Raw genomic sequence first — 57,109 nt, 5'->3', positions numbered from 1 at the left:
TGCGCGGGGTGCGCTTGCCTGCTCCGGCAGGCCGATCACAGCAACACCGCCCGGGACCGGCTTGTTCAGCAGGCGGGTGATAAAACCTTCGGCCTGCGCAGGCAGACCAAGGCACAGAAACAGCAGGCTGATAAGCAGGGTAGCGGGGCGGATCATCGAGTCTTTAGTCCAGAAGTGACAGAGTATGGGGTTGGCCGTCCGGGTCGTCGACCCGGAGGCTCAGGCGGCCTTCTGCAAGGCGTGCCTCCAGGCGCTGGCCGGGTTGCGTGTCCTGACTGCGGCGAACGGCGCGACCCTGGCCATCCAGCAGGATGCTGTAACCACGGCCGAGGGTTGCCAGCGGGCTGATCAGGTGCATGTTCTGCACCAGGGCTTCAAAGCGTGTTTTACGCTGCCGCAGGCTGTGCTGGATCGCGCGTGGCAAGCGCTCTTGGTAGTGTTGCAGGCGCTGGCGCAACAGCGCCAGTTGCTGGCCCGGATGGCGTGCCTGCAAGCGTGCCTGCAGACGCTCATGGCGTTGCTGCAATAGCCTGAGCTGTTGCCGAAGGCTGCGCTGCAGGCGCAACTCCAGATCGTCCAGGCGTTGCGCCTGTTGCGCCAGGCGTTGCCCAGGGTGGCGTAGACGTCGGCGCAGACTCTCCAGTCGCAGGTGTTCGCGGGCCAGGCGCTCGCGCAGGCGTTGCTGCAGCTGGCGTTGGGCGCGAGTGACCTGGGCCAGCATGACCTGCTGGTCCGGGCTCAGGAGTTCAGCAGCGGCGGAGGGCGTCGGTGCGCGCACATCGGCGACGAAGTCGCAGATGGATACATCGGTTTCGTGACCAACCGCACTGACCGTCGGTGTCTTGCAGGCAAACAGGGCGCGGGCCACCTGTTCCTCGTTGAAGGGCCAGAGGTCTTCCAGTGAGCCGCCGCCACGGGCCAGGATCAGGGCATCAAAACCACCGCGATCAGCCAGCTGCAGCGCACGCACAATCTGCGGCGCGGCGTCACGACCCTGCACCGCAGTCGGCACAATAAACAACTCGATAAAGGGTGCGCGTCGGCCGAAGACGCTGATGATGTCGCGTACCGCCGCACCACTGGGCGAGGTAATCACGGCAATCCGCCGTGCCTGAGTCGGCAAGGTACGCTTGCGCTCAGTGGCAAACAGGCCTTCATCCTGCAGCCTGGCTTTGAGCGCATCAAAGGCCTGGCGCAGCGCGCCATCCCCGGCTGCTTCAAGGCTGTCGACGATCAGTTGGTAGTCGCCGCGGCCTTCATACAGGCTGACCCGGCCTCGCACGCTGACCTGCAGGCCGTCCCGCAGATCAAGGCGCACGCGGCTGGCATGTTGACGGAAAAAGGCGCAGCGGATCTGTGCCTTGCTGTCCTTCAGGCTGAAATACAGATGGCCCGAGGACGGGCGTGCCAGATTCGACAGCTCGCCCTCGACCCAGACCTGCGGAAACACATCCTCCAGCAGGCTGCGGGCGCGGGCGTTAAGTTGGCTGACGCTGAGGATCTCGCGCTCGGCAGTCAGGCGTTGGAACAGGGTCTGATCAGTCATTGGCGCATCTTAGCCTGTGTCGGGCTGAGAGGGGAGTGCTGAATAATTGCCGTGGACTGATGATACTGATTGAGCCGGACCGGTGCGGCAGGTATAATGACGCGCTTCCATTTTCCCGCTCGGGAGCCCCTGCGATGCTGCGAATTAGCCAAGAAGCCCTTACCTTTGATGATGTTCTGCTGGTGCCCGGATACTCCGAGGTATTGCCCAAGGACGTCAGTCTGAAGACCCGGCTGACCCGCCAGATCCATTTGAATATTCCCCTGCTGTCCGCCGCCATGGACACCGTCACCGAAGCGCGCCTGGCGATTGCCATGGCCCAGGAAGGTGGCATGGGCATTATTCACAAGAACATGACCATCGAGCAGCAGGCGGCCGAAGTACGCAAGGTCAAGCGCTATGAGTCCGGTGTGGTGCGTGATCCGATCACCATTGACGCTGACGCCACGGTCGGTGAGCTGTTCGACCTGACCCGGCAGAACAACATTTCCGGTGTGCCGGTGATGTACAACGGCAATCTGATCGGCATCGTTACCTCCCGTGATGTGCGCTTCGAAACCCAGATGACCGCCCGTGTGCGTGATGTCATGACGCCCAAGGAACGCCTGGTTACGGTCAAGGAAGGCGCCGACATGCAGGAAGTGCGCAAGTTGCTGCACAAGCACCGCATCGAGCGCGTGCTGATCGTCGATGACAGCTTCCGTCTGCGCGGCATGATGACCGTCAACGATATTGAAAAAGCCCGTGCCTATCCGCTGGCCAGCAAGGACGAGCAGGGTCGTCTGCGCGTGGGTGCGGCGGTCGGTACCGGCGCAGAAACCGAAGAGCGGATTGCTGCGCTGGCCGCCGCCGGTGTTGACGTGATCATTGTCGACACCGCCCACGGCCACTCCAAGGGCGTGATCGACCGCGTGCGTTGGGCCAAACAGCACTTCCCCGAGATCCAGGTGATTGGCGGCAACATCGCCACCGGCGCCGCTGCCCGCGCGCTGGTCGAGGCCGGTGCCGATGGCGTCAAGGTCGGTATTGGCCCCGGCTCCATCTGTACCACACGTATTGTTGCCGGTGTCGGCGTGCCGCAGATGTCAGCGATTGCCGACGTAGCTGCAGCACTCAAGGATACCGATGTGCCCTTGGTAGCCGATGGCGGCATTCGCTTCTCCGGCGATCTGGCCAAGGCCATTGCCGCCGGTGCCTCGGTGGTCATGATGGGCTCCATGTTCGCCGGTACCGAAGAGGCCCCCGGTGAGGTCGAGCTGTTCCAGGGGCGTTCCTACAAGGCTTACCGTGGCATGGGTTCGCTGGGTGCCATGGCGCAGAATCAGGGTTCGTCTGATCGCTACTTCCAGGATTCCAGCGCCGGTGCCGAGAAGCTCGTGCCCGAGGGTATCGAAGGCCGCGTCCCGTACAAGGGGCCGCTGGCGGCGATTATTCACCAGTTGATGGGTGGCTTGCGTGCCTCCATGGGCTACACCGGCTGCGCCAGTATTGATGAGATGCGCACCAAGCCGGAATTCGTGCGCATTACTGGCGCGGGTATGAGTGAGTCGCACGTTCACGACGTACAGATCACCAAGGAAGCACCGAACTATAGGGTCGGCTGAGCGTTGCTCATCCGACCAGCTACAAGCTGAAAGCTGCAAGCCGCAAGTTGATATGGCCCGTTCTTGTGGCTTGCAGCTTTTGGCTTGTAGCTTAACTTTTCCAGAGGAACCCCCATGTCCCAAGACATTCACGCCCACCGTATCCTGATTCTGGACTTCGGTTCGCAGTACACCCAGCTGATCGCCCGCCGGGTGCGCGAAATCGGTGTGTACTGTGAAATCCACCCCTGGGATATGGATGCAGAGGCCATTCGTGCCTTTGCCCCGCGCGGTATTGTGCTGGCCGGCGGACCTGAGTCGGTGACCATGGAAGACACCCCGCGCGCGCCGCAACTGGTGTTTGAGTTGGGGGTTCCAGTACTGGGTATCTGTTACGGCATGCAGACCATGTCCGAGCAGTTGGGCGGTAAGGTCGAGGGCTCCGAGGAGCGCGAGTTCGGTTATGCGCGGGTTGATATTGTCGGCAAGAGCAACTTCCTGGCCGGTATCGAGGACCATGTGGATGCCGATGGCGTGTTGTCCTTGGACGTCTGGATGAGTCATGGCGACAAGGTTATCCGTATGCCGGAGGGCTTCCACATACTGGCCAGCACACCGAGCTGCCCGATTGCGGCCATGGGTGACGAGGTGCGGCATTTTTACGGTGTACAGTTCCATCCCGAGGTGACCCATACCAAGCAGGGTCAGCGCATTCTGTCGCGTTTTATTCTGGAACTGTGCGGCTGTGAGGCGCTGTGGACGCCGTCCAATATTGTCGAGGACGCGATTGCCACGGTGCGCGCGCAAGTGGGTGATGCCAAGGTCCTGCTGGGCTTGTCTGGCGGGGTCGATTCGTCAGTTGTAGCGGCGCTGCTGCACAAGGCTATCGGTGATCAGTTGACCTGTGTGTTTGTCGACAACGGCCTGCTGCGCCTGCATGAGGGTGAGCAGGTGATGGCCATGTTTGCCGAGAACATGGGTGTCAAGGTCATCCGCGCCAACGCGGAGGACAAGTTCCTTTCGCGTCTGCTCGGCGTCACTGATCCCGAAGAAAAGCGCAAGATCATCGGCCGCACCTTTATCGAAGTATTTGACGAAGAAGCCACCAAGCTGCAGGGCGTGAAGTTTCTGGCCCAGGGCACCATCTACCCGGATGTGATCGAGTCGGCTGGCGCCAAGACCGGCAAGGCCCATGTGATCAAGTCGCACCATAATGTCGGCGGTCTGCCGGATGACATGCAGTTCGAGCTGGTCGAGCCGTTGCGTGAACTGTTCAAGGATGAGGTGCGCAAACTCGGTCTGGAGCTGGGACTGCCCTATGACATGGTCTACCGTCATCCCTTCCCGGGTCCCGGTCTGGGCGTCCGTATCCTCGCCGAAGTGCGCAAGGAGTACGCCGATATTCTGCGCCGTGCCGATTTCATCTTTATCGAAGAGCTGCGCAAGGCTGATCTGTATCACAAGACCAGCCAGGCCTTCGCCGTTTTCCTGCCGGTCAAGTCGGTGGGTGTGGTCGGTGATGGTCGTCGCTATGAGTGGGTAATTGCCCTGCGTGCAGTGGAAACCATCGACTTCATGACCGCGCGCTGGGCGCACCTGCCCTACGAGTTCCTGGAGCTGGTTTCCAACCGTATCATCAATGAAATTTCCGGTGTGTCGCGGGTAACCTACGATATTTCCAGCAAGCCGCCAGCGACCATTGAGTGGGAGTGAGTTCATAGAGGCTGCAGGTTTCTGGCCTGCAGGTACCAGCGGTGTTTCAAGAAATGGTGGCTTTTGCCACCATTTTTTTATGACCAGAGTTTGGTTGCGATACCTTAACCTGTTGCTTCTATTTCCCTTTTATAGTTAGCCGTTTCGATCAAGCTGATGAGATGTTCTCAGCTTCCTCAGGTTGTCAGTTAAATCAAGTCGATGATTGCAGTAGCGTGATTTGCTATTGATGCAGGTTGTATAAATCCGGTAAAACCCTGTAATATTAATGATAATTAATATCATTCAATATCTGATCAGGGAGTGTTTTCATGGCTGTTCATCATAAGCTCAGCGTAATGGCGGTTTCATTGTCCGCTGCCTTATTCCTGGCAGGCTGCAATAACGACGCGGCTGCCACTGATTCGGCTGCACCAGCACAGACTGAGCCAGCTAGCCAGGCGGTCGACAGCAGGGCTGATCAGGTGGTTCAGCCAACAGCTGTAATTGCCCACTATGCTGATCTCGCGCACGCTGTTTTTGCTGATGCGTTGGCAACAGCCAAGGCGCTCGATGCCGCTACCGATGCGTTGATTGCCGAGCCTTCGGAAGCCAACCTGGTGGCAGCTCGGCAGGCCTGGATTGAGGCGCGTGTTCCCTATCAGCAATCTGAGGTATTCCGTTTCGGCAACCCGGTGGTGGACGATTGGGAAGGGCAGTTGAATGCCTGGCCTCTGGATGAAGGTCTGATCGACTATGTCGCGGCTGAGGGCTATCAACATGAGCTGGGCAACGAGGGCGCAACCGCCAATATCATTGGCAGTTCAAGTCTGACCATGGGTGGTGAGCAACTGGATGTGTCTCAGTTGAATGCAGACCTGCTGGCCAGCCTGAACGAAGTGGGCGGATCCGAAGCCAATGTAGCGACGGGTTATCACGCCATCGAGTTCCTGCTCTGGGGTCAGGATTTACAGGGCTACCAGCGCGGTGCCGGTGAGCGTCCGTATACCGACTATGTGGTTGGTGAGGCGTGCACCCAGGGTAACTGTGAGCGCCGTGGTGACTATTTGAATGCCGCGACTGATCTGCTGGTCAGTGATCTGCAGTGGATGGTCGAGCAGTGGTCGGCAGAGGGCGATGATAATTACCGAGCAGAATTGCTGGCGCTGCCGGTTGAGGACGCCGTTCAGCGCATGTTGTTTGGCATGGGCTCGTTGTCCCTTGGCGAGTTGGCCGGGGAACGTATGATAGTGGCGTTGGAAGCCAACTCCTACGAAGACGAGCATGACTGCTTCAGCGACAATACCCACAACTCCCATTACTACAATGGAAAGGGCATTCAAAACGTTTATCTTGGGCAATTCCTGCGTTCAGATGGCAGCGAGCTGAAGGGGCCATCCCTGGCCGATCTGGTGGCTATCCAGGATGCCGAACTGAATGCGCGCCTGCGCGCTGAGCTGGAAGCGTCGATGACTGCCCTGGGCGCCATCAAAGCCGCCGCCGAGCAGGAAGACCAGCCGGTCTTCTTCGACATGATGATTGCGCCTGAAAACTCCGAGGGCGCGGCGTTGATTGATCAGGCCATCGCCGCACTGGTAGGGCAGACGGCTTCGATCGAGCAAGTGGCTGGACTACTCGGAGTGGAGGCATTGCAGCCTGATGATGCCGGCCACGCCTTCTGAGTTGTCTTTTCGCTAAGCTGCAAGAAGCCCGGCTGCGCCGGGCTTCAGCGATTTTACCGGTGGAATATCGATGTTACGTGTCTTACCTGTTGTACTTGCGATTATGCTGTGGCACTCGCCTGCTCAAGCTCAGTCCCCGATTCAGGATACTGTGATGACGGGGGGAGAGGGCAGTGTTGCGCAGTTCGATCACAATGCTTTCTCGTTGCCACAAGCCAACCAGTCAATGTCCAAACGACTGGATTTCAGCGTTGGCAACAGTTTCTTCCGTAATCCCTGGGTCGCCGCGCCGGCCAGTACTGCTGCACGAGACGGATTGGGCCCGTTGTTCAACACCAACAGTTGTCAGGGCTGTCATATCAAGGATGGACGGGGGCATCCAGGGACGGCCGACACTGATTCAGTCTCACTGTTCTTGCGTCTGGCCATTCCGGCAGATCCCGAGCGCGATGCTCAGACGCTTCTCCAGCATGGTTTTGTACCCGAGCCGGTATACGGCAGCCAGTTGCAAACCGCGGCCATACCCGGGCAGGTGCCAGAAGCCAGGCTGCGGGTTGAGTGGCGCGAGTTTACGCTTGAGCTGGCGGATGGTAGCCGTGTGGCGCTGCGTGAGCCGAGTTATCATATCGACCAGCCAGCCTATGGCCCACTTCATCCGCAGCTGCTGGTTTCGCCGCGGGTGGCGCCAGGCATGATAGGTCTTGGTTTGCTTGCGGCGATTCCCGAAGCAGACCTGCTGGCCGCCGCTGATCCGCAAGACGGCAATGTTGACGGCATATCCGGTCGGGTCAATCGGGTCTGGGACAAGGCAGGCAAAGCGACTGTTGTAGGTCGATTTGGCTGGAAAGCAGCCGAGCCGACCATCATGCAACAGAGCATGGGCGCCTTTGCCGGTGACATGGGGCTGACGTCGTCCTTGGTACCTGCCACGGACTGTACACCCAGTCAGCATTGTGATGCGTTGCCGCATGGCGGTGAGCCCGAGGTCAGTGACCGTATTGCCGACTTCATTGCCTTCTATTCCAGTAGTCTGGCCGTTCCGCAGCGCCGCAACCTGGATAGTCCCGAGGTGCAGGCCGGTGCGCGGCTGTTCAACCAGGCGCAGTGTGCGGCCTGTCATACACCCAGGCATGTTACCGGCGAGGTCAATCAACGCCCGGATCTGAGCAATCAGATTATATGGCCTTACACCGATTTGTTGTTGCATGACATGGGCGAAGGTCTGGCTGACGGTCGTGACGAGTTTCAGGCCGATGGGCGGGAGTGGCGCACACCGCCGCTATGGGGTATTGGCCTGGCGCAACAGGTCAATCCGCAGGCGGGGTTCCTGCACGATGGTCGAGCCCGCACACTGGAAGAAGCGATTCTCTGGCACGCGGGTGAAGCCGAAAACAGCATTGCTTTCTATCGGCAGATGTCAGCCGAACAGCGCCTGGCTTTACTGGCCTTTCTTGAATCGCTTTAGGGGCTCGATATGCGGCGCATCATGGGAATGATTGTCCTTCTGGCTGGCTTGAATGCGGTTTCTGCGTTCGCGGCAGAGTCAGCCCAGGAACTCTGGGCCAGCGCGGCGGCAGACGGTTACCGGTTGCTGCAGAGCGACAGCGCACAGTTGCAGGCCAGCGCATCCGCCTATTGCGACGCCCCGTCAGACGCCCAGCGTGAGCAGCTGGAACGACACTGGCATGACGCCTTTGGTCGTTGGCAGGCCGTTCGTTTTATCGACTTTGGTCCAGTACTGGTCGACAGTCGGGGCTGGCAGTTGCAGTTCTGGCCAGACAACAAGAATCTGGTCGGCAGCCAGACCGAGCGACTGTTGCAACACAGTGGCGATCAACCACCGAGTCTCAACAGTGTGGCTGTGCAGGGCTTTCCAGCGCTGGAGTTCCTGCTTTTTGATCCGCAGTTGCAAATGCGAACGGAGGCGTTGCCATCTGTTGCTAGTTGCTCTGTACTGAAGGCTGTCGCCGGACGGCTTGCGGACAATGCAAACCTGCTGCAGGCCGATTGGCGGGCGTATGCTGAAGGCTACCGAGAGGATCCGGCTGCCGAAGCAAAAATGCTGCTGGCAGCCCTGCATGCGCTGGAGCAACTACGTGACAAGCGTTTGGGGCAACCCATGGGCATGCCAGCAGGTCGCCGTAATGTGTATCAGGCCGAGGCCTGGCGCAGTCAATCGAGTCTGCAGGCAGCCCAGGCCAGTTTGCAGGGTCTGCAGGTGTATTTTCTGCCCGGCCTGGAGGCGCAGTTGCAAGGTGAGACGCAACAGCGTTTGGCGGCTCGCTTTGCCGAGTTGTTGCAATCGGCGCTTGTCCGCTTTGAATCACTGCCTCCGGGCATGGCCGGGGTGCTAGAGGATCAGACGCACTATCTGCAGTTACAACGGCTGTATATCGATATTGATGGTTTGACCCGTCTGCTTGGTGGTGACATTGCCGTCGAGCTTGGGGTTGTAAGGGGCTTCAACGCCTCCGACGGGGATTGAACATGCAGCGCCGTACTTTGCTTGCCTGGACCGCCATGGGGTTGTTGTCGGGTTGCGCTGGCCGAACCGGAGTGACACTTGCCGGTTCGCCGACAGGCCAATTCGGACTGGCCAGTGGCGGCCGTAATGCGTTCGCTGACAACCTGTTGCTCAGCGGCTTGCTCTCTTCCCCCCAGTCGCAGCCGGTTTCCGGGCGCCTGCATGCCGGTGCTCAGCGTCCCGGTGGCGATGAGCTGGTTATGGTCGAACGTCGGCCCGGACGTCGTGCCCTGGTGATTGATCTGCGTAACGGTCAGCTGGTTCAGGTGCTGGAGGCAGGGCCCGGTCTGCACTTTTATGGCCATGCGGTATTCAGTGCCGATGGACGAGAGCTGTATGCAACGGCCAATCACATCGACTCGGGCCAGGGCCGTATTCTGGTCTTTGATGCTGTGCACCGGTATCGGCCGTTGCGGATATTGCCCAGCGGTGGCATGGACCCCCATGAGCTGCGTCTGATGCCGGACAAACAGACCCTGGCCATTGCCCACGGGGGCATTCGAACCCATCCCGACTTTGCCCGTATCAAGCTCAATCTGGCGAGTATGCAACCCAATCTGACGCTGCTTGATCCTGTCACTGGGCAGGTTATCCAGCAACACCGGCCCTCGCACCATCAACTCAGTTGCCATCATCTGGATGTCAGCCCGGACGGTATAGTGATGGTCGGTTATCAGTTCGAGGGCCCGAGCTGGCAGTCTCCACCCCTGATGGGGCGTTTGGATGTCGCCACAGGTCAATTCAGTGAGCCGGTTGTTCCTGAGGTCGAACTGGCGCTGTTGGCCAATTACATTGCCAGTGTGGCGATCAACCCGCTCAGTGGCCTTGCCCTGGTCACGGCACCTAAAGGTAACCAACTGGCACTTTTCGACTACCACGCAGGCCGCTTTGTCGGGCTTTTGCCCTTTCCGGATGGGGGTGGAGCCTTGCCCAGCGCGCGGGGTTTTGTTGTGTCGTCCGGCCTCGGTGGTCTTTATCATGTAATGCCGGACGCGCAGCCAGAACTTCTGGGTGCTGAAGAATTCAGCTGGGACAATCACCTCACAGCTCTTGATTTGCCGGTCTGAGAAAACCGCTTGGCCTGAACGGACAGTGTCGCAATGCCAGGGTAAAGTACGTTCCAGTCGGCGTATTCGCGCGGGTCCGGCTCAGGGGGCGCCGGTATTAATCGCTGTGGTGGACCTGACAGCCGCTGCGGTAACTTCAATCATGTGCACTTCTGAAGCAGCCAGTCCTGCTGTCGTCGCGCGCTCGAGGGCATAACGTGACAATCCATTGACCGGTAGGGCAAAGGCCGTAGGTGCAATACTGCCCAAGGCTGCCAGGGCTTTCTGCAGTCGTATTTGCACCTCGATCAGGGCGGCGCCGTCGCGGGCGATGGGCCGGAAGGCGTCACAAATCATGTCATCAGGCAAAATCGGCGGGACATGCACTGCGGGGTAGTCAATCCTCGGTTCTTGCTGTTCGGTCCAGCACGAGAGCAGGCGCACCAGCCGCCCGATCACACTGATTGCCGTGCCCGGGTCGTTCACCGCGGGTGATAAGGCCCGTGAGGCAATTTCTGACAATACGATCAAGCCGAAACGCGGGTCCTGATCAAAAGAGCGTTCGTTGCCAATGCTGAAGGCCTCGCGCAATGCTTGTTGCTGTTTCTTGTCGGCTGTCCCGCCGCGGGTCCAGAGCATCGGCGCTGCCGGGTGCACAAAACTGCCGGGCAAGGCGGCAACATACAACTCTGCTTTGATGACTTCTGCACAGTTGGCCAGTGCACTGATGTCGATATGCTGAACGTAACCCGTGCAGCTTGCCAGAAGCGGCACGGCATCATCAGGGATGTTGCCGTGCAAGGGATTGCCGTCAAGATAGGGGTGTGCAAGCCGCTGATCGAGTGAATGCGCGGTAGCCTGTTCTACACGGTCGAGGGTGTCGCACATCCGGCCAAAACTCATCAGGTGACTGATCCAGCGCAGCAATGCCAGAACCACCAGGCCCACCACCACCAGGGTAGCCAGGAAAAGAAAAATCTGCCCCGCAGGGTCGTAATAATCCGTACGCAGGGCAATCAGGCCAATCAGGCTGAACAGGAAGGCGCCGAGAAAGGTCGCCAGCACATTCTGTGTTGTTGGATCCTCCTGCAGCAGCGCCGTGGCCCTGGGTGTGGCATTCACGGCTGCGGCAGCAAAGGCCGAAACAGCAATGGACAAAGAAAAGGTGGTAACCGCCAGCATCGAGGACGCCAGTATGCCGAGAATCCTGTCCACGGACAGGCTGCCAAGGTCCTCAGCAAAGCCGTCTGGCAGCCACTGCGCCAGGGTCGGTGCCAGGCCCACGGTCAGAACGCACAGCAGGGCAAAGCTGACCACACGCACCCAGACCTTCTTGAGCGCTTGTCGGACTATCCAGAACGGCTTTGAATCCACCTATGACTCCCTGATAAGAATGCAATCCGGATGCAGATACGTCATCAGGCAAGCTATGTCAGCCTTCCTGTAGTTCAGACTGAACCCATTCGGCCAGTTGCGAGGCCAGATCATCGGCGGCCAATTGGAAAGCACTGACGACAGCGGGTACCTGAACGTCGGCCAGCGTCTGTTCAACCAGAAAGGATTTCGCGGCGATGACCTGGCGAGTACCGGGATTGATCAAGCGTGCGTTAAGCTCAATGGTGGCGCGCGGTATGCCGTCAATGTAATTGACTTGAAACTGCTGAAGGTCGCTGCCCAAATGGACGTTGGCATTTAGACCGTGCTCGTCGGTGCTGATGCGCGACAACGAAAATCGCTGGGCAAAGGCATCAGCCACGTGCTCGCGGACCAAGACAGGAACGGGGTCGGACCAGCGTGCCCCTTTGTATGTACTGAGTTGATTACCTTGAGGATTGACCAGCATGCGGGGGCCGCTCAAGGCCAGACTGGCCTGAGGGGTATTGATCCGCAGTGACGGGATGTCGGCCATGGCGGCATCTGTACTCGGTACCTGACTGTTTGGCAGGCGGTAAATAGTCAGAGACTCAGCCTCCGGGAGGATAGTGCAAGCCGCTAACGCAAGAGCCAGCAGGCCTGCCATGAGAGGTTTGATGCAGAGTGGCAGGCTGTTCACGGTTCAAACTCCTCCATGCTGTCGCGGCCGAGCAAAAACCGCGTCGGGTTGTCTTCAATGCGTCGGGTGATGCTGCGCAGCGCGCTGAGGCTTCCGCGCAGTTCGTTGATGGCCGGTTCCAGCTGACCAAGACCCTGCATACCGCTGGCAAAGGATTCGCTGTTCTCGGTCATCAGTTGTTCAAGTATGCCGCTGGTTCTGGCGATGGATGCCAGAGCCTGCTCGGCACCGTCCAGTGTGCGCGTGCCTTGTTCGTTTAGCAGGCTGTCAGCACTGCCCATCAATGTGCTGGCTTGCTCCATTGCTTCGCCAGCTTCACGACTGACCTTGGTCAGCTCGGCAATCAGTAATTTCAAATCATCACTCTGGCCGGCAATGCTCTGGGTGGCTTGTTCAATCGAGCCCAGGGTGCGGGTCAAACTGTCCGCATTCTCCTCCGAGAGGATGCTGCGGGCACTGGACATCAATTGGTTGATGTTGGTCATCAGATCCTCGCCGTTGGCCAGCAGGGTCGAGATGGGCGAGGGTGAGGCGACAATAATCGGGTCGGCACCGCGCTGACCAACCAGTAGCGGGCTGTTTGGGTCGCCGTGGCTAAGCTCAATCACCGATGTGCCGGTAATGCCGGTGAAGGACAGTCGGGCACGGGTATCCTGTTTGATCGGCACGTTGGCTTCGACCCGGATTCGCGCCAGTACCCGTCGCGGATCTTCAGGGTCCAGACTGAGGCTGACAATCTCACCGATACGGATGCCGCTGTATTGTACCGAGCTACCACGTGACAGGCCGGTTACCGCCTCGTTGAAGACAATGGTGTAATGATTGAATTCGCGGCTGTTGCTGGCATTGCTCAACCAGATGGCAAAAAACACCGCGATACCCGCTGCAATCAGGGTAAAAAGGCCAATCAACACATGATGGGCACGGGTTTCCATTAGCGTATGGACTCCTGTTGTCGGTTGACGGCATCAGCCGCGGCGCGGCCACGTGGGCCGTGGAAGTATTCCTTGATCCAGGCATTGTCCGTGGCGGCCACCCGTTCAAGGGTGTCGGCGATCAGGACCTTTTTTTCCGAAAGCACGGCGATGCGATCACAGATTGCATACAGAGTATCGAGGTCATGGGTGACCAGGAAGACACTCAGGCCGAGAGCGTCGCGCAGGGTCTTGATCAGTTGATCAAAGGCCGCTGCGCCAATGGGATCAAGTCCGGCGGTAGGTTCGTCAAGGAACAGAATATCCGGATCCAGCGCCAGGGCGCGGGCCAGTGCTGCGCGCTTGACCATGCCACCCGACAGCTCGGAGGGCAGTTTATCCCCGGCAGCATGTGGCAGGCCGGCCAGTGCAATTTTCATGCGTGCCAGATGCTCGGCATCACGCCGATTCAGGCCGCTGTGCTCCAGCAAAGGTAAGGCCACGTTTTCCACTACGGTTAGCGATGAGAACAGTGCGCCGCGCTGGAAAAGCACGCCAAAGCGCCTCTCCAGCAGGGATCGGGCTTCATTATCCAGTTGCTGCAAATCCTGGCCGAACACCTTGATGCTACCGGCATTGGGCTGGCGCAATCCAACTATCGAGCGCAGCAAAACAGATTTACCAGTACCCGATCCGCCAACCACCCCGAGAATTTCGCCAGGCTGGATATCCAGATCCAGATCCTGATGAATGGTTTGATTACCAAAGCGATTAACCAGGCCCCGGACCTGAATGGGTGGGCTGCTCTGGTTCTCCGGAAGGGCACTCACCAGCCCATCTCCATATAGAACATAGCCGCCAGGGCGTCGACCAGAATCACCACAAAGATCGACTGAACCACGCTGGACGTAGTGTGTTCGCCCACAGATTCGGCACTGCCACTGACTTTAAGCCCTTCGAGGCAGCCAATGATGGCAATCAGCAGAGCGAAAATCGGCGCCTTGGCCATACCCAGCAGAAAGTGCCGCATCTCGACGTTCTGTTGAAGAATGCTGAGGAACATGGTGGGCGATATATCCAGTGACAAAGCGCAGACCAGCGCCCCGCCGAACAGGCCTGAAAGCATGGCGACCAGGGTCAAAATCGGCAGGGAGATCAGCATCGCCAGCACCCTGGGTAGAACCAGCAACTCGACTGGATTAAGACCCAATGTGCGAATGGCGTCAATTTCCTCGTTGGCTTTCATTGAACCAATCTGTGCAGTAAAGGCACTGGCAGTTCGTCCGGCCATCAGGATAGCTGTCAGTAGTACGGCGAATTCGCGCAAAAAGGAAAAGGCCACCAGGTCAACGGTGTAGATGCTGGCGCCAAAACTGTTCAGTACCGTGGCACCGAGGAACGCGATAACCGCGCCGACCATAAAGGTCAGCAGAGCCACAATAGGCACTGCATTCAGGGCGATTTGCTCAACCTGAGCCACCACAGCCGTTGGTCGCCAGGAACGAGGGCGCAGGAAGTTGCTGAACAGGCTGGCCAGGACCAAACCACTGAATCCCAGCAGGTCGATCAGGTTGCGCCAGAAACGCAGGGTCGCCTGTCCTGTACGGGCCAGCAGTTCAAACAGCAAAAAACCTTCGCTGGGTGGCAGTTCGGCCTCGCGATCCAAAGCACTGGCCACCCGCTGTAAAAGAATACGCCTTTCTGCGGCCAGCGCTTCGGTCGAAGTACAAATCTGTTCGAGTAAAGGAAGCCCGAGTAGCTCGGTTAATAGTTGGGCGCCGGCAGTATCCAGCTGGCCCATCTGGCTGAGGTCAGCCGAATTGATCTTCGGTAGCCGAGCTATCTGTTGCCGCAGGGTCGCATAGTGCAGCAATACCCAGTCGCCTTCGACGATCAGATGATCCGGGCGCTCCTGGGTTAGGCTGAAAAAGCGGGTTTCTGGCGTGGCCGGCATGGCGGGGCTGATTTCCTATCGTGATACCCGCAGTCGGATGACTGCGGGCAAGCTCCATCAGTGCCGCTTGACGCCGTAGCCTTCAGACAGGGTGCCGGGCGTGTCTTCACTTTTAGGCGCGTAGTCCCGCGGTGGTTCCAGACTGTCAAATGCAGGCTCGCCGGCGCCGGAACTTGGGCGGTGGTCCTGTTCCAGAACAGCCAGCAACTGCTGGCGTGTCATTTCATCTGGCGACAGATCCATGGCACCTTGGGTCAGGTGTTGCTGGATATCCTGATAGCTGCGGTTGAGGCGTGAAACCAGATTGGCAGTGGTCTTGAAGTGACTGGAGACCTCCTGCTGGTATTCCTCGAAGCGCAGCTGCAGGTTTTCCAGTTGTGCCTGGGTGCTGCCGGAGATCTGCCCCCCGCTGACACGACGGGCAATCTGAGTCAGTACCACGCCTACTACCACACCCAGAGCCAGGGCTACGGCCACTGCTATCCAGAGGTTTTCACTTGATTCCACCTTGGGTCCCTCTCTCACGTTGATTAGGCGAGTACGCTCAAATTGAGCGTCGCCTTTGCACTAACGGTAACGACATTTGCCGGTCAAGGCTAGTACCCTTGAGCCTTCTCTGGTCAAATTGACAAACTTGCTGCTGCTGCCGGGTTTGACCTTGTGGCTAACAGTTGGCAGCCATTTTCGGCTGGACTGCCAATATTTTCGATCAGCTTTTTACCTATTAATTCAGCCGATCGGAGCCTTAATTGCCTTGAATCAGGATTCAGGGCCTTTTGTCTGAGCCAGATTGCGACGCACTGATTCAGTTCATAGTCACCTAGGATGCCCGTATGCAAACGCCAAACGATCTAGCCCTGACCATTGATGGCCCTGTGGGAGAACTTGAATTGCGGGTCACGGAGATCGTTGCTGCGAGAGCCGTGGCGGTCATCTGTCACCCGCACCCGCTATATGGTGGTTCGCTCGACAACAAGGTGGTGCACACCTTGATGCGTGCCGCGCGTGATAAGGGTGCCACTGTGGTGCGGTTCAATTTTCGTGGGGTGGGTGGAAGCCAGGGCCAGCATGATGATGGCCGAGGTGAGGTCGACGATTGCCTGGCCGCAATAGCCTGGGCCGAGCAGCGCTATGCTTTGCCGGTCTGGTTGATGGGCTTTTCCTTTGGCGGCTATGTGGCCGCCGCCGCTGCCAGGCGCTTGCCAGTCTATCCGCAGCGCCTGGTGTTGGTTGCGCCCTCTGTGGAGCGGTTGCCTTTTGCCGATCTTTTGCCTCTGGGTGGCACATGTGCGGTATGCATGGGTGACGCAGATGATGTGGTTGCGCCAGAGGCGGTGTTTTCCCTGTTGGAGGGTCAGCCGGGTATTGATCTGCGTCGTTTTGCCGATGCCGGACATTTTTTCCATGGTCGGCTGGTTGACTTGAAAAATGTTGTCGAAGAACTGCTGTCAGGCACATGACAAGCGGATTGCCAAGTGCGCAGGTGGCGGGTACAGTACTGCCCCCGTCGATATCCCATGGTATCTCGCTATGACGCCCCTTGCTCGCTATCAAGCTGACCTTCAGCGTCCCGAATTTTTTCACGATCCTGCCCAGGAGCGCGCTGTCAGACATCTTCAGCGACTGTTTGATGAGTTGGTGGCTGTTGAGTCAGCCCACACCGGGTTTTTGGGTAAACTGCTGCGGAAAAAACCGACCAAGCCGATCAAGGGCTTGTATTTCTGGGGTGGTGTCGGGCGCGGCAAAACCTACCTGGTTGATACCTTTTACGATGCACTGCCGTTCGAGCGCAAAATGCGTACGCATTTTCACCGCTTTATGCAGCGTGTGCACCAGGAACTCAAGTCGCTCAAGGGCGAGAAGAACCCCCTGACCCTTATAGCCAAGCGCTTTGCTGACGAGGCGCGGGTGATCTGTTTTGACGAGTTCTTTGTCTCGGATATTACCGATGCGATGATTCTCGGTACTTTGATGGAAGAATTGTTCCGTAATGGGGTGACTCTGGTGGCGACCTCCAATATCGTTCCAGATGGTCTATACAAGGACGGTTTGCAGCGCGCCCGTTTCCTGCCAGCCATCGCGCTGCTGAACAGCTGCACGGATGTTGTCAATGTTGATAACGGCGTGGACTACCGTTTGCGTGCGCTGGAGCAGGCAGAGCTGTACCACTGGCCTCTGGATGCCGGTGCCGATATCAGTCTGCGTGAAAGCTTTGTTAGTCTGGTGCCGGATATGGACGAAGTGGTTGAGGCTGAAGTCCTGACCATTGAGAACCGTCCAATCAAGTCTATCCGCATTTGTGAGGACGTGGCCTGGTTCGAGTTTCGCGAGCTCTGCGACGGACCCCGCAGCCAGAATGACTATATTGGCCTGGCGAAGATCTTCCATGCCGTGCTGATTGCCAATGTCGAGCGGATGGACGCCAGTCGGGATGACATGGCGCGACGCTTTATCAATCTGGTTGATGAGTTCTACGACCGAAACGTAAAGCTGATCCTTTCGGCTGAAGTGGAACTCAAGGATCTGTACAGCGGTGGCCGGCTCAACTTCGAGTTTCAGCGCACCCTGAGCCGCCTGCTGGAAATGCAGAGCCACGAGTTCCTTGCCCGTCCGCACAAGCCCTGATAAAGCTGTTATAGATCAGTTGGGTGTTTGCTGGAACTGGCGTCGATACTGGTTGGGTGACAGCCCGGTGTGCTGTCTGAACAGCCGGGCGAAAAAACTGGCATCGTCATAGCCCACGTCATAACTGATGGTCTTGATACTGCGTCGTGTGGTACTCAGCAGGCCCTTGGCCGTTTCAATCCGCAGGCGTTGCAAATAATGTAGCGGCTTATCCCCGGTAGCTGCGTGGAAGCGCCGCATGAAATTGCGAATGCTCATGCCATGCTGGCTGGCCACATCCTCGAAGCGAAACTTGTCGGCGAAATTCGCCTCCAGCCACTGCTGGATCTGCAGTATCGCCACATCCTGATGCAGCTTCTGTCCACCAAAGCCAATGATCCCAGGCGTGTAGCTGCGCTGGATTTCATACAGGGTGTCGCGGGCGACTGCCTGGGCAACCTGGCTGCCGCACAAGCGATCAATCAGATGGATAGCCAGATCGCAGGCCGAGGTCACACCGGCTGCACAGTACAAGTTGTCGGCATCGGTGATGTGCTTGTCGCGGTTCAAGTTGACCGCCGGGAAGCGCTGGCTGAACTCATCGAAAAAGCGCCAGTAGGTCGTGGCTTCGCGACCATCAAGCAGTCCCGCGGCAGCCATCCAGAACACGCCGCTGGCCGCGGCACTGATCAGCGTGCCACGCCTGTGTTCTGCCTTCAGCCAGGGTACCACGCCTGGGTAGCGATCAATCAACTGATCAAAATCCCCCCAAAAGGCCGGCAGAATAATAAGTTGTGGGCGGACTGCACTCAGCGTGGCATCCGTCGCTATGCGATCCTGACTGAAACTGGTCACCGGCAGATTGTCCGGTGCCACCAGGGCGGTGCGAAATCCCGGTGTCAGCCCCTGGCCGCGCCGTCTTCCGTCGCGCAGGCTGGCCATGTGAAAGAAATCCTTGAACTGCATCAGATTGGAGGCAATCACCCCGTCGGTAGCAAGAATGGCGACCTGGCGCAGAGGTGGGGCAGAGGCGGGTTCGGATGTCATGACGGGTGGCCTGTTATAAGCTGTATTGGCCAGACTATGACTAAAGCATCTTGTGGTGTGGCGCAAGTGTCTTGTTGGGTCTGTCACTTGTGCCTTGATTTGCCCGGCCAGGGGCCGGGCAGAACGGCAGTTCAGGGCGCCGGGTTGGGTTGGCTCTGGTGAATCTCGGCAATCGCCTCGAGAATCGCGTCGGTCAGGCCCATATTGATGCTGCTGAGGTTGCGGTTGAGCTGATCCATATTGGTTGCGCCAATAATGTTACTGGTGACAAAGGGTTGTCGGGTAACAAAGGCCAAGGCCAATTGGGCCGGGTCCATGCCGTGGTCACGAGCCAGTTGGACATAGCGAGCGCAAGCCTTCTGCGCCTGCGGATTGGTATAACGGCTGAAGCGGCTGAACAGCGTCAGACGGCCCTTTTCCGGGCGTAGTCCATTCAGGTATTTACCGGTCAGGGTGCCGAATGCGAGGGGAGAATAAGCCAGCAACCCTACCTGTTCGCGCAGTGACATTTCCGCCATGCCCACTTCGTAGCTGCGATTCAGCAGGTTGTAGGGGTTCTGCACTGAGGCAATGCGCGGCCAGCCATGGGTCTCGGCCAGATGCAGGAAGCGGCTGACGCCCCAGGGTGTTTCATTCGACAGGCCGATATGGCGGATTTTGCCGGCCTTGACCAGCTGGTCAAGCGCCTCAAGGCTATCTTCTATCGGGGTAATCAACTCATCCGGGTTATGGCGATAGCCCAGATGGCCAAAGAAGTTGGTGCTGCGGTCCGGCCAGTGCAACTGATACAGATCTATATAGTCGGTTTGTAGGCGCTTGAGACTGGCATCCACGGCGGCAGTAATGAATTCGCGGGTAAAGCGGGTTTTGCCTTCCCGGATGTGTGGCAGCCATTCACCTGGCCCAGCTATTTTACTGGCAATAATCCATTTATCGCGGTTGCCGCGTTCACTCAGGTAGTTGCCAATGATGCTTTCGGTCGCCCCGACAGTCTCGCCACGTGGCGGAACGGGATACATTTCTGCAGTATCAATGAAGTTCACCCCGGCATCCCGGGCCCGATCAATCTGGGCAAACGCTTCTTTCTGCGAGTTTTGCTCGCCCCAGGTCATGCTGCCAAGGCAAAGTGCGCTTACTTTCAGCTTGCTGCGGCCTAGCGGACGGTATTGCATGTATGGCTCCCAATGAATGGTAACGAGTGAGTCAGTATTGACCATAGGCTGACGGAATGTCGCCCTGCTTGTAAATAAGGGTTGTAATTTTCATCTCCCTTGGCATAATGCCCGTCACTTTCGACAGGATGCCTAGCCTGTCGTTGTTGTTTACAGCGCAGATGCCACCCAGACCCACGCAGCCCCCACTGAGTGTCTGTTCTAGGCTTTGTTGTCTTGTAAAAACACATTTCATTCTGTAAGATTCGCCGTCTTCTTATTAGAGCGGCCTCTGAGGCTAGGATTAATGAAAACCTTCAGCGCAAAACCTGAAACCGTAAAACGTGATTGGTACATCGTAGACGCCACTGGCCTGACTTTGGGTCGCCTGGCGACTGAAGTGGCCACTCGCCTGCGTGGCAAGCACAAGCCCGAATACACCCCCCACGTGGATACTGGTGACTACATTGTCATCATTAATGCCGAAAAGGTTCACGTTACCGGTAACAAGGCGCAGAACAAGATCTACTACAGCCACTCCGGTTTTCCGGGCGGTATCAAGTCGATCAACTTCGAAAAGCTTATCGTTCGCGCTCCCGAGCGTGTTATCGAGTCTGCCGTCAAGGGCATGCTGCCAAAGAATCCCTTGGGTCGTGCAATGTACCGCAAGATGAAAGTGTACAAAGGTGCAGTTCATCCCCATGCGGCTCAGCAACCCCAAGAACTGAAGATCTAAGGAGCATACTATGTCGGCGACACAAAACTACGGTACTGGCCGTCGTAAAACTGCCACCGCTCGCGTGTTCCTGCGTCCGGGCACTGGCAGTATCCAGATCAACAACCGCACCATCGAAAACTTTTTCGGTCGTGAAACCGCTCGCATGGTCGTCCGTCAGCCTCTAGAGCTGACTGATACCGTGAGCAAGTTCGACGTCTTTGTTACCGTCAAGGGCGGTGGTACTACCGGTCAGGCCGGTGCCATTCGTCACGGTATCACCCGTGCGTTGATGGAGTATGACGAAACCCTGCGTGGCGCTCTGCGCAAGGCCGGTTTTGTTACCCGTGACGCCCGTGAAGTTGAACGTAAGAAAGTGGGTCTGCGCAAGGCGCGTAAGCGTCCTCAGTACTCCAAGCGTTAATACGTTTTACGACTCGCGAGAACGCCCGGCTTCCATCAGGATGCTGGGCGTTTTTGTATCTGCGGCATTATGCCGCTCGCTGCCTGGATTCTCGTCAAGCCTCGGATTTTCAAGCCTTTGAGCAATGGCTCTGTTGTTATTGCTCGATAAGTTGCCTTGTCAAAAATGGGGTTTTTCATTACCATCGGATTCATTTTGTGCATGCGGATTAAAACTCTTAAAAGGGCCGTTAAAAGGCCCGACTTTGCTGATGGGAGACGACTGGATGAGTAATGACGGCGTAAATAACGGCCGGCGTCGCTTCCTGGTGGCAGCCACAAGTGTTGTGGGTGCAGCCGGAGCCGTAGGGGTGGCAGTACCCTTCTTGGGGTCATGGGTCCCGAGTGCCAGGGCCAAGGCCGCTGGCGCGCCTGTAAGGGTCAATGTCAGTAAGCTGGAACCTGGCCAGCAGGTCGTTGCCGAATGGCGCGGTCAGCCGGTGTTTGTCTCCCGCCGTACGGAAGAAGCTATGGCCATTCTGGCTGAAATGGATGCAGTGCTTGCTGATCCTGAGTCAAAATCTTCTGTGCAGCCGAGCTATGTCGACCCGCGGACTCGTTCAATTCGCGGTGACGTGCTGGTAGTGGTAGGTATTTGTACCCACCTGGGATGCTCGCCTACTTTCCGTCCCGAAGTCGCTCCGACAGATTTAGGCGCTGACTGGAAGGGCGGTTACTTCTGTCCCTGTCACAGTTCCCGTTACGACATGTCCGGTCGAGTATTCCGTGGCCAGCCTGCGCCGCTAAACTTGCCGGTTCCCCCCCATTCCTATGAGTCCGACGATGTCATCATCATCGGCGTGGATCAGGAGACTGCCTGATGAGCAAGCTGAATGCCTGGATCAATGAGCGCATGTCGGTCAACAAGGTGGTCGAAGACCATCTGACCAAATACTACGCGCCCAAGAACTTCAACTTTTTCTATTTTTTTGGCTCCCTGGCCATGCTGGTCCTGGTGAATCAGATCGTAACCGGTATCTGGTTGACCATGAGCTACGAGCCCTCGGGTGATGGCGCCTTTGCTTCCATTGAATACATCATGCGTGATGTTGAATATGGTTGGCTGCTGCGTTACATGCACTCCACCGGCGCTTCTGCATTTTTCGTGGTGATCTATCTGCACATGCTGCGCGGCATCATGTACGGTTCTTACCAGAAGCCACGCGAGCTGATCTGGCTTTTCGGTATGACCATCTATCTGGTGTTGATGGCTGAGGCCTTCATGGGTTACCTGCTGCCCTGGGGTCAAATGTCCTATTGGGGTGCTCAGGTCATCATCTCGCTGTTTGGTGCCATACCCTTCGTCGGGCCTGACCTGCAGCAGTGGATTCGCGGCGACTACCTGATTTCCGGTATCACCCTGAACCGCTTCTTCGCCCTGCACGTGATTGCACTGCCGATCGTTTTGTTGGGTTTGGTGGTGTTGCACATCATCGCCCTGCATGAAGTGGGTTCAAACAATCCGGACGGTATCGATATCAAGAAGCACAAGGATGAGAATGGTAAGCCGCTCGATGGCATTGCTTTCCATCCCTATTACACGGTCAAGGATATTGTCGGCGTTGTAGTCTTCCTGTTTGTGTTCTGTATCGTGGTGTTCTTCTTCCCGGAAATGGGTGGTTATTTCCTTGAGAAGCCCAACTTCGAGATTGCCAATCAGTTCAAGACGCCTGATCACATTGCACCGGTGTGGTATTTCACGCCTTTCTACGCAATCCTGCGCGCAGTTCCGGCCATTGGCGGCTCGGCCTTCCCTGGTGTAGTAGCCATGGGTGCAGCCATCGCGGTGCTCTTTGTGCTGCCCTGGCTCGATCGCAGTCCGGTGCGCTCGATTCGCTACAAAGGTTGGATGAGCAAGTTGGCATTGGTGATCTTCTGTATCTCCTTCGTCATTCTGGGCATTCTGGGCGCCATTCCAGGTACCGATACCCGTACGCTGATCTCACAGATTTGTACTGTCCTGTATTTTGCCTTCTTCATACTCATGCCGTTTTACACCCGCATGGAGAAGACTAAACCCGTTCCGGAGAGGGTTACTGGCTAATGAAAAAGCAATTTCTAGCGTTGATAGTTGCACTGGTTCCCTGCATGGCTATGGCGGCAGGGCCTACCGTACCTCTTGACGAGGCCAATATTGATTTGCGGGACAAGGCTGCATTGCAGGATGGGGCTCGTACATTCGCCAATTACTGCATGGGTTGCCATTCGGCTCAGTACCAGCGTTACGAGCGTGTGGCGACGGACCTGGGTATTCCGGAAGAACTGATGATGGAAAACCTGGTCTTTACTGAAGGTGCCAATTTCGGTGACCACATGCGCATCGGTATGCGTCAGGAAGACTCCAAGGTGTGGTTTGGTGCCGCGCCACCGGATTTGACCAACGTAGCCCGTGTTCGCGGTGCTGACTGGTTGTACACCTATATGAGGACCTTCTATGAAGATCCTTCACGGCCCTACGGCGTCAACAACAAGGTGTTTGCCAACGTTGGTATGCCTAACGTGTTGATGGACCTTCAAGGTCGCCAGGTGGTTGGTTGCAAGGCTATGCCAGTGGTAGAAGATGGCAGCGTTCAGCGCGACCCGCTGTCGGGTGAGACCATCAAGGCAGAGCGTTGTGATGTGCTCACCGTGGTGCCGGGCACCGGCAGCCAGACCGAAGAAGAGTTTGATACTACAGTACGCAATCTGGTGACCTTTCTTGCCTATTCTGCGGACCCAATCAAGCTCGAGCGTCATCGTATCGGCACCTATGTGCTGCTGTATCTGGCGTTCCTTTTCGTGTTTGCCTATCTACTGAAGCGCGAATACTGGAAAGATATTCACTAAGTCGGCTTTTTTCCGCTTCAATTGCGCGCCCTTTGGGGCGCGCTCTTGTTTCTGGGGTATAATGCGCGCTTATTGAGAAGGCAGATCGTCGTTCGTTGCAGGCTATCTGTATCCACGCAGTCGCGTGTTCTGTTGTTTACCGCAATCCGCTACAGGATGAGGGTTGATTTATGGGCGTTACTGCCAACAAGCGTTCCTCCATGGCTTTTTTTTCCGATCCGCGTGACCATTACTGTCATCGCGTGCGCATCGTCCTGGCCGAGAAGGGGGTGACAGTTGATGTCATCAACGTCGAGCCTGGGAATCATCCGGAGGAGTTGGCTGAAAATAACCCCTACAACAGCGTTCCGACGCTGCTCGATCGTGATCTGGTGTTGTATGAGCCGAACATCATGATGGAGTATCTGGATGAGCGCTTCCCGCATCCGCCACTGTTGCCGGTCTACCCTGTTGCTCGGGCCAATACCCGTTTGCTGATGTTTCGCGTACAGCGCGATTGGTGCGGCCTGGTGGATGCGATCCTGCATCCCAAGACGCCAGCAGCTGCTGCGACCAAGGCGCGCAAGGAATTGCGTGAAAGCCTGATTGGTGTTGCGCCGGTCTTTGCTGAAATGCCTTACTTCATGAGTGAGGAATTCAGTCTGGTTGACTGCTGTATTGCGCCTATTCTCTGGCGTTTGCCATTGCTCGGGGTTGAGTTGCCCAAGCAGGCCAAGCCGCTGCAGGATTACATGGATCGTATTTTCCAGCGCGAGGGCTTTCTGGGTAGTTTGTCCGCGGCTGAAAAGGAAATGCAGTAAGCTATCAATAGGAGGTCCGTATGGCTCAGATGAGCTCAAGCCGACCCTATCTGGTCCGTGCTTTGTATGAGTGGATTCTCGACAACGACTGCACACCCTATGTGCTGGTCAATGCCCATTATCCCAATACCAGCGTACCGGAGTCCTTTGTCGAAGCTGGTCAGATTGTGCTGAATCTGGCACCCAGCGCGATACGGCATCTGGAAATGGACAACGACAAGATCTGTTTTGATGGCCGTTTCGGCGGGGTTGCGCAGCAGGTGTGGATACCTGCGCAGGCGATAATGGCCATTTATGCCCGCGAGAATGGCCAAGGTATGGTATTTGAAGTTGATCCTGCACCTGCTCCGCCACCACCAGAGAAGGACAACAAACTTGCCGATTCAGATAAGTCGGACAAGAAGCCCGCCAGACCGGCATTGAAGGTCGTTAAGTAAGGCAAATTGGAAACTTCAAGCTTCAAGCTTCAAGCTTCAAGCTTCTACAGCCAAGCCTGAAGCAGAACGCGTGTCTGCTTCAGGCGCGCTTTTCAGTCGATATATTCGAACAGTTTAACGATCCGTTGCACGCCACCCACATTCTGTACCGCCTGCACTGCCAGGTCGGCTTCAGCACGGGTGACCAGCCCCATCAGATAGACGACACCTGCCTCGGTAACGACCTTGATTCTGCGACCAGGGATGCTGCTGTCAGCGAGCAGACGCGTTTTCGCACTTGAGGTGATCAATACATCACTATTACGTGCCAGCAGCGGCAGGTTGGCACCGATTGTAAGCTCATTGTGGACCACCTTGACGCGCTGAACTTGCCGAGCTTCCTGCTCAGCCAGAGACTTGAGTTCGGCGCGCGGGACCTGACCGGTCAACAGGACAACCCCATTGAAGCTGGTTACATGAACGCGCGCTTCACGTTCCAGATCAATATGTGCTTTGGCGACATTGACGTTGATTCGGGTTTCTATCAGCTGATCATCAATAGTGCTGCCAAATGTCCGGGTTCCGGGATTGCCTTCCAGCGGCGCATCGCGGGTAGCCTTGAGAACCGTACTGCAGCCACTAAGCAGACTAAGGATCAGAAGAGCAGGCAAGAGTCTCATTCGTCACTCCCGAATAGCTGGCGGTCGATCAGGTCGCAGAGACAGTGAATGGCCAGCAAATGAACTTCCTGGATGCGTGCAGTGGAGCGTGCAGGAACTCGAATTTCAGCATCCTCAGGCAGAAGCAGGGAGGCCATGGCACCACCATCACGGCCCGTCAGCGCAACAACCAGCATATCGCGGTCATGGGCAGCCTGGATGGCTTGCAGTACGTTACCTGAATTGCCACTGGTTGAGATTGCCAGCAATACGTCACCAGGTTGCCCCAGTGCACGGATCTGTTTGGAGAAGATTTCCTCGTAACTGTAATCATTGGCAATCGAGGTGATGGTAGAGCTGTCTGTAGTCAGGGCCAGGGCGGGCAGACTGGGCCGTTCACGCTCGAAACGGTTCAACAATTCAGAGGAGAAATGCTGGGCGTCACCGGCTGAGCCACCGTTGCCGCAGGTCAGAATCTTGCCTTCGTTGAGCAGGCAATTGACCATCAGCTGACTGGCTTGCTCAATGCTCGGGCCGAGCACATCCATGGCGCGGGTCTTGGTTTCGATACTGTCGGTAAACAGTTGCCTGATACGGTGTTGCATATCCATAGGGATTTAAGCTCGCTAACAGGTGAAAGCCTCTCGAATCCAGTGATAGGCAGCTGGATCCTCCGAATTGCCATTGGCGGCAATGACGTCGAAGCGGCAAGGGTGCTTGGCCAGTTGGGGGTGAGTCAGAAGGTAATGCTGGGCCGCGGCAATGACGCGTTTCTGCTTGCGTGCATCCACCGTCTCTGCGGCACTACCCCACTGGCTGCTGCGTCTATATCGTACTTCGACAAATACTACTGTATCCGCATCGCGCATGACCAGATCAAGCTCACCTTGTTTACAGCGGTAATTGCGCTCAAGAACCTTCAGGCCGGCCTGCTTCATTAGCAGTTCGGCCTGCCGCTCAGCCTGATTACCGCTGACTTGTTGGCGAGTCAGTCGAATCATTGCACCTGTAGAGCCAGACTGGTGGGTGAAAGTTCACCTGCCTCCATGACTCCCCAGCTCAGTTGACGTCTGATACGGCCATCAGCCGACAAGGACAGTTGTCCTGTAGCCCCGTTGACCCGCGTATCCGGATATTGCTGCAGCTGGGGAAGACGGCTGAAGATGCGCTGGGCATCAATCCCCATGGCATACAGACGACCGAGTGCTCCGCCAGCCTGAGGCCAGTTTTGTGTGACGGGTTGGTAGAGGCTGTCGTTGCGACTCAAGAGCCAGGGGATTTCGGCAACCAAGATGCCATCAAGGTCAGCATTTTCGTTATTCAGGGGATTTACCTGGTATCCATGCGAGGTCGAAAATACCGGCAGGTCTCCGGCATACTGGAATGCCAGGGTTGGCATTAACTGTCGGGCCTGTTGTGGCGTGGCCGCCAGGAACAGCGCATCCAGATCCTGGCGCGGGGTAGGTTGAACCATCAGGCTGTTGCCGAGCAGGCGTTGCATGCGCTGCATGCGTTGCTCACTCTGCTGAATTTGCAGTAGCTGGCCAATCTGTCCCGCCATCTCAGCAGGTTGATCGATCATTTCGCGACCAATAAGGATGCCGCCTAGTCCCTCCCAGGTCTCCTTGAACGCTTCATAGGCACGGTTTCCCCAGTCGGTTTGAGCGGTCAGCGCTGCCATGCTGCGATGACCTTCAGCCCAAGCCTGCAGGGCGGCTGAACGGGCTTCATCTTCGGGTGCCAGGCCAAACTGGAACAGGCCGGCATTCGCCGCAATTGGGGACTCTGTGTAGTTCAGCGCCAGGGTTGGCAGCGGCAAGGTGGGCATGGCAGCCAGGGCACTGACCTGATCGCGTTCAAGGGGGCCGATCACCCACTCGACGCCATCGGCAACGGCCTGGGCGTAGAAATCCTGCAGGTTGTTGTAGGCGGTACTGTCGTAAAGACTGATGCGCGGTTGATCGATACCCTCGCCATAAGCCTGGTATTGGGCCGCCAGAAAACCATCGCGCAGAGCCTGGGCGGCGCTGGCCAGCGGCCCCTCAAAGGGCAGCAGCAAAGCTATATGCTTGGGGCGACTGGCATGCAGTGTCAGCAGTTGACTGAGTGATTCAGGTAGCGCATTGGCTGCAGGGTGGCTGGGATTCTTGCTTTGCCACTGCTTTATTTCGCGGGCTTGCAGATCAATGTTGCCAAGCTGACTGTCAATCAGTGCCAGCTCCAGCCAGCCGCGCATTTCACCACTGGCAGCTGCGTGAGCCTGTTGCAGTTTTGCCGAGCTGAGCTGGCTGATGTCGTTCCAGATAGTATTCAGATTGGCTTGTTGCTGAGCGGCAGGCAACAGGTTGTGAATGAATATCCGCTCGCGAGCGGCGCTCAGGCTGTCTCCAGTTAACTCGAAGGCACGGGCGCGCAGTTGTTGTATGGCCAGTTGCTCGTCCATCGGGATGCTGCCAATCTGCGCCATGGAGCTGTGCCGCAGGGCAGCAAGTGCCATTGCCGGGTTGTTCAGCCCCAAGGCACTGGCAGCTTGTAGCTCGCTGAAGCGAATCTGCTGATCAACTGGCAGCTCACTTTGTGGAATTTGTTGCAGAATAACTTGGGTCTGCTCGTGCTGGCCGGCATTGCTGGCGGCTTGTGCAGCATGCAAGCGCAGTAAATGGGCTTCTGCGCCGCTACGGCGGTCGGCATTCTGGAGGATCTGCTCAGCGCTGGCCAAGGGCGTTCTCGGCAGGTCTGACAGCTGTTTAGGGGGTGACGAACAGGCAACGAGCAATATGGCCAGGGCCAGTGACAGAATCGGCAGGCGGGTAATGCGAAGCATGCGACTATTTCCTTTCGCTGAAGACACAGGGCAGTTCGTCCTGTTGGCATTGAATCTGCGCATTGTAACCAAGGGCGGGAGCAATCACCATGCACTGGATCACGTCCTGTACAATGCATGTCTTTCACTCTTTCAGGAACTGCCATGTCCGGTACCTTGTTTGTGGTTGCCACACCGATAGGCAACTTGCAGGATATGACGCCCCGTGCACTGGATGTGTTGCGCTCGGTCAGCCTGATAGCGGCAGAAGATACCCGCCACAGTGCGCGCCTGCTTCAGCATTTCGGCATTAACACGCCGACCACGGCCTGCCATGATCACAATGAGCGGGATAAAAGCGTGCGTTTGATTGAACGTCTCAGTGCCGGGGAGGATATGGCGCTGATTTCCGATGCCGGGACGCCGCTGATTTCCGATCCGGGCTATCACCTGGTGCGCCTGGCCCGTGAAGCCGGTGTGCGGGTTTGCCCAATCCCCGGGGCCTGCGCGCTGATTGCGGCCCTGAGTGCCGCCGGTTTGCCCTCGGACCGCTTTTGTTTTGAAGGTTTTTTACCCGCCAAGGCCCATGGTCGCCAACAGCGCCTGCAGGCGCTGGCCAATGAAGAGCGCACCTGGATGCTTTACGAGGCGCCGCATCGACTGCTTGAATGCCTGGAAGATATGTTGGCGATACTCGGGCCAGCCCGCCAGGTGGTGCTGGGACGCGAGTTGACGAAAACCTTCGAAACCATCAAGGGTGCGGCCATTGCCGAGCTGGTTGATTGGGTCAGGGCTGACAGTGACCAGCAGCGCGGTGAATGTGTGCTGGTGGTTGAAGGTTTGCCTGCAGCGCCTGCAGATGAGGCTCTGAGCCCGGAGGTGGAGCGGGTACTGGATATTCTGCTGGCGGAATTGCCTGTCAAGCAGGCGGCTGCCCTGGCGGCCAAGATCACGGGCGAAAAGAAAAACCGGCTTTACCAGATAGCCCTGAGCAAGGCCTGAGGCAGCACTGGCCGAGGTGGAACTCGGCCATTCCCAGGTGAGTTTTCCTGTCGGAAGTTGAGTGTGCAGGCTAGGCCTGTTCTAGCACCATTACCCGCTGACCGGCCCGCACGGCTGAGCCAGGTTGCACGTGAATCCGGGTAACGACGGCGTCGCAGGGCGCCAGCAGCGGTATCTCCATTTTCATTGACTCGAGTATCACCAGCACATCCCCTGCCTTTACTTGCGTGCCTTCTGTGACCTGCACCTGCCAGAGGTTGCCGGCAATGTGGCTGTCCAGGCCGATTTGTCCGGACTTAAGCGGCGTCTCATCGCTCAGCTCGGCGGCCACCTCCTCGCTGTCATAATCAGCTTGCCCATTAGCTATCCAGCGCTCGCGCTCGGCCTTGAAAGCGGCCTGCTGCTGATCGCGGAAGGCCTGAATGCCCTCGACCTCCTGTTGCAGAAAGGCCTGATAGGCATTCAGATGCAGTTCTGTTTCCTCGATCTGCAGCGGGTAACGACCGAGTGGGAAGTCGCGGCGGATACGCGTGAGCTCATCGGCAGACACCGGGAAGAAGCGGATCTGATCAAAAAACCGCAGTAACCAGGGTTTGCCGCCGAAGGCCTCGACCTCGCGGTAGCGGTTCCACATCTGCAGGGTGCGGCCGACGAACTGATAGCCGCCGGGCCCTTCCATGCCATAGACACACATATAGGCGCCACCAATACCCACGGAGTTTTCCGCAGTCCAGGTCCGTGCCGGATTGTATTTGGTGGTGACCAGTCGGTGCCGGGGGTCCAGCGGTGTGGCCACCGGGGCGCCCAGGTAGACATCACCCAGGCCCATGACCAGGTAGCTGGCTTCGAACACGGTGCGATGCACCTCATCAAGGTTGGGCAGATCATTGATGCGACGGATGAATTCCAGATTGCTCGGGCACCAGGGGGCGTCCTTGCGCACTGTGGTCATGTATTTCTCGATGGCCAACTGACAGGCCGGGTCATCCCAGGACAGCGGCAGATGGACGATGCGCGAGGGCACTTTGAGATCCCGAGCGCTGACAACCTGCTCCCAGGCGCCTTCGATAATCTTCAGCAGCTGCGCCAGTGGCAGGACCTCCGGTTGGTAATGCACCTGCAAGGAACGGATGCCGGGGGTCAGGTCGCTGACGCCGGGCAGCTGCATGGCCTCCAGCGCCTGCATCAGTGCGTGACCGCGAAAGCGCAAGACCAGATCCAGCTCAGGCTGGCCGATTTCCAGTAGCAGATGGGTATCACCGGACAGCCGTGCCACCAGTTGGGTATCGGCTGCACCAATGCACAGTACTATGGGGGAAGGGGGCTCGACTGCCGGGCTACTGGCCGGACACAGGGGCTGCAGTTGCTGGATTTCCCGCTGGCGTAGCAGGGCCAGTTCGCGTGCTGTCTCTAGCCCAACCGGAAGAAAACGCACACGATCACCGGCCTTGAGCTGGCCCATCTGCCATAGATCGGCTTCGATGATGGTCACCGGGCAGACGAAGCCGCCCAGGCTCGGCCCATCTGGCCCGAGGATAACCGGCATGTCGCCGGTAAAGTCCACAGCGCCAATGGCGTAAGGGTTGTCATGGATATTCGAGGGATGCAGGCCGGCCTCACCGCCGTCCTCACGCACCCACTCCGGCTTTGGACCGATCAGGCGAATGCCGGTGCGGCTGGAGTTGAAATGCACCTCCCACTCGGTTTCCAAGAAGCGCTGCATATAGGCCGGGGTAAAATATTCAGGCGCGGCATGCGGGCCATAGATTACACGCAGGCTGCGCACCTCTGGCAGGGCTGGACAGAGGTCTGCAGTCAGACTGGCGCCGGCGTTCGGGTCGCTCAGTGCTGGAAGATGTAGCACATCGCCGGCCCGCAGGGCGCGCCCGGCGTGACCACCAAACTGTCCCAGGGTAAAGGTGCTCTTGCTGCCAAGATAGTCCGGCACCTGAATGCCGCCGCGAATGGCCAGGTAGCTGCGTACGCCGGCCCCGGCAAGGGTGCCGAGGGCCAGTTGGCTGCCCGCCGGAACAAACAGGCTGGTGTGCATGGGCTGTGGACTTCCGTCCAGCGTGACGGGGATTTCCGCGCCGGTGACGGCGACAACAGCAGCGGTGTTGAATTTCAACAGCGGGCCGTTCATGGTGATTTCCAGACCGGCGGCATCCTGGGGGTTATCCAGCAGGCGGTTCGCCAATTGCAGCGCCAGGTTGTCCATCGGGCCGGAGGGTGGCACGCCGACAGCCCAATAGCCCAGGCGTCCGGGTACGTCCTGAACGGTGGTCTGGGTGCCGCCGCTGATCACCTCGAAGGTGTTGGACTGGTAACGCAGCTGTTCAAGGCAGCGTGTCCACGGCTGGCCGCTGGCGAAGGGCGTATCCAGCAGGATCTGGCGGATATAGGCGATATTGGTTTCCACACCATAGAGTTGGGTCTCGCCCAGCACTGTGTGGAGAGCTGCACTAGCTGCCTCGCGGGTTGGCTGCCAGCAAATGATTTTGGCAATCATCGGGTCGAAGTAGGGCGGTATTTCGCAGCCGGCTTCTACCCAGGTATCAATCCGCAGCGCCTTGCCGTCGGCGGCGGGAAAGTCGACGGCGGTGAGCAGCCCCGGACAGGGCTGGAAGTCACGGCCTGGATCTTCGGCATAAACGCGGGCCTGAATGGCGTGGCCGCGGGCCTGCAGAGATTTGCCCAACTCCGCCAGTGGGGGCAGATCGCCGGCCGCCAGTTCAATCATCCAGCGCACCAGATCGACGCCCCAGACCTGCTCGGTAACACCATGCTCGACCTGCAGTCGGGTATTGACCTCAAGGAAATAGAATTGCTCGGCTTCACTGTCGTAGACAAACTCGACCGTGCCGGCGCTACGGTAGTTGACGGCGCTGGCCAGTTTGATCGCCGCTGCGCACAGCGCCTCGGCCATGCCCTCGGGCAGATTGGGCGCGGGTGTTTCCTCGATGACTTTCTGATTGCGGCGCTGTACCGAGCAGTCACGCACGCCGAGCGCCAACACCTCGCCGCAACCATCACCGAATACCTGCACTTCAAGATGACGGGCGCGCTCGATGTATTTTTCGATAAACACGCCAGCGTCACTGAAGTTGTTCTGTCCCAGACGCTTGACCGTGTCGAAAGCCTCACTCAATTCGCTGGCCGTTCGGCACACGCGCATGCCAATGCCGCCACCGCCTGCCGTGCTCTTGAGCATCACCGGATAACCCACCTGCTCGGCGGCACTGAGCGCCGATTCCAGACTGTCGAGCAGCTCGGTACCTTCCAGCAGGGGTACGCCATGCTGCTTGGCCAGGGCGCGCGCGGTGTGTTTCAGGCCAAAGACCCGCAGTTGTTCCGGTGTCGGTCCGACAAAGGCGATGCCGGCTTCCTCACAGGCTTCGGCAAAGGCGGCATTTTCCGACAGAAAGCCATAGCCAGGATGGATCGCTTGGGCACCACTCTGCTTTGCCGCGTCGAGGATCTTAGCGACATCCAGATAGGTGCCAGTGGCCGCCCCCTCACCGAGTGAGATGGCCTGGTCAGCCTGAATATGCAGGCTGGCCGCATCTGCCTCCGAGTAAACGGCCACGCCGCGAACATCAAGGTCTTTAAGCGTACGCAAAATACGGCAGGCAATAGCGCCACGGTTGGCGATCAACAAGGTATCGAACATGGTTGTTCCTCGGCCAGGTCGTCCTGGATCAGAATGCAAGGCCCCCGGGCCGTCCCGGAGTCAAAATAGTTAGCTGGAGGCTAGAAGCTGGAAGCTTGAAGTAACCCGAGCTGGATTTGACTAATAGGTGTAATTTCGGACCTTTTCTGGTACTTGCTGCACACTTTCTTCCAGCTTCCAGCTTCCAGCTTCCAGCTTCCAGCTTCCAGCTATTAGCTAATCAATCCCAAACCAGTATCTCCGCCGGCGTCGGGTTATAGCCGTTGCAGGGGTTGTTCAGCTGCGGGCAATTTGAGATCAGCACGATGATGTCCATATGCGCGACCAGCTCGACATACTTGCCGGCGCCGGAAATGCCGTCCTCAAAGGTCAGGCCACCTTCGGGGGTGACGGGCACGTTCATGAAGAAATTGATGTTGTGGCTGATATCGGCCTTGCGCAGACGACCGTCGTGCAGGCTGGCCCGCAGAAAGTTGTCGCGGCAGCTGTGCATGTAACGGGTATCCAGGGCGTAGCGCACAGTATTGCTTTCCTGGGCGCAGGCGCCGCCAAGCGTGTCGTGGCGGCCGCAGGTATCGGCACTGATGGTCAGCATCGGCTTGCCGAGATTGCTGTACAGCACACTGCCGGTGGTCAGATACACAGCGTTCTGTTTGCGCAGGGTGCGTTGCACGTCGTAGCGCTCCCGTGGGTTTTCAGCGCTGAAGAACAGCGTGTCGACTGCCTGATTGCCTTCCAGATCAAGCAGACGCAGGGTTTGTCCGGCCTTGATGTCGATCAGCCACGGTTCACCGGCCGGAATGTTGGCGCGGTATACGGCGTTGCCGGGCTGCTTGTCGCTGTGGGTCAGAGTCATGGGTATGTTCCCTCAGAGAAAGATCCGGTCGGTGTTATGCAGGCCGCGCAGGTTTTCTTCGCGGGTGCGGCGGCAGAGAATGGTGATGCCGTCATCGGCCACGCGATGCCAGCTCAGCTTGACCGGCTTGGGTGCGTACTCTGGATTCGGGTCCATCGGGTGTTGCAGGGCGGTCATGACCACCAGGGTATCCATCGGTGCGTAGAGTTCGATAATGTCGCCGGCCTGGCTGTTGTCGGGCTGAAAGGCAAAGCGGCCATCGCCGTCGACGGTGACCTTGCTGAACAGGTTCAGGGTCATCAGCAGGTCGCAGAGCTGCATGTCCCACTTGCCCATCTCGACCAGCAAGTTGTCCACGCCGTTGCGGTAAAAGCCGTTGCGCAGTTCCTGATAGCGCCCTGCACCGTATTTTTCCAGCACTTCATCGGCATTCAGCACACCGCCAAAGCTGTCACTCCAGCCACAGGTATCGGTAACGATGGCGGCCAGCACCCGGCCCATATCCGAATACAGGCAGTGACCGGCGGTCAGTTTGGCAGTGTGTTGGCACTTGAGACTATCGGGCAGGTTCAGACGCTCGCTTTTTTCATTTGCATTGAACAGCAGCAGACTGACATTGGCGCCGCCTTCGCAGTCGGTCAGGCGCAGCATCTGACCGCGCTTGAGAACAAAGGAGGTATGCCCACCGCCGGGAAGAATCTCCCGGTAGAAGGTCGGGCGCAGGGGCGTTGGCAGGGTCATCAGGTCAGGCTCCTTGCAGATGCGCTGGGGCAAGTTCACGGGTCAGGTGCTCGGGCAAGGCTTCGACGGCGGCCCGGGCTGCCTTGCGATCTGTGTTCAGCGGGATGTCATAGGTGATGCGGGCACCATAGGCGCCGGGCGCCTGAGGGTCGATGCGGGTCTTGTCGAATACCAGCAGGCGCGTGCCCAGGGTGAAACCCTCGGCCAGGTCGTGGGTCACCATGAATACGGTCAGGCCGCTTTGTTTCCAGAGTTCCAGCAGCAGATCGTGCATGTCCTTGCGGATACCTGGGTCAAGTGCGCCAAAGGGCTCATCCAGCAGTAGAATGCGCGGCGCCTTGACCAGCGCCTGGGCGATCGCCAGGCGTTGTTGCATGCCGCCCGATAGGGCATGCGGGTACTTATTCAGGGCATGACCCAAGCCGACTTTCTCGAGAATGGCTGCGGCTTGCTCACGGGCTTCGCGTCGGGCCCGACCCAGCAGGCGACCCAGCAGTGGTGAAGCCTGCAGCTCAAGGCCAAGCATTACATTGCCGAGCACGGTCAGGTGCGAGAAGACAGAGTAGCGCTGGAATACCACCCCGCGCTCCGGTCCGGGTTCGGCAGCCAGCGGCTGATCATCAAGCAGAATCTGACCCTTGCTTGGCTTTTCCTGGCCCAGTAACAATCGCAGGAAGGTAGATTTTCCACAGCCTGAGGCACCAACCATGGTAATGAATTCACCGTTGGCGACCTCCAGGTTGAGGTTTTCCAATACCACGGTGTCGTCATACTGCTGCCATACATGGCGGATAGAGATACGGCTCATGTCAGCGGCCTCCCTTGGGTTCAAACCAGGGGAAAAGACCCCGGCACAGCCCTTTCAGGGCGCGGTCCATAATGAAGGCCAGCAGGGTAATCCAAGCCACATAGGGCAGAATCACGTCCATGGCCAGATAGCGGCGCACCAGGAAGATGCGGTAACCCAGCCCGTCCGTGGAGGCGATGGCCTCAGCAGCAATCAGGAATAACCAGGCGGGGCCAAGGGCTAGACACAAGCCCTGAAGCAGGCGCGGTAACAACTGCGGCAGTACCACTCGGATCAGTACTTGCCAGGTGTTGGCGCCCAGCGTCTGCGCCTTGATCAGAAGTTCATCGGGAATTTCACTGACCCGTTGCTGCATGTCACGGATCAAGACCGGCGTGATGCCAATAACGATCAGCATCACCTTTGACAGCTCGCCCAAGCCCATGACAATAAACAGAATCGGCAATATCGCCAGGGGAGGAATCATCGAGATGACTGTCACCAACGGCGACAATGGTGTGCGTAATAGTGGGATCAGCATGGCCATTCCCAGCACCAGACTGGCGACTGCGGCAATACCCAGGCCTGTACCCAGGCGCTTAAGGCTGGCACCAGTATCGTCCCACCACAGATAGGCTCCGGTACGCCGATCAGGGGTGAGGGCCATACGTTCGACCGCGTCGGCCATCTGCGTGAAACTTGGCAGCAATTTGTCGTTTGGGTTCTCGTTCAGGCGTGCCTGGGAGCTGGCCAGATAGAACAGCAGCAGCAAGGCGAAGGGCAACAGAAATAGTCCAAGCTGCAGCACGCGGCCTGGTTTTCGGTTCATCAGGCGTGACATGGCATGCTCTCCGTTGGGCTGAGCAGGGTTTTGCGCAGTGTTTGAGGCATGGCAGGCTCCATCGGTTACAGGTAACGAGATCCCAGCGATCTGAGGCTCTCCCGGGCTTTTATCCCGCCGTGTAACCCCCTGCCGGAGGTCGACAACTCTCGGACCAGTCACCTGCAGGCAGGCCGGAACCCTAGTTGTCCATTGGTATCAAGTTGTTTCAGGCCCGGGGGCCTGGCAACGCCTGCGGCCGGTTGCGCCGCGAATCTCGTTTGCTGTTCAGGTCAATGCAGGGGCTATGCCAACCTGTTCAGGTTCAGAGATGGTGCGGGCTGCACCGCAACAGGGCGGACAGGGTGTGGATCAGCTGGTGCTGTTTGTGCCTTATATTGGTGCGCGTCGTGCTCCTTATGGGGGCGAGTGGACATCGTGCTTGCCGGCAGTGCTTTTCACGGCTAACCTTGCGTCCAAGAGTTGGCTGGACAGTCGCCGTTCCGCTTGCGGAAGGGAGGAAAGTCCGGGCTCCATAGGGCGGAGTGCCAGGTAATGCCTGGGGGGCGTGAGCCTACGGAAAGTGCAGCAGAGAGTAGACCGCCGATGGCCCCGCAAGGGGATCAGGTAAGGGTGAAAGGGTGCGGTAAGAGCGCACCGCGCGGCTGGTAACAGTCCGTGGCACGGTAAACCCCACTCGGAGCAAGACCAAATAGGAACCCTTGGGTGTGGCCCGCACTGGGTTCGGGTAGGTTGCTAGAGGCAGTCAGTGATGGCTGTCGTAGACGAATGACTGTTCACGACAGAACCCGGCTTACAGGCCAACTCTTATTTTTCTTCAACTATTCGGCCACTGTGCCGGGTAGGTGGTTAGCAGGCTTTGCCCTGCTTGATGCTTGTCTGGCGCGCCAGCCCGTGGTGCGCACTCGTTTAATGATGCTAAAAAATCCCTTCTCAGAACGAAAAAATCTTACTCCTCACAAATCACTTTAACTTTGCGTTTTGGGTAAATGATCTCGTTGATTATTTGTCTTATTAGGTCATGATGTTTGCCTGCCGTTCGTCGTAACTCCCTGCCAATAAAGGATTTTTCCGCAAATAGCGGCTTGACGCTGTATGTCCTGCTTCCTATAGTGTGCCGAAGTGGTGTGAAGTGGGTAAAAGTGGGTAGATTTGGTAAGTCCCGCCCATTTATGGAAAGCCAGTCAACAAGGGGAAGCGGAAAACGTGTTTCGGGGAACCAGTGCCATCAATCTGGACGCCAAGGGGCGGCTTGCGATGCCGGCGCGTTATCGCGACCGTCTCGTCGAGCTGTGCGCCGGCCAGTTGGTAGCCACCATTGCCCTGGAAGAGCGTTGCCTTTGGATTTACCCCATGCCCGCCTGGGAGGCGGTTGAAGCCCAGCTGCGTAAAGCGCCCAACCTGAATCCGGCAGTCAAGCGTCTGAATCGCCTGTTGATTGGTAATGCCAATGAAATCGAGCTGGATAACAGCGGTCGTTTCGTTGTGCCGCCGCTGCTGCGCGAGCATGCCGGTCTGGATAAAAAAGTCATGCTGGTCGGGCAGCTGGACAAATTCGAATTGTGGAGCGAGGACGCCTGGGAGGCGACCACGTCGTCCTACCTGGACCAGCAACAAAGTCTCGGCGAGCTGCCGGACGTGCTGCAGACCCTCAGCCTATGAATACCTTCGCGCATATCAGTGTGCTGCTTGATGAAGCACTGGACGGGCTGGATATCAAGCCCGATGGCTGCTACGTGGATGGTACCTTCGGGCGTGGCGGGCATAGCCGGGCGATACTCGCCAGGCTCTCCGCGGAGGGCCGGTTGCTTGGCTTCGACAAGGACCCGGAGGCGATCCGGGTCGGTGAGCAGCTGGCGGCCGAAGACGGCCGCTTTGTCGTTATGCAACGCACGTTTGCTGATATGGCCGAGGCCCTGCGAGACCTGGGTCTGCATGGCAAGGTTGATGGTGTGCTGCTGGATCTGGGGGTTTCCTCGCCACAGTTGGACGACGCCGAGCGTGGTTTCAGCTTCATGCAGGATGGTCCACTGGACATGCGCATGGACCCGGGTAGCGGACAAAGCGCTGCCGAGTGGATCAACAGTGCCAGTGAAGATGACATTGTCACCGTGCTCAAGGAGTACGGTGAAGAGCGTTTTGCCCGCCGTATGGCGCGCGCAGTGGTGATGCGTCGCAGCCAGCAGCCTTTCACCCGTACCGGAGACCTGGCTGAGGTGCTGAAGGAGGCCAACCCGGCCTGGGAAAAGCACAAGCATCCGGCTACCCGTGCCTTCCAGGGTATCCGCATCTTTATCAACCGTGAGCTGGATGACCTGGGTGATGGCCTCAAGGCGGCGCTTGACGTGCTGTCGCCCGGTGGCCGTTTGGCCGTTATCAGCTTCCATTCGTTGGAAGATCGGCTGGTCAAGCAGTTCATGCGCCGCGAAGCCAAGGGTGCGCCATTGCCCCGCGACCTGCCGATCCGCGATGCGGACATTCAGGTCAGCCTCAATCTGGTGGGCAAGGCAATCAAGCCCTCCGTAGCCGAAGTGGCCAGTAACCCGCGTTCGCGTAGCGCCGTGCTGCGTATTGCCGAGAAGCGGCCATGAGCCAGTTGAAGCTGCTGCTCGAATCCACCCGACTGCCGCGCAGCAGTGGTTGGTTGATGATCGTCTGGGTATTGATCCTGGTCAGTGCTCTGGGTGTGACTTACAGCGCGCACTGGAGCCGTGTATTGCTCAATGAGCTGGCCGCGGAAATGACCGAGCGTGAAAAGGCCCAGGCTGATTGGGGTCGGCTGGTGTTGGAGCAAAGCACCTGGACGGCTCATCACCGTGTCGAATCCCTGGCTGTCAGTCAGCTCGGCATGCGGGTTCCCGAGGCCCGTGAAGTGATCCTGGTGAAGCCATGATGCGGCTCAAGCCCAACGGCAGTCTGCACCCCTGGCGCTTTCGGCTGGTCATCAGTCTGCTGGCGCTTTGCTGCGCCCTGATCAGCTGGCGCATTGTTGACTTGCAGGTTGTCGACCGGGACTTTCTCAAGGACGAAGGTGACAAGCGCAGCGTGCGACATACCGTGATCCCGGCCCACCGCGGTCAGGTGACGGATCGGCATGGTGAGCCGCTGGCCGTCAGCACCCCGGTTCTGACCTTGTGGGCCAATCCTCAGCAACTGGTTGCCCATGAGCCGCGCTGGGGCGAGTTGGCCAGAGCCTTGGGCACCGACGAAGCAACCTTTGCCGAGCGCCTGCGGGCCAACGCTGAGCGCGAGTTCATCTACCTGCGTCGTGGCATGACGCCGCAGGACGGCGAAGCGGTTATTGCCCTGCGGGTCCCCGGGGTTTACAGCATTGAAGAATATCGGCGCTTTTATCCGGCGGGCGATGTCGCGGCCCATCTGGTTGGTTTTACCAACGTCGATGAAGCCGGCCAAGAGGGTCTGGAACTGACCTATAACGACTGGTTGCGTGGCGTACCCGGACGGCGCGAAGTGCTGCAGGACCGCCGTGGACGGCTGATCAAGGACGTTCAGGTCATCAGTAACGCGCGCCCCGGCAACGACCTGACCATGTCGATTGATCTGCGTCTGCAGTACATTGCCCACCGCGAGTTGCGTGATGCGTTGCAGCAATTCAATGCCAGGGCCGGTTCGGCGGTGTTGATTGATGTGCGCACGGGTGAAATTCTGGCCATGGCCAATCAGCCCAGCTACAACCCGAACAACCGTGCCAACCTGCGCCCGGACAGTATGCGTAACCGCGCCTTGATTGATGTGTTCGAGCCGGGCTCACCGATCAAGACCTTTACCGTGGCGGCGGGTTTGATGAGCGGTCGCTACAACGCCAGTACCGTGCTGGATACGCGCCCCGGGACCATGCGCGTGTCGACCCTGACAGTCCGTGACTTCCGCAATTACGGCATGCTCGATCTGGGTGGTGTGATCATGAAGTCGAGCAACGTCGGCGTGGTCAAGATCGCGCTGGATATCGGCGCGGAAAACATTCATGGCCTGCTGCAACAGCTGGGTCTGGGCGAATACACCGGTCTGGGTTTTCCCGGTGAAAGCGTTGGCCGTTTACCTTCCCATCGCCGCTGGCCGCAGATCGAAACGGCCACGCTGTCCTACGGGTATGGCCTGTCGGTAACGGCGACGCAGCTGGCGCATGCCTATGCCACCCTGGGTAATTATGGTCGCCGGGTGCCACTGTCGCTGCTTCGCGTTGATCAGCCGGAGCAGGGCGTGCAGGTGATTCCCGAGGATGTCAGTCGCCAGTTGCTGACCATGTTGCGCGGCACAGTAGATGGTGAAGGCGGCACGGGCTCCCGTGCTCGGGTACCGGGCTATCAGGTTGGCGGCAAGACCGGGACGGTGCACAAGACTCTGCCAGGCGGCGGCTATGCCACTGACCGTTATCGCTCGGTCTTTGCCGGCGTGGCCCCGATCAGCAACCCGCGCTTCGCTGCCGTGGTGGTGATTGATGAGCCCAGCAGCGGTGAATATTACGGCGGCCTGGTTGCAGCGCCGGTGTTTTCCGAAATCATGTCCGGTGCCCTGCGTCTGTTGAACGTCACCCCCGATGACTTGCCTGAGCTGCAACAGGTCGAGCTGCCGCCGGTTCAGCCAGAGGGAGGTCGCGGATGATTGCCCTCAAGCAGCTGTTCCCGGAGTGGACCGGTGAGTCGGTGCAGATTAATGCGCTGAGTCTGGATAGCCGTCATGTCAGCAAAGGCACGCTGTTCCTGGCGGTACCGGGCCTTCAGCACGATGGTCGCGAATTTATTGCCCAGGCACTGTCCGCCGGCGCCGCCGCGGTGGCCTATGAGGCTGACTGGCCGACCCTGCCGGCAAGTCGTGTACCCATGCTGCCGGTCACCGGTCTGGTGCAGCAGCTGTCGGCGCTGGCCGGGCGTTTTTACGGTGAGCCAGCTCAGAGTTTGAAGCTGATCGGTATCACCGGCACCAACGGTAAAACCAGTGTCAGCCAGATGCTTGCCATGGCCTTGAATCAACTCGACCAGCCCTGCGGCGTCATCGGTACCCTGGGTAGCGGTTTGCTCGGTAGTCTGGAAGATCAGGGCATGACCACACCCGATGCCCTGCGTGTTCAGCAGTCACTGGCAGCGCTGCGGGATCAGGGCGCGGCCTGGGTCAGCATGGAGGTTTCCTCGCATGCCCTGGACCAGGATCGCGTAGCGGCGCTGGGGTTTGATCTGGCTGTCTTCACCAATCTGAGTCGCGACCACCTGGATTATCACGGCGACATGGTCCGTTATGGCGCTGCCAAGGCACGTCTGTTTGATCTGACCCGCGGCAGCGCGGTGATCAATCTGGACGATGCCTTTGGTCGCGAGCTGGCAGCCCGGTGTCCCGTGACTTGCATTGGCTTCAGCCTGCACGACGCTGAGGCCAGCCTGCACTGCAGTGATATTCGCTTCGATGCCATGGGCATTCATGCCCTGGTGCATTTCGAGGGTCAGCAGGGTGAGCTGCATAGTCCGCTGCTGGGCAGCTTCAATCTGTCCAATTTGCTTGCCGTGCTGGGTGCTTTGTTGGCGCTGCAGATTGATATGCAGCGTGCGCTGGCGCTGATTGCCGGTTTGCAGGCGCCGGCCGGGCGCATGCAACGCCTCGGTGGCGGGTCGCAGCCGCTGGTGGTGATTGATTATGCGCATACCCCGGACGCACTGGAAAAAGCCCTGGCGGCATTGCGCGCCCATGTCAGCGGCAAGCTGACCTGTGTCTTTGGTTGTGGTGGTGACCGTGATACCGGCAAGCGGCCCTTGATGGGGCGCGTCGCCGAGCAGGGCGCCGATCAACTGCTGGTTACAGATGACAATCCGCGCAGCGAGGACTCGGCAGAAATTATCAAACAGATTCTTTTCGGCCTGGACAGTCCGGCACAGGCCGAGGTGGTGGCCAACCGTGCGCAGGCCATTGCCCGCAGCATCGCGGCGGCCAAGGCCGGTGATGTGATTTTGCTGGCCGGCAAGGGTCATGAAGCTTATCAGGAGATCAACGGCGTGCGTCATCCATTCAGCGACAGTGAGCAAGCCCTGGCGGCCCTGCGGGATTGGGAGATGAAACATGCTTGAATCAATGCGTTTGTCAGACCTGTTAAAGCCGCTATTAGCCAGCCTTCCCGGCGCTGATGCGACGTTCAATAGCGTCAGCATTGACGCCCGTCAGGTGCAGCCAGGCGGCTTGTTTGTCGCCCTGCCAGGTCATCAGGTGGACGGTCACGACTACCTGGCGCAGGCGCGTGAAAACGGTGCGGCTGCCGCCATGGTCAGTTATCTGGTCGATGACCCGCTGCCACAGCTGCTGGTGCATGACTGCCGTTATGCCCTGGGACAACTCGGTGCATTGGCGCGCAATGCCTTTACTGGCCCGGTGGTGGGGATTACCGGTTCGAGCGGCAAAACCACGGTCAAGGAAATGCTCGCCGCCATGCTGCGTGAGCGCGGCCCGGTGCTGGCCACCCGTGGCAACCTGAATAACGAGCTCGGCGTGCCACTGACCCTGCTTGAGTTGCAGCCCGAGCATCAATTCGCTGTGATCGAAATGGGTGCAGCCCAGGTGGGCGACATCAACTACTGCATGCAGCTGGCGCGTCCCAGCGTCAGCATCCTGACCAATGCCGGAATGGCCCACGTCGGACGATTTGGCAGCCCGGAAAACATTGCCCTGGCCAAGTCGGAAATTCTGTCGGGTCTGCCCGCTGATGGTCAGGCGGTGATCAACCTCGACAGCCCCTGGTTCGAGCAGTGGTATCAGCTGCTGGGCAAGCGCAAGTCACTAGCTTTCAGCATGCATAACCCGACTGCCGAGTTGCGGGCCGAGGGAGTCAAGCTGGATGTCAGAGGCTGTCCGGGCTTTCTGCTGGTCACCCCCAAGGGCTCGATTACCGTGCAGATGAACCTGCTGGGTCGCCACAATATTGCCAACGTGCTGGCCGCCGCCGGTGCTGCATTGGAACTCGGATGCGAACTGGAAACCATTCGCCGTGGCCTGAGCAAGCTGCAGCCAGTCAGTGGCCGTGGTTGTCCACGCCAGGGTTTGAATGGCGCGCTGGTCATCGATGACAGCTACAACGCTAATCCGGCGTCGGTCATGGCGGCGATTGATTTGCTCGTCGACCTGGGTGGCTTCCGCGTGCTGGTCCTTGGCGATATGGGCGAGCTGGGTGAGTGGGAGCAGCAAAGTCACCGTGAAGTTGGACTCTATGCCCGGGAAAAGGGTGTTGATGCCCTGTATGCCGTTGGCACCTTGTCGGCCTTGAGCTTTGAGGCCTTTGGTCAGGGTGCCCAGTTGTTTGACAGCAAGGCGGCGTTGATAGCTGCCCTGCGTAATGAATTGAATGCCAATGTCCGCGTGCTGGTAAAAGGCTCACGCACGGCGGGTATGGATGAAGTGGTAGCCGGTCTGGTTACTGACGCTGAAACCGACAATAACAAGCATAAGGCCAGCTGATATGTTGTTACTCCTGACCCAATACCTGCAGCAGTTCCATAGCGGGTTCGCGGTATTCCAGTACCTGACCCTGCGCGGCATTCTCGGCGTGCTGACGGCGTTGGGCCTGGCCTTGTTTCTCGGTCCCTGGATGATACGCACCCTGCAGACCCGTCAGATTGGCCAGTCTGTGCGCAATGACGGACCGCAGTCGCACCTGTCGAAAAAAGGCACCCCAACCATGGGTGGGGCACTGATTCTGGTTGCCATTGCCGTCAGTACCTTGCTCTGGTCTGACCTGAGCAACCTGTATGTCTGGGTTGTGTTGGGAGTGACCATCAGTTTTGGTGCGATTGGCTGGGTTGATGACTATCGCAAGGTGATCGAAAAGAACTCGCGCGGTCTGCCGTCTCGCTGGAAGTATTTCTGGCAGTCGGTGTTTGGTCTTGCCGCGGCAATTGTGCTGTACCTGGCCGCCAAGACGCCGGTTGAAACCACGCTGATCGTACCTTTCTTTAAACAGGTGGAATTCCAGCTGGGCATGCTCTTTATCGTACTGACCTATTTCGTGATTGTTGGCTCCAGCAATGCGGTCAACCTGACCGATGGTCTGGACGGTCTGGCCATCATGCCGACGGTGATGGTCGGTGGTGCCCTCGGTATTTTTGCTTACCTGTCAGGCAACATTCGTTTCGCTGAATACCTGCTGATTCCCCATGTCGCCGGTGCCGGCGAACTGATCATCTTCTGTGGCGCGCTGGTCGGGGCGGGTCTCGGCTTTCTCTGGTTCAACACCTACCCGGCTCAGGTCTTCATGGGTGACGTCGGGGCATTGGCTCTGGGTGCCGCCTTGGGCGTTATCGCAGTGATTGTGCGGCAGGAAATCGTGCTGTTCATCATGGGCGGCATCTTTGTTGTGGAAACCCTCTCGGTAATCGTTCAGGTGGCGTCGTTCAAGCTGACCGGGCGCCGGGTATTTCGCATGGCGCCGATTCATCATCACTTCGAATTGAAAGGATGGCCCGAACCACGGGTCATTGTGCGCTTCTGGATCATCACTGTTGTTCTGGTGCTGATCGGTCTGGCTACATTGAAACTGCGTTGAGGAGCTGAAAGGTGTCACTGATTACCACGGATAAGAAGCGGATTATCGTCGGGCTCGGGAGTACCGGGCTGGCGGTTGCGCGCTATTTGGCCGGCCGTGGCATTCCTTTTGCGGTTTGTGACACCCGCAGTAATCCGCCTGGACTGGAACAGCTGAAGCGCTTTGCACCTCTGGCCGACCTGTTTCTTGGCGAGTTGGATGAGCAATTGCTGTGCGCTGCCGGTGAACTGATCGTCAGCCCCGGCATTGCGCTGTCAACACCAGCACTCTTGGCCGCCAAGGCCGCTGGGGTCAGCATTGTCGGCGATATCGAACTCTTTGCCCGGGCCGCACAGGCTCCGATTGTTGCTATTACCGGTTCGAACGCGAAAAGCACGGTCACTACCCTGGTCGGTGATATGGCCAAGGCCGCGGGCAAGCGCGTAGCCGTGGGCGGCAATCTGGGTACCCCGGCGCTGGATCTGCTGGACGACAAGGTCGAGCTTTATGTGCTTGAGTTGTCGAGCTTTCAGCTGGAAACCACCGAGCAGTTGAATGCCGAGGTGGCCACTGTGCTGAATATCAGCGAAGACCACATGGACCGCTACGACAGCCTGGCCAAGTATCACCTGGCCAAACATCGGATCTTCCGTGGTGTGCGCCAGATCGTGGTGAACCGGGATGATGCGCTGTCGCGGCCACTGGTGGCCGATCAGATGCCGTGCTGGCGATTCGGTCTGTCGCGGCCGGATTTCAAGGGCTTCGGTTTGCTTGAGGAGCAGGGACAACTGTTCCTGGCTTTTGAGTTCAAGACGCTGATACCGGTATCGGAACTGAAGATTCGCGGCAGTCACAATCAGGCCAACGCCTTGGCCGCTCTGGCGCTGGGGCACGCTGCAGGCTTGCCGATGGCGGCCATGCTCAAGGCACTGCGTGAGTTTACCGGTCTGCCGCACCGTTGCCAGTGGATCGCTGAAGTGGCCGGGGTCAATTACTACGATGACTCCAAGGCCACCAATGTTGGCGCTGCGCTGGCCGCCATTGAAGGCTTTGCCGCTGGTAGCACGGGCCGTCAGGTGCTGATTGCCGGTGGCGATGGCAAAGGCGCTGATTTTACGTCCCTGCGTGATGCCGTCAGCAAACATTGCCGCGCCGTGGTTCTGCTGGGCCGCGATGCGTCAATCCTAGAGCAGGTACTGACCGGTTGCGCCCCGCTGCTGCGCGTACAGAGTCTTGAAGAGGCGGTCACCCAGGCCCGTTCTCTGGCCCAGCCTGGCGACATCGTGCTGCTGTCTCCGGCCTGCGCCAGCCTGGACATGTTCAAGAATTTCGAAGAACGCGGGCAGCGTTTTGCCGCTGCAGTGGAGGCCTTGTCATGATCGCTGCCTCGGCCCTGATGCAGTACGCCGGCCCGCTGGTTGGTCAGCGTCGCTTCGACATGGATATGCCGCTGCTGGTGGCGGCATTCTGTCTGCTCGGTCTGGGTCTGGTCATGGTGTCTTCTGCATCAATCGAAGTGGCGGCGGGGTTGCTGAACAATCCGTTGTACTACATGACCCGGCAAATCGTGTATCTGTTGATCGGTTTGGCTGCTTTGGTCTGTGTTCTGTCTATTCCGATCCGGCTGTGGGAGCAGTTTCGCTTCCCGTTGCTGTTTCTAGGTTTTGCCCTGTTGATCGCCGTTCTGATTCCGGGCATTGGTCGCGAGGTCAACGGCAGTTGGCGCTGGATTGCCGTGGGTCCGATCAACGTTCAGCCTTCGGAGTTGGCCAAGCTGTTTTCGGTGGTTTTTCTGGCAGGCTATCTGGTGCATCGTCAGGATGAAGTCAAAGAGCGCTGGTTTGGCTTTATCAAGCCTTTCATGGTGTTGTTCCCGATGGCCTTCCTGTTGATTGTCGAGCCTGATTTCGGTGCCACTGTGGTGCTGCTGGGGGCGGCGGTTGGCATGCTGTTCCTGGGGGGCGTAGGTCTGTTCCGCTTTATTCTGCTGTTCGGTTCGCTGACCATCGCCGCTGGCGCATTGATCGTCACCGAATCCTACCGCCTGCAACGCATGATCGGCTTTCTCAACCCCTGGGACGATCCCTATGGTTCGGGTTACCAGTTGAGTCAGGCGCTGATCGCCTTTGGCCGTGGCCACTGGACTGGGCTGGGGCTGGGCAACAGCATCCAGAAGCAGTTCTTCCTGCCTGAGGCACACACTGACTTTGTATTCGCCGTACTGGCTGAAGAGCTGGGCCTGATTGGAGCCTTGTCGGCCTTTGCCCTGCTGATCTTCGTGGCCGTACGCAGCCTGTATATCGGACTCTGGGCCGAGCGTGCCGGCCGATTGTTTCCTGCCTACCTGGCCTACGGTCTGGCGATCATGTGGATTGGCCAGATTCTGATCAACGTCGGGGTGAATGTTGGTTTGCTGCCAACCAAGGGTCTGACGTTGCCCTTCCTCAGTTACGGCGGCAGTTCCCTGGTGGTGTGCTGCATTACCCTCGGCCTGTTGTTGCGTATTGACTGGGAGCGCCGTCAGGCGTTGCGGGAGGCGATCAATGACTAAGCGAATTCTGGTCATGGCGGGCGGTACCGGTGGGCACGTTTTTCCGGCGCTGGCTTGTGCCCGCATGCTGGTCGACCAGGGCTATGAAGTGCATTGGCTGGGAACCCGCCGCGGTATTGAAGCCGAACTGATTCCCGCAGCCGATCTGCCGATTCATTACATTGATATTCAGGGTTTGCGCGGTAAGGGCAAGCTTGGCCTGCTGAAGGCGCCATGGCTGATTGCCCGGGCACTGGTGCAATCACTGCGCGTACTCAAGCAGTTGCAGCCGGTCTGTGTGTTGGGTGCCGGTGGCTATGTCACGGGTCCGGCTGGTCTGGCTGCCTGGATCAAGGGTATCCCGCTGGTAATTCATGAGCAGAATGCCGTGGTTGGCACCACCAACAGGATGCTGGCGCGCTTTGCCGCCCGCCGCTGTGAAGGCTTTCCAGAAAGTTTTGCCGATACGCCCAAGCGCCGTACCACCGGTAACCCGGTACGTGAAGAGATACTGGCGGTTCCGGATAGCGACTGGTCAGGCACGCGGACGCCGCGTTTGCTGGTTCTCGGTGGCAGCCTGGGCGCACAGCCACTGAATCAATTACTGCCCGCTGCCGTTGCTGCGCTGGCTGAAGAGGTTCGGCCTGAGGTCCTGCATCAGTGTGGTAAGCAGCATGTGCAGGCGACCCAGGATGCCTATGCGGATCTTGGCCTGCGCATTCAGGTCGAACCCTTTATTGCCGACATGGCAGCCGCCTATGCCTGGGCTGATCTGGTGGTTTGTCGCGCCGGCGCCTTGACCGTCTGTGAGCTGGCTGCTGCCGGACGTCCAGGCCTGCTGATTCCGCTGCCCCATGCGATTGATGATCACCAGACTGCCAACGCGGCCTATCTGGCCAAACAGGGTGCCGCTTTGTTGGTGCCACAGGCCGGGCTGACCAGCGCACAACTGAGCCAACAGATGAACAGCCTTTTTACCCAGCCGGAGACACTGCACGCGATGGCCGATAATGCCCGCCGTCAGGCCAAGCCCCTTGCTACGGCGGATGTCGTTCGCGCCTGCCTGGAGGTCGCCAATGACCAGTAAACGCCAGAAGGCCACCTTCACCCTGCCGGAAATGCGTCGTATCCGCCGAATTCACTTTGTCGGTATCGGTGGTGTGGGCATGTGTGGTATCGCTGAGGTGCTGCTGAATCTGGGCTACGAAGTCTCAGGTTCGGACCTCAAACGCTCGGCCGTGACTGACCGGCTGGAAAGCTTTGGTGCCCGCGTGGATATCGGTCATCGCCCGGAGAATCTGCAGAATGCCGACGTGCTGGTGGTATCCAGCGCGGTCAACACCAGCAATCCGGAAGTCGCGGCGGCCATTGATCAACGCATTCCGGTGGTACCGCGCGCTGAAATGCTCGCCGAGTTGATGCGTTATCGGCACGGCATCGCCGTGGCCGGCACCCATGGCAAAACCACGACGACCAGCCTGATTGCCTCAGTACTGGCCGCCGAAGGTCTGAGTCCAACCTTTGTTATCGGCGGCCGCCTGACCAGCGCCGGTACCAATGCCCAGTTGGGTGAAAGCCGCTATCTGGTCGCCGAGGCGGATGAGAGTGATGCCTCCTTCCTGCATCTGCAGCCAATGGTTGCCATCGTCACCAATATTGATGCCGACCACATGGACACCTACGGTGGCGACTTCAACAAGCTCAAGCGCACCTTTGTAGAGTTTCTGCACAACCTGCCGTTTTACGGTCTGGCTGTGCTCTGTATTGATGATCCGGTCGTGCGAGAGATCCTGCCGCAGGTCAATCGTCAGGTCATCACTTACGGGCAGTCGGAAGAGGCTGATATCCGCGCTGTGGATATCAGCCAGTCGGGTATGCAAACGCATTTCACCGTGCTCCGTGACGGCCGTGAAGATCTGCGCGTGTCGGTCAATATGCCCGGCGTGCACAACGTCTTGAACGCCCTGGCAACCATTGCCGTGGCTACTGACGAGGGTGTCAGTGATGCCGCCATCATCAAGGGACTGACCGGCTTTGAGGGCGTCGGACGGCGCTTTCAGGTGTATGGCAATTTCCCTGTTCAAGGTGGCGACGTGATGCTGGTGGATGATTATGGTCACCATCCCCGTGAGGTGGCTGCGGTGATCAAGGCAGTACGCGCCGGTTGGCCGGATAAGCGCCTGGTGATGATCTATCAACCCCATCGCTTTACCCGGACCCGTGACCTGTTTGAGGACTTTGTTCAGGTACTGGCCGAGACCAATGCACTGCTGTTGATGGAGGTCTATCCGGCTGGCGAAGAGGTCATCCCCGGTGCCGACAGCAAGCAGCTGTGCCGGAGCATTCGCCTGCGCGGCCAGGTTGACCCCATTTATGTGGAACGTAACGCGGATGTCATGCCGCTGTTGGAGGCCGTGTTGCAGCCAGGCGATATTTTGTTGACTCAAGGTGCCGGTGATATTGGCGGTCTGGCCGCGCAACTGGCTGAGGCTTTGACAGAACGCAGTCCGGCGTCCGGGGAGGCATCGGCATGATAGATGTCAAAGAGTTGGGTCGCGTTGCCGTGTTGTTCGGGGGCCGTTCCGCCGAACGTGCCGTGTCGCTGAAATCGGGCAAGGCCGTGCTCGACGCATTACTGGCGGCGGGAGTGGATGCCTACGGTATTGATGCTGGTAATGACCTGGCTCAGCAATTGATCAGCAATCGTCCTGATCGGGTGTTTATTGCCCTGCATGGCCGTGGCGGCGAAGACGGCAGTCTGCAAGGCCTGCTTGAATGCCTGCAATTGCCTTACACCGGCAGTGGCGTGATGGCCTCAGCGCTGGGCATGGACAAGCTGCGCACCAAGCTGGTGTGGCAAAGCATGGGCCTGCCGACTCCGGCCTATGCCGTATTGCGTTCAGAGCAGGATTGCAGCGGCATTGTCGAGTCTCTGGGTACCCCCTTGATTGTCAAGCCGATCCATGAGGGCTCAAGCATCGGGATGGCCAAGGTCGACTCATTGGCTGATTTGCAGCAGGCCTGGCTCTCGGCCCGTCAGTACGATGATCTGGCGCTGGTTGAACAGTGGATCACGGGCGCCGAATTTACTGTGGCGATTCTGGATGGCAAGGCACTGCCAGCCATTCGCCTGCGTACACCACACAGTTTCTACGACTACGAAGCCAAGTATCTGACCAATGATACCCAGTACATCTGTCCCTGTGGTCTGAGTCCGGAAACCGAGGCGCGCCTCGGTGAGATGTGCCTGCAGGCGTTCAATGCAGTGGGTTGCAAGGGCTGGGGGCGAGTCGATGTGATGCAGGATCAAAGTGGCAATTTCTATCTGCTGGAGGTCAATACCGTGCCCGGTATGACGGACCACAGTCTGGTTCCCATGGCCGCCAGTGCCGCCGGGATGACATTCACGGATCTGGTGCTGGCGATACTGTCCAGCGCCAGTTACTGAGGAGAGTCCATGCTGGGGACACTGATTCGGGATCCACGCGCAGGCAAGCCTGCGACTCGACGCGCTGTGTCGGGTCGCGGTGCCGTGCGCGTGGCCCAATCGTCCCCGCGTCAATGGCCAACCCTGAGTTTCCCGTCGCTTCAGGGCGTGGTGGATCGAACCAAACAACTGCTCTGGCCACTGTTGTTGGTGGCACTGGGTGTGGCCCTGTATGAACTCGGCAATCGCTTGTGGCCGCTGGCCGACCGGCCGATCCGGCTGGTCAGTGTCCAGGGTGAGCTGCAATACATTGATCCACAGGCGGTACAGGGCGTCATTCAGCCTTATCTGAACGAGCGTTTCCTGTGGATAGATCTGCAGGCAATCCGCAGTGACCTGTCTGCCATGCCCTGGGTGGCAGGTGTGACGGTCACTCGGGTCTGGCCAGATCAGCTGGTCATAGAGCTGCAAGAGCAGTTGCCGATTGCCCGCTGGGGCGATGTGGCCTTACTAAACAATGAAGGTACAGCCTTTACGCCTGAGGATATCCAGGCCTTCGCTGACCTGCCGCAGTTGGTGGGTCCGCAGCGTGCGAAGCGCCGGGTGATGGAATATTACCAGCAGTTCAACCGTCTGTTACGCCCCTATGGGCAGGGCGTTGCGCTGCTGGAGTTGCGCGACCGCGGCAGTTGGTTTCTGACTACCCAGGACGGGATTCAGGTGCTGCTCGGCAGAGACAATCTGGTCGACAAGATGCAGCGTTTTCTGATTATCGACCAGCACATGCTGGCCGAACACCGGTCGCGCATCGAGCGTATCGACCTGCGTTACAGCAATGCAATGGCGGTGGCCTGGCGTGAGCCGGTAGCCGAGCAATCAACGGGGGAGTAACGGGTATTTATGGCAAGCAAGCAGGGTAGCAGAATGATCGTCGGACTGGACATCGGCACCTCCAAGGTGGTGGCTCTGGTTGGCGAAATCGGCGCGAACGGCGAGCTGGAAATCGTCGGTATCGGCTCGCACCCGTCCCGTGGCCTGAAAAAAGGCGTGGTGGTCAATATCGAGTCCACCGTGCAGTCAATCCAGCGCGCCATTGAAGAAGCTGAACTCATGGCTGGTTGCCAGATTCACTCGGTGTTTGCCGGCATTGCCGGTAACCATATTCGCAGCCTGAACTCCCACGGCATCGTTGCCATTCGTGACCGTGAAGTGGTGCAGGCCGATATCGACCGGGTACTGGATGCCGGTCAGGCCGTGGCCATCCCGGCCGACCAGAAAGTGCTGCACATCCTGCCGCAGGAATACGTGATCGATAACCAGGAGGGCGTGCGTGAGCCACTGGGCATGTCCGGTGTGCGCCTGGAGGCCAAAGTCCACCTGGTGACCTGTGCCCTGAATGCGGTGCAGAACATTGAAAAATGTATCCGCCGCTGTGGCCTGGAAGTCGAGGACGTAATCCTCGAGCAGCTGGCTTCCAGCTACGCCGTCCTGACCGAAGACGAGAAAGAGCTGGGCGTGTGCATGGTCGATATTGGCGGCGGGACCACGGACATAGCCATTTTTACCGAAGGCGCCATTCGGCATACCGCGGTTATTCCGATTGCCGGTGATCAGGTCACCAACGATATCGCCATGGCCTTGCGTACTCCGACCCAGTACGCCGAGGAAATCAAGATCCGCTACGCCTGTGCACTGGCCAAACTGGCCGGTCCGGAAGAAACCATCAAGGTTCCCAGTGTCGGCGAGCGGCCACCTCGTGACTTGTCGCGCCAGGCCCTGGCTGAGGTGGTCGAGCCTCGCTATGACGAACTCTTTACCCTGATTCAAGCTGAACTGCGACGTTCCGGATTTGAGGACATGATCCCCGCCGGCATCGTGCTCACCGGTGGGACGGCGAAAATGGAAGGCGCGGTTGAACTGGCCGAAGAAATTTTTCACATGCCGGTGCGGCTGGGCGTACCCCAAGAGTTCAAAGGGCTCACCGATGTGGTGCGAAACCCGATTTATGCCACCAGTGTCGGTCTGCTGCATTACGGCAACCGGCATGCGGCTGCCAGTGCAGCACAGAGTGAACAGAATACCGAATCACCGCTGTTGCGTATCAAGCGCTGGTTCAAGGGCAATTTTTAACAGACCCGCTCAAGCGGGCCAACGTCACGCAAGTGGCAGAGCAGTAAAACAACGAAACGATCGAGTCAGTACTCAAGGAGATGGACCATGTTTGAATTAATCGATAATGTCGCGCAAAACGCAGTCATCAAGGTTGTCGGTGTGGGCGGTGGTGGCGGTAACGCCCTGCAGCACATGGTCGTCAACAATGTCGAAGGTGTTGAATTCATCTGCGCCAACACCGATGCCCAGGCGCTCAAAAACGTCAGCGCACGCACCGTGCTGCAGCTTGGCCCGAATGTCACCAAGGGTCTGGGTGCCGGCGCGAACCCGTTGATCGGCCGTGAAGCCGCGATGGAAGACCGTGAGCGTATCGCTGAAGTGCTGCGCGGCGCCGACATGGTGTTCATCACCGCTGGTATGGGTGGTGGTACCGGGACGGGTGCAGCACCCATCGTTGCTGAAGTTGCTCGCGAAATGGGTATTCTGACCGTTGCCGTTGTCACCAAGCCGTTCCCCTTCGAAGGCCGCAAGCGCATGCAGATTGCTGAAGAAGGCATCCGCGAGCTGAGCCAGCACGTGGATTCGCTTATCACCATCCCCAACGAAAAGCTGCTGACCGTGCTGGGCAAAGACGCCAGTCTGCTACAAGCCTTCTGCAAGGCCAACGACGTGCTGCTGGGCGCCGTACAGGGTATTGCCGATCTGATCATGCGTCCGGGTATGATCAACGTCGACTTTGCCGACGTGAAAACTGTCATGAGCGAAATGGGTATGGCGATGATGGGTACTGGTCACGCCAGTGGTCCGAACCGCGCCCGTGAAGCGGCCGAAGCGGCCATCCGCAGCCCGCTGCTGGAAGATGTCAACCTGATGGGTGCCCGCGGTATTCTGGTCAACATCACGGCTGGCCCTGACCTGTCGCTCGGTGAGTTCTCCGAAGTTGGCAGCACCGTTGAAGAGTTTGCTTCCGATTCGGCCACAGTGGTCGTGGGTACTGTTATTGATCCGGAACTGCGTGATGAGCTGCGCGTTACCGTGGTTGCTACCGGTCTGGGCGCCAAGGTCGATAAACCGGTCAAGGTTGTAGACAACACCACGGTCAGTGCACCGGTCAGTAACACCACAACCAGTCGTCAGGCTGCTGAAGCAGCTGCGCCGAACTATCGCGAGCTGGATCGTCCTACCGTGATGCGCAATACCGCCGGTCAGGCTGGCAATGCGGCGGCGGCAAGACTGAGTCAGCCGGCAGATGACCTGGATTATCTGGACATTCCAGCGTTCCTGCGTCGTCAGGCTGATTGATATTGTCAATCACACGAATAGGGCTGATTGGTGTTCAATTGAGGCGTAGCTTGCTATTATATGCGCCAATATTGTTGAAAATAATTCGCAACTAGAGCGGAAGCCATGTCAAGCATGATCAGACAACGCACACTGAAGAACATCATTCGGGCCACCGGTGTAGGCCTGCATTCGGGTGAAAAGGTTTATCTCACCCTGAAACCGGCACCTGTAGGCACCGGGATCGTGTTCGTGCGTGTCGACCTTGACCCTGCGGTCGAGATCCCGGCACGTGCCGAGTTCGTAGGTGAAACCACCATGTCCACCACCCTGATAAAGGATGGTGCCAAGGTGGATACCGTCGAGCACCTGCTCTCGGCCATGGCCGGTTTGGGTATCGACAACGCTTACGTTGAACTCAGTGCGCCTGAAGTACCGATCATGGATGGCAGCGCCGGTCCTTTTGTGTTCCTGATCCAGTCCGCTGGAATCGAGGAGCAGGATGCCGCCAAACAGTTTATTCGTATCAAGCGCGAAGTGACCGTCGAAGAAGACGGCAAAACAGCCAGCTTTTTGCCCTTCGAGGGCTTCAAGGTGTCCTTTGCCATTGACTTTGATCATCCGGTCTTTCGCGGTCGCAGTCAGTTTGCCAGCGTTGACTTCTCCAGCACCTCCTTTGTCAAGGAAGTCAGCCGGGCCAGAACCTTTGGCTTCATGCGTGACATCGAGTATCTGCGTTCGCAGAATCTGGCACTCGGTGGCAGTGTGGACAACGCCATTGTGGTCGACGAGTACCGTGTTCTAAACGAAGATGGCCTGCGTTATGAAGACGAATTCGTCAAACACAAGATCCTCGACGCTATCGGTGATCTCTATTTGCTGGGCAAAAGCCTGGTTGGCGAGTTCCGTGGCAACAAGTCGGGTCATGGTCTGAACAACAAACTGCTGCGCGCCATGCTGGCCAACAAGGATGCATGGGAAGTTGTAACCTTTGAAGACGCCGGCACGGCACCCATCTCCTTCATGCGTCCTGCCGCCGCCGTTTGATCTATCGTTTCGTTTCGTTTTTCAATGGCCACTTCGGTGGCCATTTTTTTTGCTTAGTATTAAGTCATTTCTGCTCTTATGATCCCCTCAGGCTTGCTTGGGGTGGGAAAGGCTGTTCGCGGCGAAGCCGCCGCTCCTACCGAGGGGGTTGCTAAATTCTGGTGGGAGCGGCGGCCTCGCCGCGGAAAAGCGATATCAAACAGCTCCGACATTGCTGACACCTGGCCAGAGGTTTTTTGGCAGGCAATGGCAGAAATCGACAGGCGGTCAAACGTTCGTTTGATATGTGCTTTAACGGGTCTTCAGGGTTCACCATGATGCCTGGCGAGGCGCTCAAGCGCGGCCTTCAATGACGGGTCTGCAATGTGTTCGGCGGTATCCTGCAGGCTTTGAGCAGCAACAGGTGACTTTCTCATTTTGTGAACAGGTGGTGTTTTTTTGAACAGCGGAGGTTGGACCTTACAGTGTATTTTGGTTAAGGTTGCGAATTCGTTGTAAGCCAGCAGCTGGCGAATCAGCCTTTTTTGCTGATAGCGCATGCGGGTAGCCCAGTGACTGTCAGTCACTATCAGCCGTAAAACGCCTTCATTCAGTGAGGCGACACGGCAGTGTTCGCGGGCGGCCGGTTCCAGTTGCATGTCGAGCAAACCTTGCAGTCTGTCGAGCCCATGGGCGCGGGCATACAGACCCTTGAGGGTTGCATGGGTGCGTAGCAGGTCGCCGGGGCGACGGGCATCCAGGGGATGAAACGACATGATTTGGCCAGTAGTGCGTAATGTGTCAGCGGTCATCGTATCAGAACCGCTTCGCGCATTGAGTGGATTTTCCTTTGGGGGTTTTGCGTGAATATCATCATTTTGACTGATCGCCATGGCGCGGCCAAGGCGTTGACCTTGGGCCTGCCTGTTCTGCTGGCAGGTCTTGGCGCTCTGCTGGTGTTGCCGCTGATGGTGACCATTCTGACCTGGAATGTATTGACCTCGAACGCCCCCGCGGGCTACGTCGAGGTAGAAGATGAGGCACTTTGGGAGGAAACCCTCGCTGAGTACGAACTGGAGAGTCAAGGCGACTCGCAGGCCCAGCTTGAACATATGACCCAGCAGCTCGCCCGTCTGCAAACCCGGTTGATGCGTCTGGATGCGTTGGGTGAGCGCTTGACGCAGTTGGCCGAGCTGTCCGATGGCGAGTTCGACTTCAGTAGCGATCCGGGTGTGGGCGGTCCTGAATTTCCCAATCAAGCCATGCGCTACGAGCAGCCCGATCTGCAATCGGTCATCGAGGCCCTGGCTGATCGGGTCGACAACCGTACCCAGCAATTGCAATTGCTTGAGCAGCTGATGCTGAACCGTTCGGTGGACTCCAATGCGCTGCTGGACTTCATGCCGGTTCACGAAGGCTATGTTTCCTCAGGCTTCGGGCGTCGCAGTGATCCCATCACTGGCCGTATTTCCATGCACACAGGTCTTGATTTTGCTGCGCCAAGGGGGACACCTGTCTATGCAGTGGGTGCCGGAGTCGTCACTTTTTCTGCGCGCAATGGCGCCTACGGCAACATGATCGAAGTTACCCATGGTGATGGCTACAAGACCCGTTATGCCCACGCACACAGTCTGTTGGTGAACAAGGGTGATCTGGTTAGCAAGGGGCAGCAAATTGCTACCGTAGGCTCAACTGGCCGATCAACCGGTCCTCACTTGCATCTTGAGATTTATCGCAATGGCATGGCCGTCAATCCTGCTCGCTATATTGCTCTGAATTAGTTTCCTGTCTTTTTGCGGGCGACCCTGTTCTCCAGGGTATTGCCTGTGAAGAGCTATCGTCTT

The 57,109-nt window shown here is 58.2% G+C and carries 53 protein-coding genes, 1 other RNA gene and 1 riboswitch (1 of these 55 running past the window's edge); of the genes, 34 read left to right on the top strand and 20 right to left on the bottom strand.

Annotated elements, in window-relative coordinates:
- Both AC27HQ_RS00735 and xseA read right to left on the bottom strand, forming a co-directional pair.
- Positions 1-156, bottom strand: partial view of a peptidoglycan DD-metalloendopeptidase family protein gene (locus AC27HQ_RS00735; protein WP_487153901.1) — the 5' end (the start) only. Its footprint begins 681 nt before the window's first position; 156 of the gene's 837 nt are visible here — the first part of the coding sequence; its start codon is at positions 154-156; its stop codon lies beyond the left edge, outside the window.
- A gap of 7 nt (positions 157-163) precedes the next feature.
- Complete coding sequence (gene xseA / locus AC27HQ_RS00730; RefSeq protein WP_487153900.1) at positions 164-1,546, bottom strand: exodeoxyribonuclease VII large subunit; 1,383 nt, start codon at positions 1,544-1,546, stop codon at positions 164-166.
- Positions 1,547-1,680: 134 nt separating this feature from the next.
- Here xseA and guaB point away from each other — a divergent pair, with 134 nt between their 5' ends.
- The 6 genes from guaB to AC27HQ_RS00700 all read left to right on the top strand — a co-directional run bounded on the left by guaB (position 1,681) and on the right by AC27HQ_RS00700 (position 10,094).
- A complete protein-coding gene (gene guaB / locus AC27HQ_RS00725; protein WP_487153899.1) occupies positions 1,681-3,150 on the top strand; it encodes an IMP dehydrogenase in 1,470 nt (489 codons plus the stop codon).
- Positions 3,151-3,264: 114 nt separating this feature from the next.
- Complete coding sequence (gene guaA / locus AC27HQ_RS00720) at positions 3,265-4,842, top strand: glutamine-hydrolyzing GMP synthase (RefSeq protein WP_487153898.1); 1,578 nt, start codon at positions 3,265-3,267, stop codon at positions 4,840-4,842.
- A gap of 311 nt (positions 4,843-5,153) precedes the next feature.
- On the top strand, positions 5,154-6,503 hold the full coding sequence (locus tag AC27HQ_RS00715; RefSeq protein ID WP_487153897.1) for an imelysin family protein: 1,350 nt from the start codon (positions 5,154-5,156) through the stop codon (positions 6,501-6,503).
- Positions 6,504-6,606: 103 nt separating this feature from the next.
- Positions 6,607-7,968, top strand: a complete 1,362-nt coding sequence (locus tag AC27HQ_RS00710) for a di-heme oxidoreductase family protein (RefSeq protein ID WP_487154184.1) — start codon at positions 6,607-6,609, stop codon at positions 7,966-7,968.
- A 9-nt stretch (positions 7,969-7,977) separates the two neighbouring features.
- Positions 7,978-8,988: an imelysin family protein gene (locus AC27HQ_RS00705; protein WP_487153896.1), complete on the top strand. Its 1,011-nt coding sequence runs from the start codon at positions 7,978-7,980 to the stop codon at positions 8,986-8,988.
- A gap of 2 nt (positions 8,989-8,990) precedes the next feature.
- Complete coding sequence (locus AC27HQ_RS00700) at positions 8,991-10,094, top strand: DUF1513 domain-containing protein (protein ID WP_487153895.1); 1,104 nt, start codon at positions 8,991-8,993, stop codon at positions 10,092-10,094.
- Positions 10,095-10,175: 81 nt separating this feature from the next.
- Here AC27HQ_RS00700 and AC27HQ_RS00695 read toward each other — a convergent pair whose 3' ends face one another.
- The 6 genes from AC27HQ_RS00695 to AC27HQ_RS00670 are packed head-to-tail and all read right to left on the bottom strand — an operon-like array spanning position 10,176 to position 15,501.
- Positions 10,176-11,447: a DUF2254 domain-containing protein gene (locus tag AC27HQ_RS00695; protein ID WP_487153894.1), complete on the bottom strand. Its 1,272-nt coding sequence runs from the start codon at positions 11,445-11,447 to the stop codon at positions 10,176-10,178.
- A 58-nt stretch (positions 11,448-11,505) separates the two neighbouring features.
- A complete protein-coding gene (locus AC27HQ_RS00690) occupies positions 11,506-12,126 on the bottom strand; it encodes an ABC-type transport auxiliary lipoprotein family protein (RefSeq protein WP_487153893.1) in 621 nt (206 codons plus the stop codon).
- Positions 12,123-13,061, bottom strand: a complete 939-nt coding sequence (locus tag AC27HQ_RS00685; protein WP_487153892.1) for an MlaD family protein — start codon at positions 13,059-13,061, stop codon at positions 12,123-12,125. The genes AC27HQ_RS00690 and AC27HQ_RS00685 overlap by 4 nt, the downstream gene beginning before the upstream one ends.
- On the bottom strand, positions 13,061-13,834 hold the full coding sequence (locus AC27HQ_RS00680) for an ABC transporter ATP-binding protein (RefSeq protein ID WP_487154183.1): 774 nt from the start codon (positions 13,832-13,834) through the stop codon (positions 13,061-13,063). Before AC27HQ_RS00680 ends, AC27HQ_RS00685 begins: the two co-directional genes overlap by 1 nt.
- A 32-nt stretch (positions 13,835-13,866) precedes the next feature.
- Positions 13,867-14,994, bottom strand: a complete 1,128-nt coding sequence (locus AC27HQ_RS00675; RefSeq protein WP_487153891.1) for an MlaE family ABC transporter permease — start codon at positions 14,992-14,994, stop codon at positions 13,867-13,869.
- A 57-nt stretch (positions 14,995-15,051) separates the two neighbouring features.
- The gene (locus AC27HQ_RS00670) at positions 15,052-15,501 is read right to left on the bottom strand and encodes a Z-ring associated ZapG family protein (RefSeq protein ID WP_487153890.1); all 450 of its coding nucleotides are present in this window, start codon (positions 15,499-15,501) and stop codon (positions 15,052-15,054) included.
- A 326-nt stretch (positions 15,502-15,827) separates the two neighbouring features.
- On the opposite strand from AC27HQ_RS00670, the gene AC27HQ_RS00665 reads away from it, so the two are divergent.
- Both AC27HQ_RS00665 and zapE read left to right on the top strand, forming a co-directional pair.
- A complete protein-coding gene (locus tag AC27HQ_RS00665) occupies positions 15,828-16,454 on the top strand; it encodes an alpha/beta hydrolase (RefSeq protein ID WP_487153889.1) in 627 nt (208 codons plus the stop codon).
- A gap of 70 nt (positions 16,455-16,524) precedes the next feature.
- The gene (gene zapE / locus AC27HQ_RS00660; protein WP_487153888.1) at positions 16,525-17,619 is read left to right on the top strand and encodes a cell division protein ZapE; all 1,095 of its coding nucleotides are present in this window, start codon (positions 16,525-16,527) and stop codon (positions 17,617-17,619) included.
- A 15-nt stretch (positions 17,620-17,634) separates the two neighbouring features.
- Here zapE and AC27HQ_RS00655 read toward each other — a convergent pair whose 3' ends face one another.
- Positions 17,635-18,645 (bottom strand): GlxA family transcriptional regulator, encoded by a 1,011-nt coding sequence (locus tag AC27HQ_RS00655; RefSeq protein ID WP_487153887.1) that lies wholly within the window; start codon positions 18,643-18,645, stop codon positions 17,635-17,637.
- 131 nt (positions 18,646-18,776) lie between these two features.
- Positions 18,777-19,817, bottom strand: a complete 1,041-nt coding sequence (locus tag AC27HQ_RS00650; protein WP_487153886.1) for an NADP(H)-dependent aldo-keto reductase — start codon at positions 19,815-19,817, stop codon at positions 18,777-18,779.
- Between the two features lie 286 nt (positions 19,818-20,103).
- Here AC27HQ_RS00650 and rplM point away from each other — a divergent pair, with 286 nt between their 5' ends.
- The 7 genes from rplM (at position 20,104) to AC27HQ_RS00615 (ending at position 25,036) form a co-directional block, all read left to right on the top strand.
- The gene (rplM, locus tag AC27HQ_RS00645) at positions 20,104-20,532 is read left to right on the top strand and encodes a 50S ribosomal protein L13 (protein WP_487153885.1); all 429 of its coding nucleotides are present in this window, start codon (positions 20,104-20,106) and stop codon (positions 20,530-20,532) included.
- Between the two features lie 10 nt (positions 20,533-20,542).
- Positions 20,543-20,935, top strand: coding sequence for a 30S ribosomal protein S9 (gene rpsI, locus AC27HQ_RS00640; protein ID WP_487153884.1), 393 nt, complete (start codon positions 20,543-20,545; stop codon positions 20,933-20,935).
- 265 nt (positions 20,936-21,200) lie between these two features.
- Positions 21,201-21,794, top strand: a complete 594-nt coding sequence (gene petA / locus AC27HQ_RS00635; RefSeq protein ID WP_487153883.1) for a ubiquinol-cytochrome c reductase iron-sulfur subunit — start codon at positions 21,201-21,203, stop codon at positions 21,792-21,794.
- Complete coding sequence (locus AC27HQ_RS00630) at positions 21,794-23,017, top strand: cytochrome b (protein WP_487153882.1); 1,224 nt, start codon at positions 21,794-21,796, stop codon at positions 23,015-23,017. The genes petA and AC27HQ_RS00630 overlap by 1 nt, the downstream gene beginning before the upstream one ends.
- A complete protein-coding gene (locus AC27HQ_RS00625; RefSeq protein ID WP_487153881.1) occupies positions 23,017-23,799 on the top strand; it encodes a cytochrome c1 in 783 nt (260 codons plus the stop codon). Before AC27HQ_RS00630 ends, AC27HQ_RS00625 begins: the two co-directional genes overlap by 1 nt.
- 170 nt (positions 23,800-23,969) lie before the next feature.
- A complete protein-coding gene (locus AC27HQ_RS00620) occupies positions 23,970-24,599 on the top strand; it encodes a glutathione S-transferase N-terminal domain-containing protein (protein ID WP_487153880.1) in 630 nt (209 codons plus the stop codon).
- A 29-nt stretch (positions 24,600-24,628) separates the two neighbouring features.
- Positions 24,629-25,036 carry a ClpXP protease specificity-enhancing factor gene (locus AC27HQ_RS00615; RefSeq protein WP_487154182.1) on the top strand — a complete coding sequence of 136 codons (408 nt, stop codon included), beginning with the start codon at positions 24,629-24,631 and terminating at the stop codon, positions 25,034-25,036.
- Positions 25,037-25,128: 92 nt separating this feature from the next.
- Here the strand turns inward: AC27HQ_RS00615 and AC27HQ_RS00610 are convergent, their stop codons facing one another.
- The 4 genes from AC27HQ_RS00610 to AC27HQ_RS00595 are packed head-to-tail and all read right to left on the bottom strand — an operon-like array spanning position 25,129 to position 28,498.
- On the bottom strand, positions 25,129-25,695 hold the full coding sequence (locus tag AC27HQ_RS00610; protein WP_487153879.1) for a BON domain-containing protein: 567 nt from the start codon (positions 25,693-25,695) through the stop codon (positions 25,129-25,131).
- On the bottom strand, positions 25,692-26,285 hold the full coding sequence (locus tag AC27HQ_RS00605) for a phosphoheptose isomerase (RefSeq protein WP_487153878.1): 594 nt from the start codon (positions 26,283-26,285) through the stop codon (positions 25,692-25,694). Before AC27HQ_RS00605 ends, AC27HQ_RS00610 begins: the two co-directional genes overlap by 4 nt.
- Before the next feature lie 15 nt (positions 26,286-26,300).
- Complete coding sequence (locus AC27HQ_RS00600) at positions 26,301-26,666, bottom strand: YraN family protein (RefSeq protein ID WP_487154180.1); 366 nt, start codon at positions 26,664-26,666, stop codon at positions 26,301-26,303.
- Positions 26,667-26,671: 5 nt separating this feature from the next.
- The gene (locus tag AC27HQ_RS00595; protein ID WP_487153877.1) at positions 26,672-28,498 is read right to left on the bottom strand and encodes a penicillin-binding protein activator; all 1,827 of its coding nucleotides are present in this window, start codon (positions 28,496-28,498) and stop codon (positions 26,672-26,674) included.
- 144 nt (positions 28,499-28,642) lie between these two features.
- Here AC27HQ_RS00595 and rsmI point away from each other — a divergent pair, with 144 nt between their 5' ends.
- Positions 28,643-29,479, top strand: a complete 837-nt coding sequence (gene rsmI / locus AC27HQ_RS00590) for a 16S rRNA (cytidine(1402)-2'-O)-methyltransferase (protein ID WP_487153876.1) — start codon at positions 28,643-28,645, stop codon at positions 29,477-29,479.
- 70 nt (positions 29,480-29,549) lie between these two features.
- Here the strand turns inward: rsmI and uca are convergent, their stop codons facing one another.
- The 5 genes from uca to AC27HQ_RS00565 all read right to left on the bottom strand — a co-directional run bounded on the left by uca (position 29,550) and on the right by AC27HQ_RS00565 (position 36,374).
- A complete protein-coding gene (gene uca / locus AC27HQ_RS00585; RefSeq protein ID WP_487153875.1) occupies positions 29,550-33,149 on the bottom strand; it encodes an urea carboxylase in 3,600 nt (1,199 codons plus the stop codon).
- Positions 33,150-33,369: 220 nt separating this feature from the next.
- The gene (locus AC27HQ_RS00580) at positions 33,370-34,005 is read right to left on the bottom strand and encodes an urea amidolyase associated protein UAAP2 (protein WP_487153874.1); all 636 of its coding nucleotides are present in this window, start codon (positions 34,003-34,005) and stop codon (positions 33,370-33,372) included.
- 12 nt (positions 34,006-34,017) lie between these two features.
- On the bottom strand, positions 34,018-34,746 hold the full coding sequence (locus tag AC27HQ_RS00575; protein WP_487153873.1) for an urea amidolyase associated protein UAAP1: 729 nt from the start codon (positions 34,744-34,746) through the stop codon (positions 34,018-34,020).
- Positions 34,747-34,750: 4 nt separating this feature from the next.
- Entirely contained in the window at positions 34,751-35,554 is an 804-nt protein-coding gene (locus AC27HQ_RS00570; RefSeq protein WP_487153872.1) for an ABC transporter ATP-binding protein, read from the bottom strand.
- A gap of 1 nt (position 35,555) precedes the next feature.
- Positions 35,556-36,374, bottom strand: coding sequence for an ABC transporter permease (locus AC27HQ_RS00565; RefSeq protein ID WP_487153871.1), 819 nt, complete (start codon positions 36,372-36,374; stop codon positions 35,556-35,558).
- Positions 36,375-36,470: 96 nt separating this feature from the next.
- Positions 36,471-36,570, bottom strand: a riboswitch (guanidine-I (ykkC/yxkD leader).
- A 262-nt stretch (positions 36,571-36,832) separates the two neighbouring features.
- Between AC27HQ_RS00565 and rnpB the strand changes: the two genes are divergently transcribed.
- The 17 genes from rnpB to lpxC all read left to right on the top strand — a co-directional run bounded on the left by rnpB (position 36,833) and on the right by lpxC (position 55,286).
- Positions 36,833-37,186: RNase P RNA component class A (rnpB, locus tag AC27HQ_RS00560), an RNA gene on the top strand.
- A gap of 394 nt (positions 37,187-37,580) precedes the next feature.
- A complete protein-coding gene (gene mraZ, locus AC27HQ_RS00555) occupies positions 37,581-38,036 on the top strand; it encodes a division/cell wall cluster transcriptional repressor MraZ (protein ID WP_487153870.1) in 456 nt (151 codons plus the stop codon).
- Positions 38,033-38,965: a 16S rRNA (cytosine(1402)-N(4))-methyltransferase RsmH gene (rsmH, locus tag AC27HQ_RS00550; RefSeq protein ID WP_487153869.1), complete on the top strand. Its 933-nt coding sequence runs from the start codon at positions 38,033-38,035 to the stop codon at positions 38,963-38,965. The genes mraZ and rsmH overlap by 4 nt, the downstream gene beginning before the upstream one ends.
- Entirely contained in the window at positions 38,962-39,267 is a 306-nt protein-coding gene (ftsL, locus tag AC27HQ_RS00545) for a cell division protein FtsL (protein WP_487153868.1), read from the top strand. Before rsmH ends, ftsL begins: the two co-directional genes overlap by 4 nt.
- Positions 39,264-40,997 carry a peptidoglycan D,D-transpeptidase FtsI family protein gene (locus AC27HQ_RS00540; RefSeq protein WP_487153867.1) on the top strand — a complete coding sequence of 578 codons (1,734 nt, stop codon included), beginning with the start codon at positions 39,264-39,266 and terminating at the stop codon, positions 40,995-40,997. Before ftsL ends, AC27HQ_RS00540 begins: the two co-directional genes overlap by 4 nt.
- Positions 40,994-42,448, top strand: a complete 1,455-nt coding sequence (locus tag AC27HQ_RS00535) for a UDP-N-acetylmuramoyl-L-alanyl-D-glutamate--2,6-diaminopimelate ligase (RefSeq protein ID WP_487153866.1) — start codon at positions 40,994-40,996, stop codon at positions 42,446-42,448. Before AC27HQ_RS00540 ends, AC27HQ_RS00535 begins: the two co-directional genes overlap by 4 nt.
- Positions 42,441-43,826, top strand: coding sequence for a UDP-N-acetylmuramoyl-tripeptide--D-alanyl-D-alanine ligase (locus tag AC27HQ_RS00530; RefSeq protein WP_487153865.1), 1,386 nt, complete (start codon positions 42,441-42,443; stop codon positions 43,824-43,826). The genes AC27HQ_RS00535 and AC27HQ_RS00530 overlap by 8 nt, the downstream gene beginning before the upstream one ends.
- A 1-nt stretch (position 43,827) precedes the next feature.
- The gene (gene mraY / locus AC27HQ_RS00525) at positions 43,828-44,910 is read left to right on the top strand and encodes a phospho-N-acetylmuramoyl-pentapeptide-transferase (RefSeq protein ID WP_487153864.1); all 1,083 of its coding nucleotides are present in this window, start codon (positions 43,828-43,830) and stop codon (positions 44,908-44,910) included.
- An 11-nt stretch (positions 44,911-44,921) separates the two neighbouring features.
- Entirely contained in the window at positions 44,922-46,268 is a 1,347-nt protein-coding gene (gene murD, locus AC27HQ_RS00520; RefSeq protein ID WP_487153863.1) for a UDP-N-acetylmuramoyl-L-alanine--D-glutamate ligase, read from the top strand.
- Positions 46,265-47,440, top strand: a complete 1,176-nt coding sequence (gene ftsW / locus AC27HQ_RS00515) for a putative lipid II flippase FtsW (protein WP_487153862.1) — start codon at positions 46,265-46,267, stop codon at positions 47,438-47,440. The genes murD and ftsW overlap by 4 nt, the downstream gene beginning before the upstream one ends.
- A complete protein-coding gene (gene murG, locus AC27HQ_RS00510) occupies positions 47,433-48,506 on the top strand; it encodes an undecaprenyldiphospho-muramoylpentapeptide beta-N-acetylglucosaminyltransferase (RefSeq protein WP_487153861.1) in 1,074 nt (357 codons plus the stop codon). Before ftsW ends, murG begins: the two co-directional genes overlap by 8 nt.
- A complete protein-coding gene (murC, locus tag AC27HQ_RS00505) occupies positions 48,496-49,953 on the top strand; it encodes a UDP-N-acetylmuramate--L-alanine ligase (protein WP_487153860.1) in 1,458 nt (485 codons plus the stop codon). The genes murG and murC overlap by 11 nt, the downstream gene beginning before the upstream one ends.
- Positions 49,950-50,867, top strand: a complete 918-nt coding sequence (locus AC27HQ_RS00500; protein WP_487153859.1) for a D-alanine--D-alanine ligase — start codon at positions 49,950-49,952, stop codon at positions 50,865-50,867. Before murC ends, AC27HQ_RS00500 begins: the two co-directional genes overlap by 4 nt.
- Positions 50,868-50,876: 9 nt before the next feature.
- Positions 50,877-51,737, top strand: coding sequence for a cell division protein FtsQ/DivIB (locus tag AC27HQ_RS00495; RefSeq protein ID WP_487153858.1), 861 nt, complete (start codon positions 50,877-50,879; stop codon positions 51,735-51,737).
- A 9-nt stretch (positions 51,738-51,746) separates the two neighbouring features.
- Complete coding sequence (gene ftsA / locus AC27HQ_RS00490) at positions 51,747-52,976, top strand: cell division protein FtsA (RefSeq protein ID WP_487153857.1); 1,230 nt, start codon at positions 51,747-51,749, stop codon at positions 52,974-52,976.
- Between the two features lie 87 nt (positions 52,977-53,063).
- Entirely contained in the window at positions 53,064-54,260 is a 1,197-nt protein-coding gene (gene ftsZ, locus AC27HQ_RS00485; RefSeq protein WP_487153856.1) for a cell division protein FtsZ, read from the top strand.
- Between the two features lie 114 nt (positions 54,261-54,374).
- Positions 54,375-55,286: a UDP-3-O-acyl-N-acetylglucosamine deacetylase gene (gene lpxC, locus AC27HQ_RS00480; RefSeq protein ID WP_487154179.1), complete on the top strand. Its 912-nt coding sequence runs from the start codon at positions 54,375-54,377 to the stop codon at positions 55,284-55,286.
- Between the two features lie 302 nt (positions 55,287-55,588).
- On the opposite strand, the gene AC27HQ_RS00475 is transcribed toward lpxC, so the two are convergent.
- Positions 55,589-56,041: a DUF721 domain-containing protein gene (locus AC27HQ_RS00475; RefSeq protein WP_487154178.1), complete on the bottom strand. Its 453-nt coding sequence runs from the start codon at positions 56,039-56,041 to the stop codon at positions 55,589-55,591.
- Between the two features lie 87 nt (positions 56,042-56,128).
- Here AC27HQ_RS00475 and AC27HQ_RS00470 point away from each other — a divergent pair, with 87 nt between their 5' ends.
- Positions 56,129-57,046: a M23 family metallopeptidase gene (locus AC27HQ_RS00470; RefSeq protein ID WP_487153855.1), complete on the top strand. Its 918-nt coding sequence runs from the start codon at positions 56,129-56,131 to the stop codon at positions 57,044-57,046.
- Positions 57,047-57,109: the final 63 nt, after the last annotated feature.

It is taken from the genome of Halopseudomonas sp. 4NH20-0008 (assembly GCF_057548395.1).
This window is presented reverse-complemented; position numbering and strand designations above follow the sequence as displayed.

Coding starts and splice junctions, on each gene's coding strand:
- ftsA (WP_487153857.1), top strand. CDS start 51,747: ATGGCAAGCAAGCAGGGTAGCAGAATGATCGTCGGACTGGACATCGGC.
- AC27HQ_RS00685 (WP_487153892.1), bottom strand. CDS start 13,061: ATGGAAACCCGTGCCCATCATGTGTTGATTGGCCTTTTTACCCTGATT.
- AC27HQ_RS00580 (WP_487153874.1), bottom strand. CDS start 34,005: ATGACTCTGACCCACAGCGACAAGCAGCCCGGCAACGCCGTATACCGC.
- petA (WP_487153883.1), top strand. CDS start 21,201: ATGAGTAATGACGGCGTAAATAACGGCCGGCGTCGCTTCCTGGTGGCA.
- murC (WP_487153860.1), top strand. CDS start 48,496: ATGACCAGTAAACGCCAGAAGGCCACCTTCACCCTGCCGGAAATGCGT.
- guaA (WP_487153898.1), top strand. CDS start 3,265: ATGTCCCAAGACATTCACGCCCACCGTATCCTGATTCTGGACTTCGGT.
- AC27HQ_RS00625 (WP_487153881.1), top strand. CDS start 23,017: ATGAAAAAGCAATTTCTAGCGTTGATAGTTGCACTGGTTCCCTGCATG.
- lpxC (WP_487154179.1), top strand. CDS start 54,375: ATGATCAGACAACGCACACTGAAGAACATCATTCGGGCCACCGGTGTA.
- AC27HQ_RS00495 (WP_487153858.1), top strand. CDS start 50,877: ATGCTGGGGACACTGATTCGGGATCCACGCGCAGGCAAGCCTGCGACT.
- AC27HQ_RS00500 (WP_487153859.1), top strand. CDS start 49,950: ATGATAGATGTCAAAGAGTTGGGTCGCGTTGCCGTGTTGTTCGGGGGC.
- rsmH (WP_487153869.1), top strand. CDS start 38,033: ATGAATACCTTCGCGCATATCAGTGTGCTGCTTGATGAAGCACTGGAC.
- ftsZ (WP_487153856.1), top strand. CDS start 53,064: ATGTTTGAATTAATCGATAATGTCGCGCAAAACGCAGTCATCAAGGTT.
- AC27HQ_RS00655 (WP_487153887.1), bottom strand. CDS start 18,645: ATGACATCCGAACCCGCCTCTGCCCCACCTCTGCGCCAGGTCGCCATT.
- ftsL (WP_487153868.1), top strand. CDS start 38,962: ATGAGCCAGTTGAAGCTGCTGCTCGAATCCACCCGACTGCCGCGCAGC.
- AC27HQ_RS00665 (WP_487153889.1), top strand. CDS start 15,828: ATGCAAACGCCAAACGATCTAGCCCTGACCATTGATGGCCCTGTGGGA.
- AC27HQ_RS00650 (WP_487153886.1), bottom strand. CDS start 19,817: ATGCAATACCGTCCGCTAGGCCGCAGCAAGCTGAAAGTAAGCGCACTT.
- AC27HQ_RS00595 (WP_487153877.1), bottom strand. CDS start 28,498: ATGCTTCGCATTACCCGCCTGCCGATTCTGTCACTGGCCCTGGCCATA.
- AC27HQ_RS00535 (WP_487153866.1), top strand. CDS start 40,994: ATGATTGCCCTCAAGCAGCTGTTCCCGGAGTGGACCGGTGAGTCGGTG.
- guaB (WP_487153899.1), top strand. CDS start 1,681: ATGCTGCGAATTAGCCAAGAAGCCCTTACCTTTGATGATGTTCTGCTG.
- AC27HQ_RS00605 (WP_487153878.1), bottom strand. CDS start 26,285: ATGGATATGCAACACCGTATCAGGCAACTGTTTACCGACAGTATCGAA.
- AC27HQ_RS00530 (WP_487153865.1), top strand. CDS start 42,441: ATGCTTGAATCAATGCGTTTGTCAGACCTGTTAAAGCCGCTATTAGCC.
- ftsW (WP_487153862.1), top strand. CDS start 46,265: ATGATCGCTGCCTCGGCCCTGATGCAGTACGCCGGCCCGCTGGTTGGT.
- AC27HQ_RS00700 (WP_487153895.1), top strand. CDS start 8,991: ATGCAGCGCCGTACTTTGCTTGCCTGGACCGCCATGGGGTTGTTGTCG.
- AC27HQ_RS00565 (WP_487153871.1), bottom strand. CDS start 36,374: ATGTCACGCCTGATGAACCGAAAACCAGGCCGCGTGCTGCAGCTTGGA.
- xseA (WP_487153900.1), bottom strand. CDS start 1,546: ATGACTGATCAGACCCTGTTCCAACGCCTGACTGCCGAGCGCGAGATC.
- AC27HQ_RS00675 (WP_487153891.1), bottom strand. CDS start 14,994: ATGCCGGCCACGCCAGAAACCCGCTTTTTCAGCCTAACCCAGGAGCGC.
- zapE (WP_487153888.1), top strand. CDS start 16,525: ATGACGCCCCTTGCTCGCTATCAAGCTGACCTTCAGCGTCCCGAATTT.
- uca (WP_487153875.1), bottom strand. CDS start 33,149: ATGTTCGATACCTTGTTGATCGCCAACCGTGGCGCTATTGCCTGCCGT.
- AC27HQ_RS00705 (WP_487153896.1), top strand. CDS start 7,978: ATGCGGCGCATCATGGGAATGATTGTCCTTCTGGCTGGCTTGAATGCG.
- AC27HQ_RS00540 (WP_487153867.1), top strand. CDS start 39,264: ATGATGCGGCTCAAGCCCAACGGCAGTCTGCACCCCTGGCGCTTTCGG.
- AC27HQ_RS00475 (WP_487154178.1), bottom strand. CDS start 56,041: ATGTCGTTTCATCCCCTGGATGCCCGTCGCCCCGGCGACCTGCTACGC.
- AC27HQ_RS00615 (WP_487154182.1), top strand. CDS start 24,629: ATGAGCTCAAGCCGACCCTATCTGGTCCGTGCTTTGTATGAGTGGATT.
- AC27HQ_RS00620 (WP_487153880.1), top strand. CDS start 23,970: ATGGGCGTTACTGCCAACAAGCGTTCCTCCATGGCTTTTTTTTCCGAT.
- AC27HQ_RS00610 (WP_487153879.1), bottom strand. CDS start 25,695: ATGAGACTCTTGCCTGCTCTTCTGATCCTTAGTCTGCTTAGTGGCTGC.
- mraY (WP_487153864.1), top strand. CDS start 43,828: ATGTTGTTACTCCTGACCCAATACCTGCAGCAGTTCCATAGCGGGTTC.
- AC27HQ_RS00570 (WP_487153872.1), bottom strand. CDS start 35,554: ATGAGCCGTATCTCTATCCGCCATGTATGGCAGCAGTATGACGACACC.
- AC27HQ_RS00575 (WP_487153873.1), bottom strand. CDS start 34,746: ATGACCCTGCCAACGCCCCTGCGCCCGACCTTCTACCGGGAGATTCTT.
- murG (WP_487153861.1), top strand. CDS start 47,433: ATGACTAAGCGAATTCTGGTCATGGCGGGCGGTACCGGTGGGCACGTT.
- AC27HQ_RS00715 (WP_487153897.1), top strand. CDS start 5,154: ATGGCTGTTCATCATAAGCTCAGCGTAATGGCGGTTTCATTGTCCGCT.
- rpsI (WP_487153884.1), top strand. CDS start 20,543: ATGTCGGCGACACAAAACTACGGTACTGGCCGTCGTAAAACTGCCACC.
- rsmI (WP_487153876.1), top strand. CDS start 28,643: ATGTCCGGTACCTTGTTTGTGGTTGCCACACCGATAGGCAACTTGCAG.
- AC27HQ_RS00710 (WP_487154184.1), top strand. CDS start 6,607: ATGCTGTGGCACTCGCCTGCTCAAGCTCAGTCCCCGATTCAGGATACT.
- AC27HQ_RS00630 (WP_487153882.1), top strand. CDS start 21,794: ATGAGCAAGCTGAATGCCTGGATCAATGAGCGCATGTCGGTCAACAAG.
- rplM (WP_487153885.1), top strand. CDS start 20,104: ATGAAAACCTTCAGCGCAAAACCTGAAACCGTAAAACGTGATTGGTAC.